This is a genomic window from Lysobacter claricitrinus, assembly GCF_045866565.1.
Taxonomy (GTDB): Bacteria; Pseudomonadota; Gammaproteobacteria; order Xanthomonadales; family Xanthomonadaceae; genus Cognatilysobacter; species Cognatilysobacter claricitrinus.
Genome location: NZ_BAAFZV010000005.1, coordinates 1 through 53,792, shown reverse-complemented (window position 1 = coordinate 53,792; position 53,792 = coordinate 1). Strand labels below are relative to the sequence as shown.

The following is a 53,792-nucleotide window of genomic DNA, read 5'->3' as shown; positions in this document are numbered from 1 at the left end:
CGCATCACCGACCACCGCGTCGACGGCCTCACGCTGTACGACCTGCCGAACGTGATCGAAGGTGCGCTGGATCCGTTGCTCGACCGCCTGCAGCAGGAACACCAGGCCGACGAACTCGCGCGCCTGACCTCCGCGGGCTGATCACCGGCATTCCATCGCGCCGCCGGGTCACAATGCGCGCTACTCGAGCCATGGATCGCCGATGACCATCGACCTCAGCATCCGCCGCGCGACGACGGGCGACGACATCGACGCCGCCGCACGCCTGTTCGACGCCTATCGCCAGTTCTACGGCCAGCGCACGGACGTCGCCGCGGGTCGCGCCTTCCTCGCCGAACGCGTGGCGCAGCACGAGTCGGTGCTGCTCGTCGCATGGCAGGGCGAACGCGCGGTGGGCTTCACCCAGCTCTATCCGATGTTCTCGTCCGTGCGCATGGCGCCGGTGTTCGTGCTCAACGATCTGTATGTCGATGCACCGGCGCGCCGCAGCGGCGTTGCGCGTCGCCTGCTCGACGCCGCCGCGGCCGCGGCGCGCGCGGTGGGCGCCCATCGCATCGTGCTGGAAACGTCGATCGACAACCTGGCGGCGCGTGCGCTGTACCGCGACGCCGGATGGGACGAGGAATCGACGCAGTGGTACGGGCTCGACCTCGCCGCGCCGCATTGACCGCATGAGCGACGAACGCCAGCTCGCGCGCCAGCACGTCGAACGCGCGCCGCACGACGCGATGGCGTGGATCGTGCTGGCCGAAGCCGAAGTCGACGCGGGCGACGCGGTTGCCGGGGAACGTGCATCGCGTCGCGCGCTGCAGCTGCGACCCGGGCATCCGGAAGCACTCGCGCGGCTCGGCCGCGCACAGTCGATGCTCGGGCGAGCGGAGGACGCCGTCGAAAGCCTGCTGCAGGCCGCGCACGCAGCGCCGCAACATCCCGGGATCGCGGTGTGGCTCGGGCACGCGCTCGAGGATGTCCGCCGCGTCGAGGAAGCCGCGGAGGCCTTCGCGCACGCGCATCGGCTGATGCCGGACGAACCGATGGTGGCCTCGTACCTGCTGGCCGCGCGCCGACGCCTGTGCGACTGGCGCGACGTCGACGCACTGTCGGCACAGGTTCGCACCGCGGTGCGTCGACGGCAGGCGCCGGTCGAGCCATTCGCGTTCCTCAGCGAGGACGCGACGCCGGCGGAACAACTGCAGTGCGCGCAGCTGCGTGCGTCGGTGATCGCGCAGGCGGTGCGTCCGCTGCCGGCGGTGGACCGCGCCTCGCGCAGCGGCGAGCCGGTGCGGCTGGGGTTCCTGTCGAACGGCTTCGGCGCGCACCCGACCGGACTGCTTACGGTCGCGTTCTTGGAGGCGCTGGCGCACGTCGCCGGCATCGAGGCGCACACGTTCGCGCTGATGCCCGACGACGCGAGCCCGATCCGTGCGCGCATCGCCGCCGCGACGCAGCTGCACGATGTCGCGCACCGTGCGCATGGCGACGTTGCCCGTTGCATCCGCGATGCGCGCATCGACGTGCTGTTCGACCTGCGCGGCTGGGGGGGCGGCGGCGTGCCGGAAGTTCTGGCGATGCGCCCGGCGCCCGTGCAGGTGAACTGGCTCGCGTATCCCGGTACGTCGGGCGCGCCGTGGATGGACTACGTCATCGCCGATCGCACGGTCCTGCCGCGCGAACTCACGCCGCACTTCAGCGAGCACGTAGCGTGGCTGCCGCATGCGTTCCAGCCGTCAGACACCACCCGTGAGCCAGCACCCGCGCCAAGCCGTGCGGAATGCGACCTGCCCGAATCCGGCGTCGTCTACGCCTGCTTCAACAACAGCTACAAGCTCAATGCGACGAGCATGCGCCGCATGTTCGACGTGCTGCGCGCCGTCGATGGCAGCGTGCTGTGGGTGCTGCGCGGGCCGGGGCGCGCGGACGATCGCCTGCGCGATGCGGCGCGTGCCGCGGGCGTCGACCCCTCGCGCCTGGTGTTCATGTTCAAGCAGCCGCAACCGGCCTACCTCGCACGTTGCCGACTCGCCGACCTGTTCCTCGACACTTCGCCGTACAACGCGCACACCACCGCGTCGGACGCGCTGTGGGCGGGTTGCCCGGTGCTGACGCGCCCCGGTGACACGTTCGCATCACGCGTTGCCGCGAGCCTGCTGCACACGCTCGGGCTCGACGATCTCATCGCGCCTGACGACGGGCGTTTCGTCGAGCGTGCCGTCGACCTGGGCGGCGACGCGAACGCGCGCATCGCGCTCAGGCAACGTCTCGACGATGCGCGCCGCACGTCGCCGCTGTTCGACATGCAAGGCTTCGCCCGCGACTTCGCGGATCTCGCGCAGCGCATGGCGATGACCTGGCGCGATGGCGACGCGCCGCGACCGATGCTTGACTAACCCACGCCTTCGCGTTCGGTGATGCGCCGGTTGCGGCGAAAGATCAGCTGGCCGACGACGCCGGTCAGCAACAGCACCGCATTCGTGAACACGAACACGCCATTACCCAGCATCCAGCTGTAGATGACGAAGCCGACGCTCGCGCACATCTGCCCGATGAACAGCCAGCGCGACACGCCCTCCGTCGTGCGTTCGCGCCACTGCGTGTAGACCTGCCGCGACAGCGTGGCGATCAAGACGGCGGACGCGCCCCAGCCGATGGCGTCGGCGAGGTTCATGGATGGCGGGGATGGATCTGCATGTGGCGAGACTCGTCGCATGCGCGTCGGAACACGGTGAAACGCGTCAGCCGATGGAGAACGCCGTCGGCTTCGACGCCGCGTCCAGCGCTTCGCGATGCACCGCGTCGACCCGCGCATGCGATGGGCCATGCGCGAGCCATGCCGCGAGCTCGTCGATCGCCGCGGCGTCGCCGTGGGCGACCACTTCGACGCGGCCATCCGGCAGGTTGCGTGCATGGCCGACGATGCCGAGGCGCTCGGCTTCGTGGCGTGTGTAGGCGCGGAACGCCACGCCCTGCACGTGCCCTTCGACGATGAAACGCGCCGCGGTCATGCCTTGGGGGTGGGCTTCTGCGCGATCGTCGCGTCGATCGCGTCGATGGTGACGGGGCCGAACACCTTGTTCGCGACGTGTCCGTCCGGAGCGACGATCACCGTCATCGGCAGGCCCTGCGGCGCGTCGAAATCGCGTGGCGGGTTGAACGTGTCGAGGATGGCGATCGGGTACGAGGGCGCGTGCGTCTTGAGGAACGCCTGCATGTCGGCCTTGGCGATGTCCTCGTACGCGAGGCCGACCACGTCGACGTCGCCGCGCTGCGCGAGCTTCGACAGCTCCGGCATTTCCTTCAGGCACGGGCCGCACCAGGTCGCCCAGAAATTCACGACGACCCAGCGGCCGCGATGCTGCGCGAGGTCGTAGCGCCCGCCATCGACGAGGTCGACCTGCAGTTGCGGATGTTCGCGATCGGGTTTAGGTGCGACCGCCGCCTTCGCTGGCGCGGGCGTGGCGGGTGCACCAGGCGCAGGCGTCGACGCGCGCTCGCTGCAGGCCGCGAGGCCGAGCGCGACGAGCAACGGGAGGAATCGGCGGTTCATGGCGCGTCTCCGGACCAGACGGTACTGACGCGACGCTTGAGCAGGTCGCGGAGCGGGATGCGCAGATCGTCGATCGTGCGCACGACCTGCGCGCCGATCGCATCGTCGCGACACGGCAGGTGCGCTTCGGCGATGGGAATGCGCAGGTGGCAGGCTTCGTACAGCTCGGCGAGCGTGAGCTGGTCGAGATCGCGCGAGAGCAGCCATTCGCCGTCTTCCGCGCGTCGCACCACGTTGATCGCGTACAGCTGCGCGAGCATCTGCTGCACAAGCGCGTCGGTGAGCATCGGTTCCATGCGCAGGATGCCGTCCGCGTGCAGCCCGTGTCCGGTGGACCGCGCCTGGTCGAACCGCGCGAGCATGCGCAGCAGGCCGTAGATCTCGTAGCCCGGCGGCAGGCGCTGGCTGACCGGCTGATACCGGAAGGCCGACAACGACGCCGCGAACGACGCGCCGAGCAGGATCGCCACCCAGCCGACGTACACCCACAGCAGGAAGATCGGAATGATCGCGAGCTGCTGGTAGATGCGCGCGTAGCTGTTGAAGCTGCCGAGGTACCAGCCCATCGCCCACTTCGCCATCTCGAAGCCGAACGTGGCCAGCACGGCGCCGGGCAACGCATGCCGCCACTTGACCGTCCGATGCGGCACGACGCGATACATCGTCGCGAACGCCGCGGCTTCGAGCGCAAGCGGCGTGAGCTGCAGCATCACCGACTCGAGCACGTGGCCCGCGCGCGTGGCGAACAGCCCCAGCGCGAAGAAACGCGCGGACGCCGCCAGGCTCGCCGCGCCAAACACGGCGCCGAGCGTCAGTACCGTCCAGTACACGAGGAAGCGCCCGAACTTGGGCCGCGCCGCCTTGACCCGCCAGATGTTGTTGAAGGTCGTCTCGATGCTGGTCAGCGTGACCAGCACCGACACCACCAGCGCGACCACGCCGGTCGAGGTCAACTTGCCGGTGTTCGCCGCGGCGGTCTGCAGCAGGTAGTCCTGCGCGGCACGGGCCACGCCCGGCACGTAGTTCGCGAACACGTAGTCGGCGAGCTGGCGCGACAACGGGCGCAACGAATCGAACGCCGACAGCACGCCGAACAGCACCATCGACAGCGGCACCAGCGCGAACAGCGTGGTGAACGACAGCGCGCCCGCGGCCTGGAACAACTCGTCGTCGAGGAAACGCCTGCCGAGGAAGCGGAAGAACGCGATCGCCCGTGCGCGGTCACGCAGGCGCGGGCTCACGAGGCTCAAGAGATAGGGCAGCTCCATCGCGGCGCAGCGTACCCGAACGGCTGGCGATGCGGCGTCAGGCCGCTGCCGCGCTATCCTCCGCGTCCACCATCGACATGCCTTCCGATGCCCGACGTCCTGATCGTGTACTACAGCCGCAACGGCTCGGTGGCGCGCCTTGCGCGGCACGTCGCGCGCGGGGTCGAGGAGATCGACGGCGTGCAGGCGCGATTGCGCACGGTGCCGCCGGTCGCCGCGGTGACGACCACGGCCGCGCCGCCGGTTCCCGATGACGGCGCGCCCTACGTCGATGCGCGCGACCTGCAGGAGTGCGCGGGCCTGCTGATCGGCAGCCCGACGCGTTTCGGCAACATGGCCGCGCCGCTCAAGCACTGGATCGACGGATTGGGTGGCGACTGGGCGAGCGGCACGCTGGTCGGCAAGCCCGCGGGCGCGTTCACCGCGTCGTCGACGATGCACGGCGGCCAGGAGTCGACGCTGCTGTCGATGATGCTGCCGCTGCTGCACCACGGCTGCGTCATCGCGGGCATCCCGTACACCGAGCCGCGCCTTAGCACGACGCGCACGGGCGGCACGCCGTACGGCGCGAGCCATGTGACCGGCGTGCGCGACGATCAGCCCATCGACGATGATGAAGCGCATCTCGCACGTGCGCTCGGGCGTCGCATCGCGATGCTCGCGGCGAAGCTGGCATGACCATGCGTGCGGTGTTGATGATCGCGCTCGCGGCGTTGGCGCTGCTGTTCGCGGCGTGGTTCGGCGTGCGCAGCGAGTGGGTCGCAGTCGGCGTATTCGCGCTGCCGCCGCTGGCGTGCCTGGCCGCGCTGCTGGCGCGTCGTCGCACTGCAGGCTTCTGGTCCGGCGTGCTGGCGCTGCTGTGGTTCAGCCATGGCGTCATGGTGGCCTGGACGCGCCCGGCCGAGCGCAGCTATGCGTGCGGCGAAGTCGTGCTGTCGCTGGTGATCGTGGCCGCCGCCAGCCTGCCCGGCCTGCGCGCGCGCTTCGGTCGACGGGGCTGACGCGGGCGGCGTCCTATAATCCGCGTCCCCGACGTCTGGACCGCGCCATGGATTCGCTCTGCATCGTCACCACCGGCGGGACGATCGACAAGATCTACTTCGACGACAAGTCGGATTTCCAGGTCGGCGAGCCGCAGATCGGGCGCATCCTCGAGGAACTCGGCGTCGCCTTCCGTTTCAGCGTCATACCGATCCTGCGCAAGGATTCGCTGCACATCACCGAGGCCGATCGCGAGCTGCTGCGCGCGACGATCGCGGCGCAGCCGTCGCGCCACGTGCTGGTGACGCACGGCACCGACAGCATGGTGCAGACCGCGCGCGTGCTGGCGTCGCTGACCGACAAGACCATCGTGCTGACCGGCGCGCTGAATCCCGCGCGTTTCCGTGGTTCGGACGCGGAGTTCAACATCGGTACCGCGGTCGGCGCGGTGCAGTGCCTGCCGCCGGGCGTCTACATCGCCATGAACGGCCGCATCTGGGATCCGATGAAGGTTCGCAAGAACGTCGACGCGAACCGGTTCGAATCGATCGACTGACCGGATATCGAAACGGCACCCGAAAACCCGGCCACGTGCCGGGTTTTTTGCTGGGCGTTCCTCGTACGCGGGCGTCGCACGCCCGCGCGCCGGAGCGCGAGTTACGTTTCGCGTGGCGAGGAAAGCGCCGCGCGGTTCGCTCGTCGCGCGTCAAAAAAAGACCCCGGCCGCGAAGCCGGGGTCTTGATGTGTAGCGACGGGGCCGGCCGAAGCCGGCGCCCGGTTACATCAGTTGATGGTGCCCTTCAGCGTGACGCCCGAGTAGGCCGCGTAAGCGCGGACATTCACGTAGTACGTGCCGGCGGCCGGCGCGTTGATCGTGCAGGTCTCGGCGTTGCCGCTGAGGTACGGACGGCAGGTGTACGACGAGGTCGTCGGCGCGGAACCGAGCTTCACGTACAGGTCGGCATCACCCGTACCGCCCGAGATCGTGAACACGACGCTGGTCTTGCCGGCCGGCACGCTCAGCGTGTAGTTCGACGAGACGCCACCGGTCGCAACGGACGGCAGGCTCACCGGCACGCCGCTCGTCAGCACCGTGCCGCCACCGCCACCACCACCGGTCGTGTAGCTGCCCTTGAGCGTGACGCCCGAGTAGGTCGCGTAACCGTGCAGGAGCACGTAGTACGTACCGGCAACCGGTGCCGCGATCGTGCAGGTCTCGGCGGTGGCGCTGCCTTCCGACTTGCAGGTATAGCTCGTGGTCGTCGGGGCCGAACCGGCCTTGACGTACAGGTCGACGTCGCCCGTGCCACCCGAGGTGGTGAACACCAGGTTGGTCGCACCGCTCGGAACGGCCAGCGAGTAGAACTTGTCGCTGCCGGCCGCGCCGGAGATGCCGGTGATCGGCGTGCCGTTGGTCATCGCGGTCGTGCCGCCACCGCCACCGCCGCCGGAGCAGCTGACGCCGACGACGTTGAACGCCGCGGTGACGTCCGCCTTGTTCAGGCCGAGGTCGGTCGCCGCCGTTTCAACACCGCAAGCACCGGAGTTGAACGTGCTGCTCGCGGTCCAGTACACGGCGTTCGCGCGGGCGAACACCTTGAACGCGGTCGGCACGCTCCAGCCCGCCGTCTTGGCCAGGGTGCAGAACGCCTTGTTGTAGACGCCGGACGAGTAGTGCACGTCGAGGCCGCTGTTGTAGTTCGCAGCGTTGTCGATCGAGCCGCCGTCCTGTGTCGGGTTGCACATGTAGCGCAGCGCGCCAGTCGACTTGAAGATTTCGGTGCCGACGTTGAAGTCGGACGAACCCTTCCAGTAGTACTCGGTCGCCTCGCCGCCCATGTCCGAGAACGCTTCGTTCATGCCGCCCGACTGGCCGGAGTACGTCAGGTTCGAGTGCTGCTCGGTGAAACCGTGCGAGACCTCGTGGCCGGCGACGTCGGCACTGACCAGCGGATAGAACGTGCTGGCGCCGTCACCGAACGACATCGTCGAGCCGTCCCAGAACGCGTTCTCGTACGCCGACGAGTAGTGCACGCGCATGACGAGCTGGAACGACAGCGCGTTGTAACCGGTGTACGCCGGATACATGTTGGTGATCACGCCGCCGAAGAAATGCGCGTCGTTGATCGGCGAGTACGCGCCGTTGATGGCCTTGTAGGTGTTGCGCGGGCAGGTGTACGAGTACGCCGTGGTGCCCGTCGTGCCGCCGTTGAGGTTCACCGACTTCACGTTGGTGTTGTTCATCGTGCAGGTCGAGCCCGACTGCGCGACGTCGAGGTAGCCGTAGCGGCCGCCCGAACCCCACTCGTACTGGCCGGTCTTGGCGTTGCCGCCAGGGCCCGTGCCGACGAGCGCGGTGGTCAGGCCTTCCCAGCGCTTCAGCACCGCGCCGCTCTGGGCGTCGACGATGATGAACGGACGGGTCGCGTCGCCACCGGTACCGGCGCGATCAGCGAAGTACGACACGACGTACGCGCGGTGCGCGTGGCCGGCGTCGTCGACGTAGATCATCAGCTCGGACTTCTCGTTGCGCGTCGCCATCTTGGCGATGCCCTGGCCGAGGCCGACGCGCTTGCCGACGTCGAGCGCCTGCTGGCTCGTGAACTTGACTGCGCCGGCCGGGATTTCGGCGGCGAGGCCATCGACCTTGCGGCCGAACATCGACTTCACGTTGCCGTTCTGCTCGGCGACCGCGATGTTCTCACCGAACACCGGAATGCCGCGGAACGTCTGCTGGTAGCGGTAGTGCGTGGTGCCGTCACGGTCCTGCAGCAGGCCGACCTGCTTCAGCGACGACAGCGAATCCATGCCGATCAGTTCGGCGTGGCGGTCCTTGGCAACGGCGGCAACGCCGAGCGTCGCGGTGGCGGCCTTGTACTGCTTGCCGGCCTTGTCGAGCGAAAGCTGGTGCAGGTCGATGCGGGTCGCCGCGCCGGCGCTGCCAGCGGCAAGCGCGAGGACGAGCGGGGACAGCGCCATGAGACACAAACGGGAAGTCGAGTGCGACATCGGGAAGAAATCCTTGACGTGGGAACGCCGGAAAGGTGGACGGCGAAGCCCCGGGTCTGAGTCGTACGAAGCGGACTGGGGCACGTGCGAACGCGATCCCTCTGCGTCCGCCCATCGAAGGTGGCCTCGTGCCGCGCCCTTCACGCAAAAATTTTTGAAATTTTTTGGCCGGTCCGATGAGCGGTTTACGTTACAGATCGTAAACGACTGATTTCACAGGACTATCGCGCGGTCGTTATGACTTTGTGAAGCCGCTTGCCGCCGCTTCTATGGCGCGTCGCAGCATGAAATTGCGACAGGACCGTGTCCGGCGTCCACAAATTTTGACGTTCCTATTCCACTTCAACCGACCGTGCGTCCGGCCACCTGGACGGGCTGACGAACGGTGGCGCCTCGTAGCGTCGGCCTTTCGAGTTGCCGGTTTGCGCGGGCGTGGAGCAGCAGCGCGGACAGGCGCCCCATCGAGCATGCACCTCTTCGCACGCGCCTACCTGCACCCCTACAGATCGGCGCACGCAGGCCGGCCGCCCAGCGCGCGAAGAGGCCGGGGCAGTCGAAGGTCAAGGGAGCGAGCGACAGGCACCCGAATAGGCGCGAATGCCTCAGAGCATCCCGGTTTCGAGACGCGCGGCTTCGGACATCATCGAGCGGTTCCACGGCGGGTCGAACACCAGTTCGACATCCGCGTCGACGACGGTCGGGATCAGCTCGAGCTTGTCGCGCACGTCGGCGACGAGGACGTCGCCCATGCCGCACCCCGGCGCGGTCAGCGTCATCTCGACGCGCACCTGGCGCTCGCCGGGCTTTTGCTCATCGCGCGCGATGTCGACGTTGTAGACGAGGCCGAGCTCGACCACGTTGATCGGGATCTCGGGGTCGAAACAGGTCCGCAGCTGCTGCCAGACGAGCTTCTCGACCGCCGCATCGTCCGCGCCTTCGGCCAGCTCCAGCGGGGACGGCGGTTCCTTGCCGATCGCGTCGGCGTCGCGGCCGGCGATGCGGAACAGGTTGCCCTCGACGAACACCGTGAAGCTGCCGCCGAGCGCCTGCGTGATGTAGCCGACGCTGCCGGCCGGAAGCGTCACGGCCTCGCCCTGCGGCACGAGCACGGCGGCGCAGTCGCGCTCGAAGCGGACGGGTTCGCTGGAACGGGAATACATCGGACGTGTCACCTTTTAACTCGGACCATTCTAGTCCAATTTCCCGGCCCTTCCCTGTCCGCCAGCTATCCTGTGCGGCCGCTTTCCGCTCCGACCCAATGCCCCCGACCCGTTCCGTCTGGCTCCCCTGGCTGCTGCTGCCCCTCGTCGTGTTCGGCTTCGCCGCTCTGTGGGTGCTTGCGTCGCTCTACTCCGGCCGCCAGTGCAGCTTCATGGCGGTGGTGGGCGCGATCGACGTGCTGTGGGTGCTCGGGCTCGCGCCGTCGCTTCGGCCGGGCCTGCGCGCGGTGGCGGCGACGCTCTCGACCGTCGCGCTGATCGCTATCGCCAACTGGGCAATCATCGCGATCAACGTCGGCGTTCCGCTCGGTAGCGGGACGATCGAGGCGCTGGGCAAGCTCGGCGTGCACCACGCGCAGACGCTCGCCGGCATCGCCAACGACTGGCGCGACGCCGTCTGGGTGGTGATCGCGCTGGCGATTGCGGGCGGCTGGCCCGCGATCAGTGCCCGGCGCCGTCCAGCGCCTTGAGTTCGCTGACCAGCGCCGCCGCCATCTCCGCGCCGTCACCGAACAGCATCCGCGTGTTGTCGGCATAGAAGAGCGCGTTCTCGATGCCGGCAAACCCGGTGCCGCGGCCGCGCTTGATCACGACGACGTTCTTCGCATCGACGACATCGAGAATCGGCATGCCGTAGATCGGGCTGGCCGGGTCGGTCTTCGCGACGGGGTTCACCACGTCGTTCGCACCGATGACGAGCGCGACGTCGGTGTTCTTGAACTCGGGGTTGATGTCGTCCATGTCGGCGATGAGGTCATACGGCACGCCGGCTTCGGCGAGCAGCACGTTCATGTGCCCGGGCATGCGCCCCGCGACCGGATGGATCGCGAACTTCACCTTGACGCCGCGATCCATGAGCTTCTGCGTCAGCTCCCAGATCTTGTGCTGCGCCTGTGCGACGGCCATGCCGTAGCCGGGCACGATCACGACGCGTTCTGCATATCCCATCAGCGCGGCGACGTCGCCGGCTTCGATCGGCTTCTGGCTACCGGTGATCTCCTGCGCTTCGCCACCACCGCCGAAGCTGCCGAAGATCACGCCGCGGATCGGGCGGTTCATCGCCTTCGCCATCAACCGCGTCAGCAGCATGCCCGCCGCGCCGACCATGGTGCCCGCGATGATCAACGCCTCGTTGTCGAGCACGTAGCCTTCGAACGCGACGGCCAGGCCGGTGAAGGCGTTGAACAGCGAGATCACGACCGGCATGTCCGCGCCGCCGATCGGCAACGTCATCAGCACGCCCACCAGCAACGCGCCGACGAAGAACGCGACGATCGGCACGAGGCCGTACGCCGACCCGTCGACGTTATGACCCAGCCACATCACCGCGAGCACGCCGGCCGCGAGCGTCGCGAGGAACACGAGCGCATTGAACGCCTGCTGGCCCGGGAACGTGTAGCGCTTGTCCATGCGCCCGTCGAGCTTCGCCCAGGCGATGACGGAACCCGATAGCGAGATCGCGCCGATCAGCGCGCCGATCACCGCGAGCACCACGGACGTCATCGACGTCGCCGGCTCGCCGGCATTGAGCCGCAACAGTTCGACCGCGCCAATCGCCGCCGCCGAGCCGCCGCCCATGCCGTTGTAGAGCGCCACCATCTGCGGCATGTCGGTGATCGCGACCTTCTTGCCGGACACCCACGCGGCCGCCGTGCCGATGGCGAGTGCGAGCAGGATCAGCGGCAGGTTGTGCAGCCCTGGCAGCAGGAAGCTTGCGGCGGTCGCGATCACCATGCCCGCGCCGGCCCAGCGGATGCCGCTGCGCGCGGTGACCGGCGACGCCATGCGCTGCAGGCCCAGCAGGAACAGCGTGGCGGCGACGAAATAACTGGCGTCGGCGATAAGCACGCGCGGATCCATCGCGCCCGTCATGCACGCGCTCCGGGCTTCTTCGACGGCTTGAACATGTCGAGCATGCGTTCGGTGACCACGTAGCCGCCGGCCGCGTTGCCCGCGCCGAGCAGCACGGCGACGAAGCCGATCGCCTTCTCCAGCAAGGTGTCCGCGTGGCCCAGCACCACGATCGCGCCGATCAGCACGATGCCGTGGATGAAGTTCGACCCCGACATCAGCGGGGTATGCAGGATCACCGGCACCCGCGAGATGATCACGTGCCCCGCGATCGCCGCGAGCATGAAGATGTACAGCGCCACGAACCCGTCGGCCATGCTCCCCTCCCGTAACCCCGTTCGTTCCATCATAACGACGGCTGAATTCTTCCGGGCGTTCGTCAACCCGGGTCGGGGCCGGGCGTTTCCGGATGTGCTGCGCAGCACATCACCGGGACGCCGGGCCACGACATGACCAAGGAGAGATCGCCATGAAGAAGATCGTTGCCTATGCCCTGCCCGCACTGATCGCCGTGCTGCCGGTCGCCCACGCCCAGTCCACCGAGGACCGCGGCGACCGCATCGAACAACGCCTGGACCAGAAGGGCGACCGCATCGAAGACCGCCTCGACGCCCGCGGTGATCGAATCGACGACCGCCTGGACGCCAAGGGCGACCGCATCGAGGACCGCTTCGACACCCGCGCCGACAAGGCCGAGGCTGCCGGCCACGAGCAGCGCGCCGCGCGCCTTGAGCGCGAAGGCGACCGCATCGACAACCGTCTCGACCGCAAGGGCGACCGCATCGACCACCGCCTGGACGCTCGCGGCAATCGCGTGGACGCGCGCCTGGACCACAAGGGCCAGCGCATCGACCGTCGCTGGGATCGTCGCCACGGATGACGCTCGCGATGGCGCAGGCCCTCGAGGCCGAACGCGGTGACGAGCCGCAGACGCTCGATGCATTCCTCGCATCGATCTCTGCCCGCGCGTTCCGCTTCGCCGAGATGGGCCTGCGTCATCGTGAGGACGCGCTGGATGCGGTGCAGGACGCGATGGTGAAGATGCTCGCCTACGCGGGCCGGCCGCCGGCGGAATGGACGCCGCTGTTCTGGAGCGTGCTGCGCAGCCGGATCATCGATCTGCAGCGCCGCCGCACGTTCCGCCTGAAGTGGCTCGCGCCACCGCCGGCGGACGACGAAGGACCGATCGACTGGGCGGATCCGGGACCGGATCCGTCCCGGACGAATGATTCACGCGAGGCGTATGTGCGCCTCGTGGGCGCCCTGCAGGGCCTGCCGACGCGCCAGCGCGAGGCATTCACCCTGCGGGTGCTGGAAGAACTGGACGTCGAGGCGACGGCGCGGGTGATGGGCTGCAGCGAAGGCTCGGTCAAGACGCACCTGTCCCGCGCGCGCGACGCCCTGCAGAAGCAACTGGAGGATTTCCGATGAGCATGCACGACAACGCCGGCGACGCTTTCGACGCGCGCGCTCGTAGCGTCCATGCCGCGTCGCTCGACCGACTCTCGGCACGCGTCAACGCGCAACTCGCGCAGCGCCGCCGCGCCGCGCTGGAAGGTGAGTCGCGGCGCGCATCGCATGGGGTGCTGCGCTGGGCGGGCGTCGCCACCGCAGGCCTTGCGCTCGCGCTGGTTGTGCAGCTGCGTCCACCCGGCTCCGGCCCGGTGGCGCCGCATGCCGGCGGCGTGGCGACGAGGTCGACCGCGGTCGTTCCCGCCGCGCAGCCGCGCATCGCTGCAGTGACGCCGTCGCCGGCATCGCGCCTGCCGACCGCGGCCGATGCGGATGTGGTTGCGCCCGATCTGTCCGAAGACCCCGAGTTCTACCTGTGGCTGGGCGACGAACGCCCGGCGCGAACGGAGTAAGCCATGACGCGTTTCGCCCTTTCCCTCGCGCCGGTCCTGTTGCTCGTCGCCGCGCTGCCCGCGCATGCGCAGGCGGCGAAGACCGCATTGCCCGACTGGGATCACCTCACGCCGGCGCAGCGCGAAATGCTGATCGCGCCGATGCGCGAGCGCTGGAATGCGAATCCCGAAACGCGCGAACGCATGTTCGGCCACGCGCAGCGCTGGAAGACGATGACGCCCGAGCAGCGTTCGCAGGCCCGTCGCGGCATCGCCAAGTTCCAGGACATGTCGCCCGCCGAGCGCGAGCAGGCGCGCGCTGCGTTCGAACAGTTCCGTTCGATGTCGCCGGAAGACAAGAAGGCGATGCGCCAGAAGCTGCGGGCGATGACGCCGGAGCAGCGCAAGGCGTGGTTGCAGGCGCAGTCGACCCAGCACTGACGCCGCGCGACGGATCGATCGCATCGATCCGTCGCTGACACGCGTCAGGCCGCGGCGATCGCGGCCTCGGCGGGACGTTCGGGCCACACGGTCTTCGCGAGCAGGTCGTCACTCCAGTCGAACGACATCGCGCCGGCATCGAGAAACAGGCTGACGAAGTTCAGCACGTTGCGCGCGTACATCTCGCTCGCATGCACCGCGCCCATGCTGGCGAGCCCGAGCGGCCCGTCGACGACCACGCCACCGACGTCCATCGTTTGTCCCGGCACCGTGGCCTCGCAGTTGCCGCCGCTCTCCGCCGGTAGATCGACGATCACGCTGCCCGGCTTCATGCCGGCCACCATCGCCGACGTGACGATCTTCGGCGCGGGCCGGCCCGGCACCGCGGCCGTGCACACCACGACGTCGACCGAACCCAGATGCGCGCCGAGGCGCTTCTGCTGCTCGGCGCGCTCCTCGTCGGTGAGCGCACGCGCATAGCCGCCCTCGCCCGCCGCACTGACGCCGAGGTCGAGGAACTTGCCGCCCAGCGATTCGATCTGCTCGCGCGTTTCGGGGCGCACGTCGAAACCTTCGACCTGCGCACCGAGGCGCTTCGCGGTCGCGATCGCCTGCAGGCCCGCAACGCCGGCACCGATCACCAGCACCTTCGCCGGCCGGATCGTGCCGGCGGCGGTGGTCAGCATCGGAAAAAAGCGCGGCGCGAGCGTGGCCGCGATCAGCACCGCCTTGTAGCCCGCCATGCCGGCCTGCGAACTCAACACGTCCATCGCCTGCGCGCGCGTGGTGCGCGGCAGGCGCTCGAGCGGGAACGCGAGCAGCCCACGATCGCGGATCGCCGCGCCGCGCGTTTCGGACGCCTGCGGTGCGAGCAGCCCGACGAGCGTCGCGTTCGGCTTCATCGCCGCGAGCACGTCGTCGGCTGGCGATTGCACGACCAGCAGGAGGTCGCTGTCGCGAATGATCGACGCGGCATCGGCGACGCTCGCGCCCGCCTGCACGTAGGCGTCGTCGACAAAGCCGGCGCTCGCGCCGGCAGTCGACTCGATGCGTACCTGCGCACCACGCGCGACGAGTTTGCGCACCGTTTCGGGCGTCGCGGCCACGCGCCGCTCACCGGGCGCGCGTTCGCGCAGGATGCCTACCTTCACTGCCGTCATGCGCCTGCTCCGTCGGTGCGTCGATGCATCCTAGCGGCGAATCGCGGCGGGCGGCAGTTGCGCGCTGGCAACAAGCGCGCAGCACGCGAGCGCGACGCCATCCGCGCGCGTCGCCCCGCCCGAAAACGAAAAGGGCGGCCGAAGCCGCCCTTCCCACCCCAGACGCCTAGGCTCAGCCGACTGCGCGCAGCTGCTGCTGCAACTGCTCCATCGCGGCTTCGAACGGCGACTGGCCGGTCGCGACCGTCAGGCGGCCTTCCGAACCGAGGAGCGCGAGCTCCTCGACGCTGGCGGCCAACACGCGCATGCCGCGGCGGTTGACCAGCAGCAGGCGCGAGGTCAGCGGGCTGACCCAGGCGACCTTCGCGGAGATCGGCTCGCCCTGCGCATCGGACATGCGCACCCACGAACCGACTTCGAGCTTGCGGATCTTGGCGACCCACTGCGGATCGGCGCGCATCGCGTCGGTACCGCCCGCGAGCCACAGACGGGTTTCCTGCTCGGGCTCGTCGCGCACCGGCGCCGGCATGGGACGCACGCGTCGCGAGGCATCGGGATCGGCCAGACCGCGCACGATGCCGGCAAGGCCGTGGCTCGCCGCGGTGGCGTCGAGACCGGACGACGCAAGGCATTCGGTCAACGGCTCTTCGAGTTCGAGCAGCTGGCGAACGAGTGCGTCGCCGTCGGCGCGCGACGCCAGGATGTCGCCGTGCGCGAGCGCATCGCCCATCGCGATCGCATCGCGGAAGCGCACGCTGTCCTCGCCGTCGCGCAGCAGCGTCTGCACCAGGTGGTGGCGCCACGGCGTGACCAGGAAATCGCCGACGGCCTGCGTCAGCGGCGTCTGCGCGAGGCGACGCTGCAGCACGGTGTCGGCCCGCATGCGGGCCTGCGCAAGGCGCTCACGGCCGTAGCTGGCCTTCGCCGCACGCTGCTCCTGCAGCTCCACGCGACGACGCTGCTGCGACAGCAGGTCCTCGAGCTCGGCATAGGCCATCTCGAACACCGAGAGGTCTTCGTTGAACTCGGCGACGACGCGCTGCGACACCGCGGACGCGCGCTCGAGCAACTCGCGCTCCTGCGGCGTCGAACCGGTGTTGTCCTCGCAGGCCTCGGTCAGCGCATCGAGCAGTCGGCGCGCCGGATGCTCGCGCTCGACGAACATCGAGTCGTCGTTGATCGCGACCTTCAGGTACGGCAGCACCAGGCGCGCATAGACGCGGCGCGCGCGGTCCTGCAATGCATGCGTGCGGAACAGCGATTCGAACAGGAGCGCGACCATGTCGACCGCATCCTCGTCCTCCGCCGACAGCGCGGTGTATTCGGGGTGCAGGCCCATGCGGCGCGCGCCTTCAGCGAGGTAGCCGCGGATCGCATCCGACAGCTTGCCGGTGACGCCGAGCGCACGCGCGAACACGTCCGGCGGCTCGGCCTGCAGCACCGAGGCGATGCTGCTGATCTCGCGCGGCTGGAATTCGCGAAGTGCGGGCGCGGCGCCGTAACCGCCAGCGCCCATACCCGCACCGGCGCCTGCGGGCGCGAAGCCCGGCACGCCGTACTGCAGGCCGACCGGCGCCTGCGCCAGCGTGCGCACGCCGCCATGCTGGCGCTCCATGCGCCAGATGCGCAGCTGCTCGCGCAGCGGCTCGAGTTCGGTGGAATGGCGGTGGCCGCCAAGGCCGTCGCCCAGCGCACGCTGCTGCGGCACCTGCGGATAGGCCGGCGCCTGCGCATGCATCGGCGCCTGCGGCATCTGCGGCGCGTACTGCGGCACCTGCGGCGCGCCGTAGTACGACGGCTGCGCCGGCTGAGTCTGCTGCGCCGGCGCCTGCACCTCGGGCTCCGGCAGTGGCAGCGGCGCGGACGGCGCTTCGATCTCTTCGCGATCGAACTTCGCGAGCGCCGCCGGCGACCACGCCGACACGCCGTAACCCGCGCGCGACAACACCGCGCCGAGGTTCGGATACAGCGCGTCGAGCAACGGCACCAGCTGCTGCTGGAACTGGCGGAACAGAACGCGGCCCAGCGGCTCGGAAATGCCCGCATTGCCGACCGATGCGATCAGCGTCGAGCACAGCTTGCTCGGCGAGATCGGGTTCGCACCCGCCGGCACACGCATCGCGAGCGCAAGCTCTTCCATCTGCGTGCGCAACGACTGCAGAGGCTGCTGGTAACGCTTGTCGAGAATTTCGGTGAGCGCCTGCGCCTGGAGGTGCAGGTCGATCACTTCTTCCTCTATCAGGCCGAGCGTGATGCCCGAGCGGATGAAGGGATTGCGGAACTCGTCGAACGCCTGGGCGATCTGCTGGCGGAAATTCATCGTGTCCGACGCGCTGCGCGTGCGCAGCACGTTGAGCCCGGCGAGCTCGTGGTACGCGTCGGGGCCGGCCTCGGCGAGTTCCTTCTCAGCGGTCACGTAGAGCGCGGTCGGGAAGGTCCCGAGGCGTTCGACGGATAGCCGCTTCAATGCTTCGAGCACGCGCGCCGGGTCGTGGCGCGGGTCGATTCCTTGATCAAAAAACGGGCTGGTCACGGGGATTACTCCAGCGGTTGTCGCTGCTGTCGCGGGTTCGACTCGAACTGCAGGATAGTGGCAATCTGCGTCACATCCTGACTCCCTTTACCGATCTGTGCGCCATGTCCCAAGCGACTGAAACCATGCCGACAGGCGGTGATTTCCAAGCGTTGAGCGTGCTCGACGCGCGGCGATCCGTGCCCGCGATGCAGTTATGTGACCCCGGTCCCGATCACGCTCAGGTGATGCGCATGCTGCGCTCCGCGGTTCGTGTTCCCGATCACGGAAAACGGGTGCCCTGGCGGTTCGTGCGGATCGAGGGCGAGGCGCGCGCGGCGCTCGGCGAGCGCCTGGCGACACGCAGTCGCGAGCGCGACCCGGGCGCGAGCGACGCCGTGATCGACAAGGACCGCCAGCGGTTCCTGCACGCGCCGGTGGTGCTGACGGTGGTCGCCAACCAGGGCGAGGACGCCAAGATTCCCGCCAGTGAGCGCCTGCTCAGCGCGGGCTGCGTATGCTTCGCGCTGCTGCAGGCCGCGCAGGCGTTGGGTTTCGGCGCGGTCTGGCTCACCGGTTGGGCGGCGTACGACGCGGAGATCCATCGCGTGCTGGGCCTGGCCGGGCACGAAGTCGTCGCCGGCTTCATCCACATCGGATCGGTTCGGCAGGACGCGCCCGAGCGCGACCGCCCCGATCCCGCGCTCCTGCTCACCGACTGGACACCCTGATGGCCCCCGCGTCGACGCCCCGCACCCTGCATCTCGTCGACGCCAGCGTCTACGTGTTCCGCGCCTGGCATTCGATGCCCAACGAGTTCACCGACGCGGACGGCTGGCCGACCAACGCGGTGCACGGTTTCGCCCGCTTCCTGCTCGAACTGTTCGAACGCACGCGGCCGGAGCACGTCGTGGTCGCATTCGACGAAGCGCTCGACAGCTGTTTCCGCAATCGCCTTTATCCGGCTTACAAGGCCAATCGCGATCCCGCGCCGGACGAGCTCAAGCGCCAGTTCGCGGCGTGCAAGTCGCTCTGCATCGCGATGGGCCTGACCATCCTCGCGCACACCGACTACGAAGCCGACGACCTCATCGGCAGCGCGCTGCACGTGGCGCGCGCGCACGGCTTCCGCGGCGTGATCGTGTCGGCGGACAAGGACCTGTCGCAATTGCTCGACGGTGACGACGAGCAGTGGGACTTCGCGCGCGGCCAGCGCTGGAGCGCGGCCGGCGTGCCCGCTCGCCACGGCGTGCGCGCCGACCAGATCGCCGACTACCTCGCGCTCACCGGCGACGCCGTCGACAACATTCCCGGTGTCCCCGGCATCGGCGCGAAGTCGGCGGCGCTGCTGCTCGCGCATTTCGGCACGCTCGACGAGCTGCTGCGTCGCATCGACGAAGTGCCATACCTCTCGTCGCTGCGGGGCGCCGCGCGTTGCGCGCAGCAGCTGCGCATGCATCGCGACCAGGCGTTGCTCTGCCGCGCCCTCACCACGATCGCGCTCGATGCGCCGTGCGAAGGCGCCGACGCGCATTTCCGTCGCGGCGAGCCGCAACGCGATGCATTGCTCGAACTCTGCGATCGGCTCCGCTTCGGCCCGCTCACCCGCCGCCGGATCCACGCCGCCTGCGGCATCGATTTCATACCGGTGGCGTCCGAGACCGTCTAGCATCGGTCGCAGGAACCGACGCCTGCCGACCATGACCGACGACCGCAACGCACCACTGGAAACGCTGCACGAAGGTCGCTGGCTGCGACTGGTCAAGCGTGGACGCTGGGAGTACGCCGAACGCGTGCACGGCCACGGCATGGCGGTGATCATCATCGCCGCGACGCCCGACGATGACGTGCTGTTCGTCGAGCAGTTCCGCATGCCGCTGGGCAAGTCGACGATCGAAATGCCCGCCGGCCTCGTCGGCGATACGCAGGACGACGACACCCTGATCGACGCTGCGCGTCGCGAGCTGATCGAGGAGACCGGCTGGGACGCGGCGAATCTCGAAGTCCTTCTGATCGGCCCGACCACCGCCGGCATGAGCAGCGAACGCATCGCCTTCGTGCGCGCCACCGGGCTTACGCGCGTGGGCGAAGGCGGCGGCATCGACGACGAAGGCATCGTCGTCCACCACGTTCCGCGCACCGCGGCGCCGGCATGGCTGATGCGCAAGCACGCCGAGGGTTACGAGATCGACCTCAAGCTCTGGGGCGGGCTGTGGATGCTCGAACGCAATCCGGACGGCTCGCCGCTCGCGTCGCCTTCGCGATCCGCTGACGACACCGTCGCCTAGACTCCGCACGCCTCACACGGAAGCGACCATGCACATCCTCGTCTGCGGCGGCGCCGGTTACGTCGGCTCGCACGCCTGCCTTGCGCTCGCGCGCGCCGGACACGACGTCACCGTCCTCGACAACATGCTCACCGGGCATCGCGAAGCGGTGCGCTGGGGACGCCTCGTCGACGCCGACATCCTCAAGCCCGAAACGCTGGACGCCGCGTTCGACCGCAAGGTCGACGCGGTCATGCATTTCTGCGCGCGTTCGCTGGTCGGCGAGTCGGTGACCGATCCGTACGCGTACTACCAGAACAACGTCACCGGCACGGTCAACATGCTGGAGGCGATGCGTCGCCACGGCGTCGACCGCGTGGTGTTCTCGTCGACCGCCGCGGTGTTCGGCAATCCCGTCACCGACGTCATCGACGAGGCGCATCCGACCAACCCGATCAACCCGTACGGCGCGTCGAAGCTGATGGTCGAACGCATCCTCGCCGACGCGGCGAACGCCTACGGCCTGCGTTCGGTCGCGCTGCGCTACTTCAATGCGGCGGGCGCTGCGGCGGACGAAGGCATCGGCGAGTCGCACGAGCCGGAAACGCACCTGATACCGAATGCGCTGAAAGCGGCGAACGGCGATGGCGCGCGGCTGAAGGTGTTCGGCAATGACTACCCCACGCCCGATGGCACCTGCGTGCGTGACTACGTGCACGTACTCGACCTCGCCGACGCGCATCTTCGCGCGCTCGACTGGATGGATCGCGAGCCCGGCGCGCACCGCTTCAACCTCGGCAACGGGAACGGCTTCTCGGTGCTCGAAGTGATCGAAGCCGCGCGCAAGGTGAGCGGGCGCGACATTCCGTACGACATCGCGCCGCGTCGCCCCGGCGATCCGCCGGTACTGGTGGCGTCCAGCGCGCAGGCGCGCGAAAAACTCGGGTGGACGCCGAAGTTCGATCGGATCGAACCGATCATCGAAACGGCATGGGCGTGGCATCGCGCGCCGGCATATTGATCGACACGAAAAAGGCGAGCCGTGGCTCGCCTCTTTCTTTGCGGCACATCGCACGTATCAGCCTGCGAAGCGATCCGTCGCCGCGACCAGTGCGTCGATGTTCTCCAGCTCGAACGCCGAATGGCCCGACGCCGGCGTAATCACCAGCTGCGCCTGCGGCCAGACCTGGTGGAGGTCCCATGCGTTCTGCACCGGGCAGACCACGTCGTAACGGCCGTGCACGATCACACCGGGGATGTGCGCGATGCGCGGTGCGTCGCGCAGCAGCTGGTCGTCGGCGTCGAAGAAGCCGCTGTGCACGAAGTAGTGGTTCTCGATGCGCGCGAACGCCAGCGCGAACTCGGGTTCGTCGTGCGCCGCGGTGAAGTCGGGGTCGTAGTGCAGGAACGAGGTCGCGCCTTCCCATACGCTCCACGCGCGTGCCGCGGCGAGCCGCGTGGCGGCATCGTCACTGGTGAGGCGTCGATGGAATGCGCTGATCAAGTCGTGCCGTTCCACCGGCGGAATCGCGGCGATGTACTGCTGCCATGCTTCCGGGAACAGCCGCGACGCACCTTCCTGGTAGAACCATTCGAGTTCCCACCGGCGCAGCATGAAGATGCCGCGCAACACGAGTTCTGTGACGCGGTTCGGATGCGTCTGTGCGTACGCGAGCGCCAGCGTCGAACCCCACGAACCGCCGAACACCTGCCAGCGGTCGATGCCGAGCTTGTCGCGCAGGGTTTCGATGTCCGCGACGAGATGCCACGTGGTGTTGTCGACGAGGTCCGCATGCGGCGTCGAACGGCCGGAGCCGCGCTGGTCGAACAGCACGATGCGGTACTTGGCCGGATCGTGGAACTGCCGCATCTTCGGGCTGCATCCGCCGCCGGGGCCACCGTGCAGGATCACCACCGGCTTGCCGTTCGGGTTGCCGCACTGCTCGTAGTAGAGCGTGTGGCGGTCGTCGACCTGGAGCATTCCGCTGTCGAACGGTTCGATCTCGGGATACAGGCTGCGCATGGCGATCGGTCTCGGGGGAAGCCGGCAGTCTAGGGGCGCGCATCGCGCGGCGGCATGTGCCGTCCGGGCTACGGTGCGCGACCGGTCGTTACGCGATCGCGATGCTCCAGATCCGTCGCGGTGGTGACGTCGACCAGTCCTGCGTCGACGAATACGGCGCGCACCGCGATGCCCTGGTCGTAGCCGTGTTCGACGAGCAACCAGCCCCCCGCCACGAGGTGCGCGCGTGCGCCGCCGGCGATCACGCGGATGTCGTCGAGGCCGTCGATGCCGGAGGCGAGCGCGGATGGCGGCTCGTGGCGCAGGTCGCCCTCGTCCAGATGCGGATCACCCGCCGCGATGTACGGCGGGTTGCTGACGATGACGTCGAAGCGTTCGCCGGCGACGGGCGCGTACCAGCTGCCGTGGCGGAAATCGACGCGGTCGAGCTGCAGGCGTGCGGCGTTGCGACGTGCGACATCCAGCGCGTCCAGGCTCGCATCGGTCGCGACCACGCGCGCGTTCGGGCGTTCCCTGGCGAGCGCGAGTGCGATGGCACCGCTCCCGGTGCCGAGGTCGACGATCCGCGCCGTCGGCGCAGCATGTTCAAGCGCGAGTTCGACCAGGCGTTCGGTTTCGGGCCGCGGGATCAGGGTGGCCGGCGTGACGTCGAGATCGAACGTCCAGAAACCGCGTCGACCCGTCAGGTACGCAACCGGCTCGCCGGCGACGCGTCGCTCGACGAGTTGCATGAAGGCATCGCGCGCGATGTCGTCGATGGCGTCGTCGCCGTGCGCGAACAGCCACGAGGCGGGGCGGTCGAGCACGTGGGTCAGCAGTCGCTCGGCTTCACCGGCTTCGAGCCGCGTGCGTGCGTCGCGCAACAGGGCGTCGATGCGCATGCGGCGGCTCCGGGAAAAAGCGGGCGCCTATCGTACGTCGAGCGCAACGCCGTTCGCGGCATCCGCAACGGCGACCGTCTGTGCGGCCGACATCGCGACGACGCGATTGCGCCCTTCGTCCTTCGCCCGATACAGCGCGGCATCGGCGCGACGCATCGCGGCTTCCCAGTCCTCGCGGCCACGCATCAGTTCGGACACGCCGAAGCTCGCCGTGACAGCGCGACCGATCGCGGGAATGGGCGTGTCGCAGATCGCGGCGCGCAGGCGTTCGGCGACCGCCACCGCATCCTGCAGCGATGTCGACGGCAGCAGCAGGAGGAACTCCTCGCCGCCGAGGCGGAACGCAGTGTCGACGTCGCGCAGGCCACAGGCGACGCGAACGGCGGTCTCGCAGATCACGTCGTCGCCGGCGGCGTGGCCGTAGGTGTCGTTGACCGACTTGAATGCATCGATGTCCACCATCACCAGGGCGAGCGGCGTGCCGTAACGCTCGCTGCGCGCCTGTTCGCGCTGCGCGTAGTCGAACAGCGAGCGCCGGTTGAACAGGCCCGTGAGTGGATCGCAATGCACGAGGCGTCGCAGCTCAAGTTCCTTCGAGCGGAACATCAGCAGCGCGAGGCCCATCGTCAGCACCGCGATGAATACCAGGCCGAGCACGAACACCAGGGTCTGGAACGGATCGCGGTCGAAGCTGCCGGTGGGCGCTCCGAACACCAGCGCGTGAACGATGCGGACCACCAGGACGCCGCTGTTGAACAGGAACGACGCAGCGGCAAGGTTCTGGAAGCGTTCGCCGCGCGACGTGCCAGCCCGCCACAGCATCACGCCCGCGGTGAGGTCGAGCACGAGATAGATCGGCGCCAGCACCAGCACGCGCGTGGCGAGCACGCCCCATGCCTGCGGCGCGACGTAGCCGGCGGCGGCGGTCGCGAGCGCGATCAGGGACAGCGGTAGCCAGCGCGGCGGCTTGCCGAGGAAAACGCGGACACCCGCCAGCAGCGATACGTGCACGAAGGTAACGAGCGCATTGGCGACGGCGAGCGATTCGCGTCGCGGCAGGTGCAGCTGGAAGCCGAGGGTGAGGTGCGCGAGCAGGTGGGCGATGCCCGCGGCCAGGCCGGCGACGCCCCAGAACACGAGCGCGTCGTTGCGCATGCCGGCCAGCCGGATGCCCGCCATGGTGCCGGCCAGCAACAAGCCGGCCAGCCCGGTAACGAAGGCCAGCGTGGCGCTGTCGAGTTGGCCGATCAGGTCCATTGAGGCTCCCGCATTCCCATGCGGTAGCGAATGCAATATCCGTGCCCCAAGGCCGCTTGGTTCGCCCTCGCGTCGACCGGCGCGACGCCGGGGCCCGCCAAGGGCATCAGGCGCCCGGCGTCAAAACGACGACGGGCGACCCGAAGGCCGCCCGTCGCAGGGACCGCTACCCGGCGATCAGCGCGAAGCGACGTCCAGCGGCATGCCGGCGCGCGCCTTCTGCTGGGCGGCACACAGGCGGATGCCTTCGACCGTCTGCTCGAGCTCGCGCGGGCCGCCTTCGACCTTCTCCATGCGCGGCGCGAACTTGGCCTGCAGCGCGTCGGCGTCGGCGTCGCTGCACATGCCCGCCGAATAGAGGCCGACCAGGGCGGCGCCGGCCGGGGCGAGGCGCGCCTCGATCTCGGCGAAGTGCGCATCGGTCCAGTCACGCACAGCGCTGCGCGCCGCCGGGTTCTGGATCTGCCCCATCACGGTCGGGAAGATCTCGTTGCGACGCAGCAGGCCCTTCTCGAACACCAGCGCGCGGGCGCGTTCGTCGAGCGCCGGATTCCTCGTCGAACCCATCGCGGTCAGCAGCTCGCTGCGCAGCACCGCGTCCTGGCTGGCGCGGAACGCCTTTTCCGCGGCATCGAACGCGGGAACACCGCCCTCCTGCAGGGCGACGACGAGCGCGGTGTCCCGCAGGTCGCGGGCGACCGCATCACCGTGCAGCTGCCCATCGCCATCGAGGCCCAGCACCTGCCGCCCGACCCGGTTCATTTCCTTGCGCACGGCCGGATCCTTGAGGTCGGTCGCGAAGAAGTCGACCAGCGAACTGCGAAGCAGCGCGTCGTCGTCCGGCTCGCCGGCCTTTGCCGTCAGGCCGAGGCGCTCCAGGCGCGGGCGGTAGATCGCCGCGACCTTCGAATGGAACGCGTCACGCGCCTTGTCGTCGGCGAGCAGGTGCTCGCTCATCCATCCGGTGGCCGACATGCCGGCGGTCGCGGTCTGGCGCACGTTCGCATTGGCGAAGCGCGGCAGCGCCGCCAGCAGCTGCGATGGCGTCAACGTACCGGCGCCATACGCGGCGACCACCGAGTCCGCCACCATGCGCTGCTCACGCTCGTCCAGCGACGCGAACGCGTCGTTGAGCGACGTCTGCAGCTTCGGCGACAGCGCGAAGCGGTAGTAGCCCGCCCCGTACCCATTCGGCATCACCCACTTCGGGCAGCTCGTGGCCTGCGCGAGTTCGACGCGCGACTGCGCGCCGGTCACCAGCGACTTCTGTTCGCGCACCGTCGTCCCGTCGGCATAGCGGATGGTCATCGGAATGCCCCATTCGCCGGTCGCGCTCGCCGTCGAACCGATCGGCAGATAGCGCTGTTGCGTGATCGACAACGCGGGCTTCGCGCCCGAGCAGTCGAGATCCACCTTCACGTACGGCACGCCGGGCTGGTCGATGAAGCCGAAGAACGCCTTCGACACCGCGGCCGGATCATCGCTCTGCGCCGCCAGCGAATTGATGAGGTCCGCGCTCGTCGCGTTGCCGCGCGCATGCGACTTCAAATAGTTGCGAATGCCGTCGCGGAACTTGTCCTCGCCGATGTAGCGTTCGAACATCGCGAGCGTGGCGCCGCCCTTCTGGTAGGTGATGCCGTCGAACGCGGATTCGATGTCGCGGTAGTCGCGGATCGGTTCGTGCACGCGACGCGTCGACGCCAGGCTGTCGGCGCCCATCGCGCCGATCGCGCCCTCGAGCAGGCCGCGATCGGTATGCGCCTGCGGCTGCAGCTGGCCGTGGATCTTGTTGCCCATCCACGTGGCGAAGCCTTCGTTGAGCCAGATGTCGTCCCACCAGCGCGTGGTGACGAGATCGCCGAACCACTGGTGCGCAAGCTCGTGCGAGCTGGTGCCCCAGAAGCTCTGGCGACGGCCGACCGACGAGGTCTCGTCCGGGAACATCAGCGAATCGCGATAGACGATCAGCCCCGCGTTCTCCATCGCGCCCGCCCAGAAGTCGGGTGCGGCGAGGTTGTCGAGCTTGTCGAACGGATACGGGATGCCGAAGTAGTTCTCGAGCGCGGTGACGATCTCCGGCGTGTGCGCGAGCGAATACTTCATCTTGCCGCCCTGCCCGTTCGCGGCGACGCCGCGCAGGTGGACGGGCGACGTGCGATCTCCATTGGCCGCGATGTCGGGGCCGGGCACCACGTCCCACGGGCCCACGGCGAACGCGACGAGATAGCTCGGCAGCGCCTGCGTGCGCTTGAACGTCACCTTCTTCCAGCCGCCGGGCAGCGCCTCGGTCTTCGTTTCCGGCCCGTTGGCGACCGCGACGTCGTCCTGCGGAACGATCAGCGTCATGTCCCAGGGCTGCTTGAAGCTCGGCTCGTCGAACGACGGGAACGCGGTGCGCGCACCCAGCGGCTCCATCTGCGTCATCACGTAGTCGCGGCCGTCCGGCTTGACCTTGTACGCGCCCTGCAGCTGCCCGAACGGTGCCTCGAACGCGATGTCGAAGGTCGCCTTGCCGGCGGGAAGCGGCGTCTTCGACACCAGCTTCAGCACGCCGGACGGATCGACCTCGCTCACCGTCAGCTGATACGCCTTCTTGCCGACATGCGCCTGCGCGCTGGCGATGGTCAGGCCGCGGCCGTGCATCCACACGGTGTCGGTAGCGTCCGCGATGTCCGCATCGATATGCGTTGTGCCGCTGAAATTGGCCTGCTTCGGGTCGATCTTCAGCTCGAGCTGCACCAGCGTCGGCACTACGGTGCGCGGCAGGGGGCCGGTCGGCACGGTCGGGTCGGCGGCCTGCGCGGCGCCGCAGCTGGCGAGTGCGACGGCGAGGGCTAGGGCGTGGCGGCGCGGTCGGTGCATCGGTGGCTCCCGGAGATGAACGGCCGAGCGTACGTGGCTGCGGTGCGCGACGGCCTAGGTCGAAAGTCCCGGTGCCGGGACGGGCGTCGCGCTTTGCCCGCTCGCCATCAATTGACCCTGCCTATCGCCCAAATCCGATCCATCGATTTGATCAACCAGCCGCCGGCCGATACGATGGCCGCCGGTTCGTTCCCTCCCCGCACAGGAAATCGCATGTCGCTGATCAACAAGAAGGTCCCCGAGTTCAAGGCCCAGGCGTTCCACAACGGCAAGTTCATCGAAGTCTCCGACAAGAGCCTGCAGGGCCACTGGTCGGTGATCGTGTTCATGCCGGCCGCCTTCACCTTCAATTGCCCGACCGAAGTCGAGGACGCCGCCGAGAACTACGCGGAGTTCCAGCAGAACGGCGCCGAGATCTACATCGTCACCACCGACACCCATTTCTCGCACAAGGTCTGGCACTCGGTTTCGCCGGCCGTGGGCAAGGCGAAGTTCCCGCTGGTCGGTGATCCGACCCATGCGCTGACCAAGGCGTTCGACGTGCACATCGACGAGGAAGGCCTCGCGCTGCGCGGCACGTTCATCGTCAACCCGGAAGGCGTGATCAAGGCGTTCGAAGTGCACGACAACGCGATCGCGCGCGACATGAAGGAAGCGCTGCGCAAGCTCAAGGCCGCCAAGTACGTCGCCGAGCATCCGGGCGAGGTGTGCCCGGCCAAGTGGCAGCAGGGCGCCGAGACGATCAAGCCGTCGCTCGACCTCGTCGGCAAGATCTGATGCATCGAGGACGCCGCGCACGTCGCGCGGCGTCCATCGAGGGCTGACGGCAGCGGCGTCGCACGACGACGTTGCCACCAGCGTTCGAATCCCGCACATGCACGTCGACGCCGCCTTGCGCGGCGCTGTGGCGATGTGCGCCTTCCGCATTCCCCCGTTCGCCATGGAGCACCCCCCATGCTCGACGACAGCCTCAAGTCGCAGCTTTCCGCCTATCTCGAGCGCCTGCAGCAGCCGATCCGGTTGCACGCGTCGCTCGACGAGTCCGATGCATCGCGCGAACTCGAAGCGCTGCTGCGCGACATCGCGTCGCTGTCGGACAAGGTCGAGTACGCGCGCACCGATGACGACGCACGTCGTCCGTCGTTCGCGATCGTGCGCGCCGGCACCGATATCGACGTCCGCTTTGCCGGCATTCCGCTCGGCCACGAATTCACGTCGCTGGTGCTCGCACTGCTGTGGGTGGGCGGCCATCCGCCGAAGATCGAGGACGACGTCGCGCGGCAGGTGCGCGAGCTCGAAGGCGAGTTCCGTTTCGAGACCTACATGTCGCTTTCGTGCCAGAGCTGCCCCGACACGGTGCAGGCACTAAGCCTGATGAGCGTGCTCAACCCGAACATCCACCACGTCGCGATCGACGGCGCGCTGTTCCAGGACGAAGTCGAAGCGCGCGGCATCCTGTCGGTGCCGACGATCCTGCTCAACGGCCAGCCGTTCGACCAGGGCCGCGTCACCGTCGAACAGGTGCTGGCAAAGCTCGACACCGGCGCCGCATCGCGAGCGGCCGAATCGATCGCGAACAAGGACGCGTTCGACGTGCTCGTCGTGGGCGGCGGCCCGGCCGGCGCGGCGGCGGCGATCTACGCCGCGCGCAAGGGCATCCGCACCGGCGTTGCAGCCGAACGCTTTGGCGGCCAGGTGCTGGACACCATGGCGATCGAGAACTTCATCTCGGTGTCGTACACCGAAGGCCCGAAGCTCGCGACCGCGCTGGAGACGCACGTGCGCGACTACGAGGTGGACGTGATGAACCTGCAGCGCGCGACGAAGTTGCATCCGGCAGGCAGCGACGGGCTGATCGGCGTCGAACTCGAAAACGGGGCAAGGCTGAAGTCGAAGAGCGTGATCGTCACCACCGGCGCGCGCTGGCGGCAGATGGGCGTGCCCGGCGAGGAGCAGTACCGCAACAAGGGCGTGGCCTACTGCCCCCACTGCGACGGCCCGCTGTTCAAGGGCAAGCGTGTGGCAGTCATCGGTGGCGGCAACTCGGGCGTGGAAGCAGCGATCGACCTCGCCGGCCTTGTCGCACACGTCACGCTGATCGAATTCGATTCGCAGCTGCGCGCCGACGACGTGCTCCAACGCAAGCTGCGCAGCCTGAAGAACGTCGACGTGATCGTCAGCGGTCAGACCACCGAAGTGCTGGGCGATGGCGCCAAGGTCAACGGCCTGATCGTGAAGGATCGCGCCTCCGGCGAATCGCGCACGATCGAGCTCGAAGGCGTCTTCGTGCAGATCGGCCTGCTACCGAACACCGAATGGCTCAAGGGCAGCGTCGAAATGACATCGCGCGGCGAAATCGTCATCGATGATCGCGGCGCGACGAACGTGCCGGGTGTGTTTGCCGCTGGCGACGCCACGACCGTGCCGTACAAGCAGATCGTGATCGCGATGGGCGCCGGTGCGACCGCGGCGCTCAGTGCATTCGATCATCTGATTCGCACATCCGCTCCGGCAGAACAAGCGCAGGCGGCATAAGCGGCCTCGTCGCCGCGTCGTGCCGAATGCGCGGCGCACGGCGTTCGGTTCGTAAGCGCTAACGGGTCGTCCCGCCGCCCGATGCTGCGGCTGCATTGGCGCCCAGTATCTCGATTGCGGTTGCGGGTTCGGTTGCTATCCTGTTGCCGTGTTTTGATTCGCGCCAGCTAGCAGCAATCGTAGAGACCCGAAGGGCGGCGCGCAGGACGCGCGCCGTCGCCACCCGAGGCAGGATGCCGAGTGTGGCGATCGCGATGACGTCGCCCGGTCGCGAGCTGTAGATCCGTCGAGGAAGGTGCTTTCTTTTGGTTACTTTTCTTTGCACCAGCAAAGAAAAGTAACCCGGTCGCGCCAGCGAACGGAACGCCTCTGCTTTTGCGACCGTCGCCACGACCTGCGCGGCCCCGTGGCGACAGGCGCCGCCACCTTCGTCGACGCTTGCGACCACAGTCGGCAATGAAGCCGCCCATCGACGCAATGAATCAAAACCCCAATTCCGATGGAAAAGCGCCCACAGCGCCCCTACCATCGCCCCATGAACCTGCGTGACCTGAAATACCTCGTCGCCCTCGCCGACCACCGCCATTTCGGCCGCGCCGCGCAGGCGAGCTTCGTCAGCCAGCCCACGCTCTCCACGCAGATCCGCAAGCTCGAAGACGAACTGGGTGTGTCGCTCGTCGAACGCGCGCCACGCCGCGTCATGCTGACGCCGGTCGGCCGCGACGTGGCCGAACGCGCGCGCGGCGTGATCGCCGAAGTCGACCAGATGATCGAGCTCGCGCGTCGCAGCCGCGATCCGGAGGCCGGCAGCGTCCGCCTCGGCCTTTTTCCCACGCTCGGCCCGTACCTGTTGCCGCATGTGCTTCCGGGCGTGCGCGAACGCTTTCCGCGCCTGGAGCTGTTGTTGGTCGAAGAGAAGACCGACCAGATCCTGCAGCGCCTGCGCGATGGTCGGCTCGACGCCGGCATCCTCGCGTTGCCGCTGCACGACGACCAGCTGCGCGTCGAACCGCTGTTCGACGAACCCTTCGTGCTTGCCGCGCCGCGCACGCATCCGATCGCATCGCGCGGTGCACTGCATGGCGACGACCTGCGCGACGCAGACCTCCTGCTGCTCGAGGAAGGCCACTGCCTGCGAGACCAGGCGCTCGACGTGTGTCGCCTTGCGGGCGCAGGCGAACGCGATGGCTTCCGCGCCACGTCGCTCGAAACGCTGCGGCAGATGGTCGCTGCGGGCGTCGGCATGACGTTGCTGCCGATGCTCGCAGTGCAGCCGCCGGTTCCACCGTCACCCGACCTCGCACTCGTGCCGTTCGCGGGCGATGTCCCGCATCGGCGCATCGCGATGGTGTGGCGGCGCAGTTCAGCGATGGGCGATTTCCTCGAACAACTCGCCGCGGAATTCCGACGGCTGCCGGACGGCCTGCTCACGCCGCCCAAGGCCGCGGCAGCGCGACGTCGAAAAGGCTGAGGCGCGTGCGTCGGGGCGTTGCCATCGCGCTTGTAATCACTGCGATCGGCTGGTGGTTTTCGCCCGTCGGCCCCAGTCACCGGCGCGCGCGTGCCGCCGAAGCGGTCGGCGCGGTGAATTGCCCGATGCCGCCCGCCGTCAGCGCGTTCGGCGAACCCCTGCAGAGCGGGCTGCCATCCGGCGTCGGTCCGTTCCGCTTGCGCGCGGCCACGCTGCGTCCGCTTGCTGGGTTCAGCGTCGACGCGCGCGTGCTGTCGCGCGAGGACTATTCGATGGGGCGCGAATCCGACCTGTCGCCGACCGATCTCGCGCTGGGCTGGGGGCGCATGCGCGACGACGCGGTGCTGAAGCGCCTGGATATCTCGCAGTCGGGGCGCTGGTACATGTATCGCTGGTCGGGCGATGCGCCGATTCCGCCGGACGAGATCGTGCGCTCGAGCGCGAACATGCACATGATTCCGGCGAACGTCGCTGCGGCATCCGCACTGGCGGACGTGCATGCCGGGGATCGGGTGCGCGTCGATGGCTGGCTGGTGGAAGCCGATGCGCCGGATGGGTGGACGTGGCGCAGTTCGCTGTCGCGAGAGGACAGCGGGGATGGGGCGTGTGAGGTGATTTACGTTTGTTCGTTGCGGGCGGTGTCGAAGTAGCGTTCGGTTCTCGGCGACTGCAACTGCAACTGCAACTGCGTTTCGTGCGGTGGCAGGCCCGAGTAACTTTTCTTTGCTGGTGCAAGGAAAAGATAACCAAAAGAAAGCACCTTCCCGATGAGGTCTACAGCCCGCGATCGGCTGAGTTGGCCGCGACCCGCACACTCGCCATCCTGCCTCGGGCGCGAACGGAACACATCCATGTGCGCCGCCCTTCGGGTCTCGCGGGCTTCGTCGGCTGTTTCAGTTTCGATGTCTCGCGACTCCCGCCGGGCGAGCGATCGATTTGAGGAAACAGCAAAGGCATACGTCGCCGCTGCGTCCCGCTGGTTCGTACGAGCGTCAAGCCGCGTCGACACCCGCACCGATCGGACAACTCACACCGGTGCCACCCAACCCGCAATACCCGTTCGGAATCTTCGACAGGTATTGCTGGTGGTCGTCCTCCGCGTAGTAGAACGGCGGCGCGGGATAGCGGATTTCGGTGGTGATGTCGCCCAGTCCCGCATCGCGCAGTTTCGTGGCGTATGCATCGCGGCTGGCGATCGCGGCGTCGTATTGCGCCTGTGTCGTGCAGTAGATTGCAGAGCGGTATTGCGTGCCCGTGTCGTTGCCCTGGCGCATGCCCTGCGTGGGGTCGTGGCCTTCCCAGAACGCCTTGAGCAGCGCGTCGAACGTGACCTGCCCGGGGTCGTAGACGACAAGCACGGCTTCGGTGTGGCCCGTCTGGCCGCTGCAGACTTCGCGATAGGTCGGGTTCGGCGTTTCGCCGCCGGCGTAACCGACGGCCGTGGTGTGCACGCCGGGAATCGTCCAGAACAGCCGCTCGGCGCCCCAGAAGCAGCCGAGGCCGAACTGCACCTGCTCGAAGCCGGCGAAGTCACCCTGGATCGCGCGGCCGTGGACGTGGTGGGCGTTATCGACCGGCATCGGGCTCTCGCGACCCGGCAAGGCTTCGCCGGCGCGCGGCATGCGTTGTTTGTGCGCGCCGATTCCGAGCAGTTTCTCCAGCATGTGAACTCCTTCGACCGGCCGGGCCGGTGTGGCGGACAGCGCAGCATCCGCGATGCGAATGCGGCGTCGATGGATACGTCGCGCGGACGGCGACGGATGCGTCAGATCGGCGCGAGACCGGCATCCCAACCGGGTTCGGCGTCGACATCCGGCGGCGAGCCGAAATCCAGCGCCCGCACCACCGCGTCGGCCTGCGGCCACGCCATTTCCGGCACGCAGACCTGCACCACGCCGTAAAGCGGCAGCTCACCCATTCCGCCGGTGAGCGCCTCGCCGCGGATGAACACCGGGATGCCGGCGTCCTCGAGCGCATGGCGAACGAGATGGGCGTCGATGAGGTTCGCGGCGTCGTAGACGGGCTTCATGCGGGTCTCCCGCCGGGCCGGAGCGGCCTGCTCCGTTAAACTGCGGGCTTCCCCACGTGGTTGCAAGCCCGCATGTCCGCATCGCCCGAGAACGCCGCGCCTGAAACCGGCGTCAAGAACGACTTCATCCGCCAGATCGTCCGGGAGGACCTCGCGGCCGGGAAGCACCAGGCGATCCGCACGCGCTTCCCGCCGGAACCGAACGGCTACCTGCACATCGGGCATGCCAAGGCGATCTGCCTCGACTTCGGCGTCGCCGCCGAATTCGGCGGCAACTGCAACCTGCGCCTGGACGACACCAACCCGGCGAAGGAAGACCCCGAGTACGTGCGCGCCATCCAGGACGACGTGCGCTGGCTCGGCTTCGACTGGCATGCGCTGCGCCATGCGTCCGACTACTTCGAGGTGTTCTACCTCGCCGGCGAGAAGCTGATCGAACAGGGCGACGCCTACGTCGACGATCTCAGCGCCGAGGAAGTGCGTGCTTATCGCGGCTCGCTTACCGAGCCCGGCCGCCCGTCGCCGTTCCGCGATCGCAGTGTCGAGGAAAATCTCGATCTGTTCCGCCGCATGCGCGCGGGCGAGTTCGCCGATGGCGCGCGCACGCTGCGCGCGAAGATCGACATGGCCAGCGGCAACATCAACCTGCGCGATCCCGCGCTGTACCGCATCAAGCACGTCGAGCACCAGAACACCGGTAACGCGTGGTGCATCTATCCGATGTACGACTACGCGCATTCGCTGTCTGACGCGATCGAAGGCATCACGCATTCGCTCTGCACGCTGGAGTTCGAGGACCACCGCCCGCTGTACGACTGGTGTGTCGACAGGGTCGACCTGGTCAACCATCCGGAACTGCTGAAACCGCTGCTCGACAAGGGCTTGCCGCGCGAAGCCGCCAAGCCGCGCCAGATCGAGTTCTCGCGCCTGAACTTCAATTACCTGGTGATGAGCAAGCGCAAGCTGCTCGCGATGGTGAACGATGGCCTGGTCGACGGCTGGGACGATCCGCGCATGCCGACGCTGCAGGGCATCCGCCGCCGCGGCTACACGCCGGGCGCGCTGAAGCTGATGGTCGATCGCGTCGGCATCTCCAAGCAGAACTCGCTGCTCGACATCTCCATCCTCGAAGGCGCGCTGCGTGACGATCTCGACGCCGCGGCGCAGCGCCGCATGGGCGTGGTCGATCCGCTGAAGCTGGTCATCACCAATCTCGCTGACGGCCACGAGGAGTCGCTGACGTTCTCGAACCACCCGAAGGACGAGTCGGCCGGTGAGCGCAGCGTGCCGTTCTCGAACGTGCTGTGGATCGAGCGCGAGGATTTCGAGGAAGTGCCGCCCAAGGGCTTCAAGCGCTTGACCGTCGGGGGCGACGTGCGCCTGCGCGGTGCGGGCATCGTGCGTTGCGATGAAGTGGTCAAGGACGCGGATGGTCGCGTGGTCGAAGTGCGGTGCACGCTGGATCCCGAATCGCGCCCCGGCATGGAAGGCGCGAACCGCAAGGTGAAGGGCACGATCCACTGGGTCAGCGCGAAGCACGCGGTCGAGGCCGAGATCCGCCTGTACGACCGCCTGTTCACCGTGCCGGATCCGGATGTCGACGAGGGCGGCAAGACCTATCGCGACTATCTGAATCCGGAGTCGCGACGCGTCGTCACCGGCTACGTTGAACCCTCTGCGGCGCAGGCCGCACCGGAGACCAGCTTCCAGTTCGAGCGCATCGGCTATTTCGTCGCCGACCGCTACGACCATCGCGCCGACCGCCCGGTGTTCAACCGCAGCGTCACGCTGCGTGACACGTGGTCGGGCAAGGCTTGAACCTCCCCATCCGGAGAGCCGCCATGCGCCTGTCCATCCTGGTTCCGATCCTCTGCGCGCTCGCGCTGGCCGCGGGGTGCGCGCGCCCGCAGGCGGTGGCCGATGCGCCTGAGACGATGACGTCGAACGATGCGTCGTCCGCGAAGGACGCGACGCCACCGGCGCATGCCGTTCCCGTGAGTGCTGCACAGGACGTCGTGCCCGCCGGCGGTCGCCATACGCCGACGAAGAGCACGGGACTGCCGCCGCAGCGTGTCGAGCGAGGCGCACCGAAGCTGCTGACGAGTTGCGCGACGGATTCCGATTGCGCGGTCAAGAATGTCGGCAGCTGCTGCGGCGCGATGCCGGCATGCGTCAACAGGAATTCGCCGGTCGACCCGGCGGCGGTGCAGGCCGAATGCGCACGACAGGGCATGTCGTCGACCTGCGGTTTCAAGGACATCCAGAGCTGCAGCTGCGTCGCCGGCACCTGCCGCGATTCGGGCAGCAGCTCCACACCGGTGGCTCAATGACGATGATGCTGTACGCACAGGTGCACCTCACGCTTCCGGCGTGGGTGCACGAAGCCGTGGATACCACGCGCGCCTACGAAGGTGATGACGCGAAGGTCGCGCTGGCGATCGAACTCTCGCGTCGCAATGTCGACGCGCGCAGCGGCGGCCCGTTCGGCGCCGCGGTGTTCGGTCCCGATGATCGCGTGATCGCAGTGGGCGTGAACCGCGTGCTGCCGCATACGTGTTCCGTCGCGCATGCGGAAACGATGGCGTACATGCTTGCGCAACAGCGCACGCAACGTGCGCGCCTCAACGAATCGGCACCCGGCGAGCGCGTCGGGCCGATCACGCTCGCGACCTCCGCGCAGCCCTGCTGCCAGTGCTACGGCGCGACCGTGTGGGCGGGCGTCGACCGCCTGCTGATCGGCGCGCGCAGCGAGGATGTCGAAGCGCTGACGGAGTTCGACGAAGGCCCGCTGCCCGCCGACTGGGTTGGCGAACTCGAGCGACGCGCCATCGCGGTGGTGCGCGACGTGCAGCGCGAGGCCGCCTGCGACGTGCTGCGCCACTACTCGTCGTCCGGCGGCGCGCGTTACTGACGCCACCATGGCCGCATCCGATACGAGCGCGATCGCGCAGGCGTCCCTGCTCGGCTATTGCCGCGCAGGCTTCGAGCCGGAGCTCGCGGCCGAGTTCACCGAGCGCGCCGGCCTGCTCGGCTTCGCGGGCTATGCCCGCACCGAGCGCGGCAGCGGCTTCGTTCGTTTCGTCTGCGACGACGCGGCTGCGTTGTCGCATGCCCTGCCATTCCGCGACCTGATCTTCGCGCGGCAGAAACTTGTCGCGTTCGCGGAACTGCCCTCGCTCGGCGCACGCCCGGGCGTGAAGCCCGACCGCGTCGGCGCGATCGTCGCCGCGATGGCCGCCGCGCTCGGCACGCCGGAGCTTCACTTCGGCGAAGTGCACGTCGAACATCCCGACAGCGACGAGGGCAAGCCGCTCGCGGCACTCGCGCGTGCGCTCGGCAATGCCTTGCGCCCCGCGTTGCGCGAAGCCGGCTGGCTGACCTTCATCGACTCGCCCGATCGCCCGCACCTGCACGTGCTGCTGGAATCGGGCGATCACGCGCACCTCGCGATATCCGAGCCGAAGGACCGCAGCGACTGGCCGATGGGGATTCCGCGGCTGCGCATGAATCCGCAGGCACCGAGTCGCTCCGCGCTGAAGCTCGAAGAGGCGCTGCTGACGCTGCTCGACGCCGAAGAGCGCGACGCCTGGTTGCGCGAGAACCTGCACGCCGCCGACCTCGGCGCGGCGCCCGGGGGATGGAGCTGGGTGCTGATGCGCAGCGGCGTGCGCGTTGTCAGCGTGGACAATGGCCCGCTCGCGCAGCATCTACTCGACAGTGGTCGCGTCGAACACCTGCGTGCCGACGGCTTCGTCTGGCATCCTAAGCGCACGCTCGACTGGATGGTCTGCGACATGGTCGAGCAACCGCGTCGGGTGGCCGAACGCATGGCCACATGGCTGCGCGAAGGCTGGTGCCGTCGAACCATCTTCAACCTCAAGCTGCCGATGAAGAAGCGCTGGGACGAGACGCGGCAATGCCTCGAACTGTTCGAGCAGCAGGTCGGACGCCCGGTCGAATGGCGCGCGCGGCAGCTGTATCACGATCGCGAAGAGATCACCGTCTTCGCACGTCTACACGGCTGACACATCCCTGTCCGCCGCCTGACGAAGCGACCGGCGCGCCGCACCGATTAAACACTCAGTTGATGGGCATGCGCCTAGCGTCCTCGTGATTCCCAAAACGTAGGGCATGACCATGAGCATTCTCCGTACCAGTACGCTCGCCATCTCGCTCGGCCTGGCGCTCGGCGTCGCCGCGCCTGCATTCGCACAGAGCACCGACGCGCGCGCCAAGGTCGAGGCGAAGGCATCGAAGAACGCGGCCGCGGACGCGGCCAAGACCGCGCGCTCCGAAGCGAACGCGGCGAAGGCGGCAGCGCACCAGGCCGCGACCTCCGGCGATGCAGTCGCCGCGAACCAGGCGCACCAGGCGGCCGTGGCCGCCGAAGACGCGAAGAACGACGCCGTCGACAGCACCGCCGCCGCCATGGGCGCTGCTGCAGGCGCGCATGACGGCATGAACAAGGCGACGGCGGCCGGCGAAGCCGCGGAGTCTGCCGGCGAAGCCGTTGGCGCAGCCGCCATCGCAGCCGACGCGAACGCCGCCGCGCAGGCCGCGGCGAATCCGCCGCCGGTCGCGCCGGCCGCGGTCGTCGTTCCCGCCACGCCCGTCGCCGTCGTCGCTCCGGGTGCGGCCACGCGCTACAGCATCGACACCGCCGTCCTCGACGCCAACCACGACGGCTACCTGAGCCGCGAGGAAGCAGCGGCCAACCTCACGCTCAACACCGACTTCGCGACCATCGATGCGAACGCCGACGGCCGGATCGGCACGGATGAGTTGCGCACCTGGATCAGTGCGGGCGGCCTGGCGAAGAATTCGCTGCCGGTGCACGACGCACTGACGGGCGTCGGTTCGGCGTCCGCGTTCCAGATGCTCGACATCAACGGCGACGGCATGCTGAGCGCAAAGGAAGCCGGCGTGCAGGCGAACGTCAAGGCGCGTTTCCGCACCCTCGACACGAACCACGATGGCATCCTGTCGCAGTCGGAATACGACGCGATGCCGCGCGCGACCACCCGCAAGCCGTAATCGCGACGGCGACCGATGCACAACGCCCCGCTTCGGCGGGGCGTTTTCGTTACAACCCCGCCGCCTCGCGCCAGAGCGCGTGCTGCACGGGGGGCAGCCGCCCGGCGACGCCCAGCAGCGACCCGCGCAACATCGTCATCACCGGCGCATCGTTCGAGAACACGCGATTGATCGTCTCGAATGCGTAGGCCGCGCGCGCGCTCGCACTGCGCCGCTCGCGCTCCCATCGCTGCAGGCGGGACGTCGAGGGATCCGCGTCGCGACCGGGCCGCGGCAACGCAGCGCGCAATGCGGCGACATCGCGCAGGCCCAGGTTCACACCCTGCCCGGCAAGTGGATGCACCACGTGCGCGGCGTCGCCGACAAGCAACAGTCGCCCCTCGCGATACCGTTCGGCCAGCTGGCGCCGCAGCGGAAAAACCGCGCGCGCCGACACGGGGCGGATGCGGCCAAGCCGCGCGCCCGATGCATCGGTCAGCGCGACGGCAAGCGCGTCGTCGTCGAGATCGTGCAGGCGCTTGGCGTCTTCGATCGGCGCGGACCACACGATCGACGCGCGATGCGCAGCGACCGGCAGGAATGCGAGCGGTCCCGTCGGCAGGAAGCGCTGGTAGCAGGTCGCGTCGAGCGGACGTTCGGTTTCGACGTAGCCGACGAGGCCGCCCTGCGCGTAGTCGTGCAGCGGCGCGTCGATGGTCGCAAGCGATCGCAGCGACGACGCGGCGCCGTCAGCGGCTACGACGAGCTTCGCCTGCAGGCGTCGGCCGTCGTCCAGCCGCAGCGTGGCGCGCGCATCGTCCTGTTCGAAGCCGGCGACCGACGCGGGCACCTGCAGTGCGACGTCTTCCCGTTCCAGCGCCTGCCACAGGCGATCGACCAGCAACGCGTGCTCGACGATCCAGCCGAGTTCGCGACGCGCGAAACGATCGGCATCGAACTGCAGCGTGCCGCCGCCGGCAGCGTCCCAGACCTCCATGCCACGATACGGATACGCGCGGGCGGCACGGATCGACGCGCCGACGTCGAGCGTGTCGAACAGCGCCATGCCGTCGGGTGCGAGCGCGTAGACACGCAGGTCCGGCGCATCGCCGCGCCATGCCGGCGGCTCGCGTGCCTCGAGCAGGGCGACGCTCCACCCGTCACGCGCGAACGCGAGCGCGGCGGCGGCGCCCACGACGCCACCACCGACGACCGCGATGTCGACCACGTCGCGCCGGCTCATGCGCTACGACGCCCGTCGTCGCCGCGGCAGAGCGCGGGCACGTCGCCGCGATAGCCCATCGCGCCGCCGACCAGCCAGGCCTGCAGCCACGAAGGATGATCGAGCGACAACAGGGCGAGTGATCGCAGCGGACGGATGAGCGAACCGCGCGCCGTGCCGACGCGCAGCAGTCGATCGGAGAACGCGAGCGTGCGGCGTCGATCCTCGACGCGGCGTTCGGCGTAGCGATGCAACATCGCGTCACCACCGATCGCGTCGCGACCCTCGCGCAACGACGCGCCGACTTCCTCGGCGAGCGTGAGCGCATCGCGCAGGCCGAGGTTGAAACCCTGCGCACCGAGGGGATGGATGGTCTGCGCGGCGTTGCCGACAAGCACCGCGCGCGGCGCCGTCGTCGCATTCGCAACCACGCGCCGCGCCGCGTAACGACTGCGGGTGCCGCAGCCAAGCAGCCGGCCGTGACGCCAGCCCAGTCGCGATTGCATGCGTGCAAGAAACGCCGCGTCGTCGAGCGCTTCGACCGCATCGGCTTCGTCGTCGGCCACGCCGTGCACCAGCCCGTAATGGCGGTCCGCGCGCGGCAGCAGTGCGGTCGGGCCGGCATCGGTGAGGCGTTCGTAGGCGCTGCCGTCGGGCGCGCGCTCCGTGCGCAAGCGCGCGACGAACAGCGCGTGGCCGTAGTCGGTTTCGGCGGTGCCAATGCCGAGCGCGGCGCGCAAGGCGCTGGCCGTGCCGTCCGCACCGACCACCAGGGGCGCGGCGAGCTCGACCATGCCATCCGGGCCCTGCACAGTGACGCGACGCAGCGCGCCGTCGAGCGTCGTGGCGACCAGTCGCGCCGGCCGATAACGCGTCAGCCCGCGCACCGTGTCGAGGCGAGCTTCCAACGCGTGGCCGAAATCGCGCGCGACGACGACCTGTCCAAACGCCGTGCGTCCATACCGCTCGGCGTCGAGTCGCGCCTGTCCGAAATCGCCCTCGCGGCTCACCACGATGCGGCGGATCGGTCCGCCGGCCGCGCGCAGCTTCGGCATCACGCCGAGCGCATCCAGCGCATTGACCGTAGCTTCTGCGAAGGACAGCGAGCGTTCGTCGAACACCACGGGCATTTCGCCTGCGGGCGTCGCGTCGACCAGTGCGACATCAAGGCCCAGCGGCTCGAGCGCGAGGGCGAGGCTCGCGCCGACCAGGCCGCCTCCGACGATGACGAGGTCGTGCGTGCGCAAGGCGGCGTCGTTCATGCCGCCATGATACGGCCTGCCTGCGCGGGGTCCGCTAGAATGCGGGCCTCGCCGGCCCTGCGCCGGCCCCGTTTTCCGGAGCGACCGATGACTGCCCCCGCACAGCGCACCCTGATCTTCACGCTGCTCGCCGCGCTGATGGCCGCGACGCGCATCAACCACTTCGCGCCCATCCCGGATGCCTCGTGGGCGGTGTTCTTCATCGGCGGCTTCTACCTGTCGAAGCAGACGCGCTGGGCGTTCCCGTTGCTGATGGGGCTCGCCGTGCTGATCGACTACGCGGTGATCACCCGCAGCGGCCAGAGCTTCTTCCAGGCGTACTGCGTATCGCCGGCGTACTGGTGCCTGGTGCCGGCGTACTTCGCAATGTGGGCCGGCGGCATGTGGCTGCGCCGTCGCAACGTCGCCAACGACCTGCGCTCGCTGGGCCTGCTCGCCGTAGGCGTTGTCGTTTCGGCCTGCGTCTGCCAGCTGATCGCGCAGGGCAGCTTCTACTGGGTGTCCGCCTCGGTGACCTCGCCGTCGCTGGCCGGCTGGTGGCAGAACTACGTGCAGTACCTGTTCCCGTACATGCAGACGGCGGCGATGTACGTCGGCGGCGCGGCCGTGGTGCACGTCGTCGCGACCTCGCTGTCGCGTAACCGCGCGCTCGCCGCGGGCTGATGGGCAACCGCCTCTCGAAGATCTACACGCGAACCGGCGACGACGGCACTACCGGCCTCGGCGACGGTTCGCGCATCGGCAAGGATTCGCCGCGCGTCGATGCCTACGGCACCGTCGACGAAGCGAATTCCTGCATCGGGCTGGTGCTTGCGACACAACTTCCCGACGACGTCGCGACACTGCTGACGTCGATCCAGCACCAGATGTTCGACCTCGGCGGCGAGCTGTGCATTCCCGGCCACGCCGCGATCTTCGACGCCGACATCGACCGGCTCGAACGCGAACTCGATCGTTTCAACGACCCGCTGCCGCCGCTCAAGGATTTCATCCTGCCCGGTGGTGGCGAGGCTGCGGCGCGTTGCCACGTCGCGCGCACCGTGGTGCGACGCGCCGAGCGCGAGTGCGTGGCGCTGGCGCGCGTCGAAACCGTGCGACCGGAAGCGGTCCGCTATCTCAATCGCCTGTCCGACCTGCTTTTCGTGCTGGCCCGCGTGCTGGCGCGTGCGAGCGGGCACGGCGAAGTGCTGTGGAACCACGAGCGTCGCCACGGCTGAGCGGCGTCGCTCGCAACGCAATCCGTTCGGGAGTGCTGCCATGCCAGGACCTGCACGCGCCGGTGTCTTCGTGTACGCCAAGGATCTCGAGCGCGTCGCGCGCTTCTACGAAAATGTGCTCGGCATGAGCCGGCTGCATGCGCGCGACGGGATCGTCGTGCTGGAGTCGCCCGACCAGCAGTTGCTCGTGCATGCGATTCCCGAGCGGTACGCGGCGGACATCGTGATCGAGACGCCGGCCGTGCGTCGCGAGGACACCGCCATCAAGTTCTTCTTCACCGTCGACAGCCTCGACACGGCGGCCCTGGTCGCGGCCGAGGGCGGCGGCGCGATCTTCGACGAACGCTGGAACGGCCCGGGCTTCGTCGCCTGCAACGCGATGGACCCGGAAGGGAACGTTTTCCAGCTGCGCGAAGCCATCGGCTGAGGTGAGCGTCCGTCGCGGCTGATCCGCACTCGAACGGGCGCACCGCACTGCGGGCACACGGTCGCCCCGATCAGGCGAGAATCGCCGCATGGCCGACCCGATCCCGCTGCTGCTGCTCACCCACCCCGCCTGCGCCGCGCACACGCCGCCGCGCGGACATGCCGAACGCCCCGAGCGGTTGGCGGCAGTCGTCGATGCGATCCGCGACACCTACCCCGAACTGCCCTGGGCGGACGCGCCGCTCGCGACGCGCGAGCAGCTGGCGCGCGTGCACGACGACACCTTGATCGCGCAGGTGCTCGACACGCCGGTGACCGGTGAGCACGTGCAACTCGATCCGGACACGTTTCTCTCACCGGGCGCAGCCGAGGCGGCATTGCGTGCCGCCGGTGCGGGCGTCGCGGCGGTCGACGCGGTGATGACGGGCCAGGCGCGTCGCGTGTTCTGCGCAGTGCGCCCGCCCGGCCATCACGCCACGCGTGACACCGCGATGGGCTTCTGCTTCTTCGACTCGATCGCCGTGGCAGCCGCACAAGCGCTCGACGCCTATGGGCTGGAACGCGTCGCGATCGTCGACTTCGACGTGCACCACGGCAACGGCACGCAGGCGATCTTCGAGAACGATCCGCGCGTGCTGTTCTGCAGCTCGCACGAGATGCCGCTGTATCCCGACACCGGCCACGCGCACGAACGTGGCATCGGCAACGTGTTCAATGCGCCGCTGCCGCCCGGCACGAGCAGCGAAGGTTTCCGCCGCGCATGGAGCGAGACACTGCTGCCGGCGATCGATGCGTTCGCGCCGCAGCTTCTGCTGATCTCCGCCGGGTTCGATGCGCACCAGCGCGATCCGCTCGCGCACCTCGAACTCGACGCCGTCGACTACCTGTGGATCACCGGCCAGCTGCGCGAGCTGTCGCGACGACACTGCGACGGCCGCATCGTCTCGATGCTCGAAGGCGGTTACGACCTGCAGGCGCTCGGCGAATCCGCCGCAGCGCACGCTGGTGCGCTGGTGGCCGATGGCGCGAGCTGGTGAAACGTCAGCCGAGTGGCTTGACGTATTTCAACCACTCCGGCGCGTAGCCGACGCGTTCGTACAGCCGACGCGCCGGCGCATTTTCAGGCAGTACGTAAAGCTGGATGAGCGCGAAGCCCTGCGCATTCGCCCACGCTTCGGCCGCCGCCATCAGTGCGTTCCCGATGCCACGACCTTCCGCTTCAGGCGCCACCACGATGTCCGACACGTGTGCGATGTCGGCCTGCGTGTAGTAGTCATGCACGCGACGCACGTGCACGAAGCCGCCGATCGCGTCGTCGATGTCCGCAATGAAGAACGCGCATCGCCCATCGTTCGCATGCAGCGCTTCACCGACCGCCGCCATGTCCGCGGCCCGCACCTGCCCGGCATCGCGGCCGCTGGGGGTGCCGGTTGCGGCGAGTCGCGGCACCAGCGCGAGGATCGCCGAGTGATCGTCAACCGTCGCGGCGCGCACGTGGACGCTCATGCGGTCACGCCGCGGTGCGTGCGTCGGCCATGAACGCTTCGATCGCCTCGGCCGAGCGCGCAAGCGCATCGGTCAGCACGCGCGGCTCGGATTTCGTCACCAGCACGTCGTCCTCGATGCGGATGCCGATGCCGCGCCACTTCGCGTCGACGCTCGTGTCGTTCGCATCCACGTACAGGCCGGGCTCGATGGTGAACACCATGCCGGGCTCGAGCACGCGCGACTGGCCGTCGACGCGGTAGTCGCCGACGTCGTGCACGTCGAGGCCGAGCCAATGACCGGTCTTGTGGCGATAGAAACGCTTGTAGCTGCCATCCGCGATGACCTTGTCGAGCTTGCCTTTCAGCAGTCCGAGTCGAAGCAGGCCGTCGGCGAGCGTGGCGACCGCGGCGTCGTGGATCGCATCCCAGACCACGCCGGGGCGCGCCTGCGCGAGCGCCGCGGACTGCGCATCACGCACGAGGTCGTGCAGCGCGCGCTGTGCCGGCGTGAATCTGCCGTTGACTGGGAACGTGCGGGTGATGTCGGCGGCATAGCCGTCGACTTCGGCACCGGCGTCGACGAGCACGAGTTCGCCGTCGCGCGCGGTGCCGCTGTTCGCGTTGTAGTGCAACACGCACGCATTGGTGCCGGCGCCGACGATGCTGTTGTACGCGGGCACGGCGGCATTGCGCCGGAACACGTATTCGAGCTCGGCCTGCAACTGGTATTCGGTCACGCCCGGACGCGCGGCGCGCATCGCGGCCTGGTGCGCGGCGACGCTGACATCGGCGGCCTTCTGCATCAGCTTCAACTCGCCGGCATCCTTGAACAGGCGCAGCTCGTCGAGCAGATGGCCGAGCTCGAGGAATTCGTGCGGCGGTTGCGCACCGCTGCGCACCTGCGCGCGCACGCGGTTGAGCCAACCGATCAGCTTGAGATCGAACTCGGCGTCGCGGCCGAAGTGGTAGTAGACGCGCGACCGTCCTTCAAGGAGCCCCGGCAGGATGTCGTCGAGATCCGTGACCGGATACGCGTCGTCCAGGCCAAATGCATGCACCGCGCCCTCGGGACCGAAGCGTGGGCCGTCCCAGCCTTCGCGCTCGGGATCGCGTTCGCGACAGAACAGGATCGCCTCGCCGTGCGGCCGGCCCGGGATCAGCGCGAGCACGGCGTCCGGTTCCGGAAAGCCGGTGAGGTAGAGCAGGTCGGAGTCCTGCCGGTACGGAAAATGCGTGTCGCGACTGCGCACGCGCTCGGCGGCGGCGGGCACGATCACGATCGCGTCGTCGCCGGCCATGCGCATGAGCTGTCGACGGCGGCGCGCGAACGGCGACGCCGGTGCGCGTGCGGGAGCTTTCGGAGCGGAGATGCGAGCCATCGCGCCGATGGTAGGTCGAGCGCGGCGCCGCTGGCTACGCGGCGATCAGTTCAGCCGCTGGCGGTGCTCGCGGGCGAGCACGCAGTCGCCGTGCAGCAGCAGCGCGGCCACGCGCACGAACTCCTCGATCTCGACGAGCGCTTCCTCGTCCTCTTCGTCGCCCTCGTCCTGCGGCTGCGCGGCGGCGAGCTTGGCGAGGTCTGCGAGCGCCTCGCGGCTTTCGTCCGACAGCGGCGCTTCGGCGCCGGACGCCAGCCCGAACCCGCTGACAAAGCCGCGACACCAGTCGAATACCGCGCCGCTGCGCTCGACCAGCGGTGCGTCGGATTCGGGCAGCAGCAGCTCGAACTCGAAGCTGCGGTCGGACAGCTGGGCGGACGTCGCTTCGCGCAGGCGATCGAACGTGGAGCCCGGCGCCGGGGTCGGCAGCTGCGGGTCGGCGAACACCGACGCCAGCCAGCCGCGGTCGTCACGGCCGCCGCCGGCGAGCCAGCCGCACAGCGCCCCATGCAACTCGAATGGCGACGTCGCCAGGCCCTGGCGGACGGCTTCGGCATCGATATCGGCAACGGACGGCAGTTCGGATTCGGTCACGGGCGAACAAAAAGCGCGACGGGGTTCGCGAGTGTAGCAACCCCGCCTGCCGCGCCGGTTGAGGCTGCGAGCAAGCGGTGCCTACACTGGGCGATCTTTCCGGTCGCGAGAGCCGTGCGCGCCGCTGTCACCGATCGACTCCGGGCCGTCCTCGCTCCGCTGCTGCTTGCCGCGCTGCTGGGCGTGCCACCGCTTCCGGCCGCGGCCGCCACGCGCGACTTCTACTTCGAACAGATCGGCACCGAGCGTGGGCTGACCCAGAGTTCGGTCGGCGCGATCGTGCAGGACCGGCTCGGTTTCGTCTGGGTCGGTACGCAGGGCGGCCTGCACCGTTACGACGGCGAGCGCTATCGCGTCTACCGCCACGACCCGCGCGACCCCGCCAGCCTGCCCGACAGCTTCGTCACCGCGCTCGCGCTGGATGAGTCGCCCGCGCTCTGGGTCGGCACGTTCTCGCAGTACGTCGCACGGCTCGACCTGCGCACCGGCGCGATCCGTCGCTATCTCGACGCCGTGCCCGACCGTCGCGCCGATCGCCAGGTGCTGGCGCTGCATGCCGACGCCGATGCGCTGTGGATCGGCACGGTCAGCGGCCTGGACCGGCTCGATCCGAAGACGGGCATGCGTCGCCGCGTTCTCGACCTGCCCACGCGCCCGACGACCGGCGTCCCGAACGAGCAGTTGTTGCGCGACCGCGCCGGCCGCCTCTGGTTCGCGACCGGCGCCGGGCTGTTCCGCATCGACGGCGTGACCGCGACCCGCGTCGGCGCGGATGAACCCGCGTACACGCTGCAGGAAGGCCGTGACGGACGGCTGTGGGTCGGCGGCGAACACGGGCTGGACCGCGTGACGGTGGACGGCCGCGTCCACGTCTGGCCGCGTGACGACGAACCGTCCCAGATCCGCGCGCTGGTGCAGACGCCGGACGGCCATCTCTGGCTGTCGGTCTATCCGCACGGCCTGCGGCGTTTCGATCCCGATACCGGCGCGGTACTCGCGCTGTACGAGGACCGCGCCGTCGCCGGCACGCTGCCCGAGAACAGCGTCAACACCATGCTGGTCGACCGCAGCGGGCTGCTGTGGCTCGGCGGCCAGTTCCGCGGCGCGGCGGTGGGCGATCCGCGCGGTGCCGAGTTCACCTTCATCAGCGACACCACGCCGCACGCCGGCCAGAACGCCGCGGCCGATGACAGCGTGCGCTCGGTGATCGGCACGCCCGGCGCGCTCTGGTACAGCACGGATGGCGACCGCCTGGTGCGTTACGACCTCGCGACGCGGCGCTTCGAGGACATGACCGACCGATTGCCGGCCGATGCGGGCCGCGTTGCCGCGTTCCTGCTGCAACCGGACGGCCATCTGCTGCTCGCGACCGCCGCCGGCCCGATGGACCTGGACCCGGCCACGCGCGGCATCCGCCGCATCGAACTCCCGGATGGCGTACGCCCGATCGCGCGCTCCATCGGACGTGCTTCCGATGGCGCCATCTGGATCGGCACCTCGGGTGATGGCGCCTACCGCTACGACCGCGCACACGCGACGCTTGCCCACCTGCTTCCCGGCAGCGGCCCCGGCATCCACATTTCCCATCCCAACGTGCACGCGTTGCTGGTCGACCACGTCGGTCGCACATGGTTCGGCACTGGCGACGGCCTCGACCTGCGCATGCCCGACGGCGCCATGCGCCACTTCCGCAGCGCACCGGACCGCGCCGACACCTTGCCGAGCAATGTCGTCCGCGCGCTTTACGAAGACGCGTCCGGACGCATCTGGGTCGGCACGCATGCCGGCCTGACCGAAGCCGTCCCCGACGCGTCCGGCGGGTTGACGTTTCGCCGCCCCCTCGACCGCGCATTGCCCGACCGCCGGACGCTGACGATCTTCTCGCTCCGCGAAGCACCGCGCGGCACGTTGTGGGCAGGCACCGACGCGGGCCTGCTGCGTTTTCGACCCGACACGGGCGAGGCGCGCCTGTTCGGCCTCGGCGAAGGCCTGCAGGACCTCGAATTCAACGGCGGTGCGGCGGGCGTGCTGGCCGACGGCCGCCTCGCGTTCGGCGGCGTGCGCGGAATCAACCTGGTCGACCCGCGGCGCGGCGACGCGCCCGGCTACGCCGCACCGCTGCGGCTGTTGTCGGTGCGCATCGGCAACCGCGAGAGCGCCGACGGCTCGCTGTGGCCGCCGACGTCGCTGCGCATCGCCGCCGGCGAGGACATCGTTCGCCTGCGTGTCGGCGAACTTGACTTCTCGCCGTCGACGCGCCCGCGCTACCGCTATCGCATGGACGGTTTCGACACCGACTGGATCGACAACGGCACGCAGCGCGAAATCACGTACACGCATCTCCCGCCGGGCCGCTACACGTTCCGCGCGCAGGCCACTGATCGCAACGGGCGCTGGTCGAACGCACAACTCACGTTGCCGGTGAACGTCGCCCGCCCACTGTGGCGGCATCCGCTGGTCATTGCGTCGATCGCGTTCCTGCTGCTCGCACCGCTGGTGTTCGCGGCGTGGCAGTGGGTGCAGCGACGCCGGCGCGAGAGCGTGCATCTCGTCGACCTGCGCGAGCGCGAGGAGCGCCTGAAACTCGCGTTGTGGGCGTCGGGCGAACAGTTCTGGGATTACGACCTCGGCCGCGGTCTGATGCACCGCACGCAGGCGCGCGCATTCGACATCGGCGAGTCGGACATCGCGGTCGATACGGTCGAGGAGCAGACGCATCGCATCCATCCGGACGACCTGGAGCGCGTTGTCGCGCAACTGCGGCGCCACGTGCGCGGCGAGATCCCGGTGTTCGAATCACAGCATCGCGTCATCGGCGACGACGGCGCATGGGTGTGGATCCGTGCACGCGGCCGCGTCGTCGAACGCGACGATGCCGGCCAGGCGCTGCGCATCGCGGGTACCGCGCGCGACATCACCGCAACGCGACGCGCCGAGCGCGATCGCCGCGTCGCCAGCGAAGTGCTGCGCAGCATGGCCGAGGCAGTCGCGGTGTTCGACGACGACTTCGCCTTCATCTCGGTCAACCCCGCGTTCACCCGCATGACCGGTTACACCGAAGCGGAGGTCGCGGGCCAGCAGACCAGCCTCATCGACAGCCGCCAGCACGACGAAGTCGTGTACCGGCAGATGCGCGACGAGTTGCAGCGCGATGGCCGCTGGTCCGGCGAGTTGTGGCAGCGCCGCAAGGACGGCAGCGAGTTCCTGTGCTGGCTGCAGGCGAGCGTGGTGCTCGACAACACCGGCCAGCGCGGCCACTGGGTCGCGGTGCTGTCGGACATCACCGACCAGAAACGCGCCGAACAGGAACTTCGCTACCTCGCGAATTACGACACGCTGACGGGCCTGCCCAATCGCGCGCTGCTGCTCGAGCGCCTGTCGCGCGCGATCTCCCGCGCGAAACGGCAGGAAACGCGCATTGCCGTGCTGTTCCTGGACCTCGACCGCTTCAAGGACATCAACGATTCGCTCGGCCATGCTGCAGGCGACGCCATCCTGCGCGCCACCGCGGGACGCCTGCGGCATGCGCTGGGCGGACGTCATGTCGTCGCGCGCCTCGGTGGCGACGAGTTCACCGTGGTGATGGAGCACGTCGAGCACGCCGACGAAGCCGAAGCGGTCGCGCGACAGCTGTTGACCGCGTTCGAAGCACCGCTCGACGCCGGCGACCTGCGCGACGTGATCATCTCGCCGTCGATCGGCGTGTCGCTGTATCCGGATGATTCGGACACCCCGTCCGACCTGCTCAAGCACGCCGACACCGCGATGTACCAGGCGAAGGCGCTCGGGCGCCGCACCTACATGCGCTACAGCGGCGCGATGGACATCGATATCCGCCGCCGCGCCACGCTGTCGGCGGCGCTGCGCAAGGTCATCGACCGCGACGAACTGCATCTCGTCTACCAGCCGCGGCTGTCGTTGTCGCAGCAGCGCATCGTCGGCGTCGAGGCGTTGCTGCGCTGGAATTCGTCCGAGTTCGGCGCGGTGTCGCCGGCGCAATTCATTCCGCTGGCCGAGGAATCGGGCCTGATCCTCGAGATCGGCGAATGGGCGCTGCGCAGCGCCTGCGAGCAACTGCGGACGTGGCGCGAATCCGGCCTCGACATCGCGATGGCGGTGAACGTGTCGGCGCTGCAACTGCGCCGCGGCCACCTGGCCGGCGTAATCGAACGCCTGCTCGCCGACACCGGCCTGCCGCCGCATCGCCTCGAGCTCGAATTGACCGAGAGCGTGATCATGGCCGAGGAAACCTGGTCCGCGCTGCAGGCCATCCGCGATCTCGGCGTGCACATGTCGATCGATGATTTCGGCACGGGCTATTCCTCGTTCGCCTACCTCAAGCGCCTGCCGATCAACGCGCTCAAGATCGACCGCGAATTCATCGGCGATCTCACCCGCGATCCGGACGACGAAGCGATCACCAGCGCCGTCATTGCGATGGGCCATTCGCTCGGGCTGCATGTCGTCGCGGAGGGCGTGGAGACGGAGGGCCAGCTGAATTTCCTGCGCCGCAACGGCTGCGACGAGATCCAGGGCTACTGGCTCGCGCGTCCCCTCCTGCCCGACGACTGCGAGCGGTTCATGCGCGACTGGCGCTGGGACGACAGCGTGCCGCCCGCGCCTTGATTCGGACGGTCGCGCTGCTATCGTGGCGACATGGACGACAGGCCCCAGACGCTCGAACTGATCCACCGGCTGGCCCGGCGCATCGACGAACTCGCTGATCGCCTGCGCCGCCTGCAGGACGAGAACCGCAGCCTTCGACAGCAACAGGGCGAACTCGTCGCAGAGCGTTCCGCATTGCTGGCGAAGAACGAGCAGGCCCGCGTGCGTGTCGAGGCGATGATCGCCCGCCTGCGTTCGCTCGAGCAGCACACCTGAGCGCCGGCATGAGCACGAACGCCTCCGAACCCGTCAACGTCCGCGTCCTCGATCGCGAATACACCGTGGGCTGCACGCCCGACCAGCGCGACGGGCTGATCGCCGCGGCAAAGCTTCTCGATACCCGCATGCGCGACGTACGCGGCAGCAACAAGATGGCGGCGGTCGACCGCATCGCGGTGCTCGCGGCGTTGAACCTCGCGCACGAGCTTCTGCAGGTGAAGCAGGACACGCACAGCGAACGCGACATCGCGCATTCGCTCGGCATGCTGAACCGTCGCCTCGACGACCTGCTCGATCTCCCGGCCGGTTGAGCGACCGTCGCGCCGTTCATCCGTGCGCGCCGATTCACGACGCGACTGAATTACACCCGAGTCGGTACGACGAATGACCCGTTCAACACGACATCGGGCGCTATACTTCGTGCACGTCCTCTGCTGTGTGCGACGGCGTGTGCAAACATTCGCCTTGTCCCTTAAAAACGACACCGGGAATGTGACCGTCACCCGGAGTGCATGCCCGCCCACGAGCGGGAAGCCCAACGGTGGCCAAGCGTTCCCACTTGGACCCCGGGTTCAAGGTCGTTTCGCACGCATCGGCACGGTGGAGGACACTTTCTTCCGCTCGTCGCGTCGCGCCCTCGCGGGCGCCGCGCGATGACTGTCGCCACGGCCGACCTGCGCCAGCTCCGTCGCGACATCCGCTCGCGCCGCGCCGCGCTCTCGCCATCGCATCGAATAGCCGCCGCGCAGCAGGTCGCCGCGCGCCTGCGCGCGCTGCCGGGACATCCTCAGTCGGGCTACGTCGCCGGTTACTGGGCGGTTGACGGCGAGATGCCGCTTCACGTCTGGCAACTCGCCCTCCCGAACGCATGCGTCTACTGCCTTCCGGTACTGGGCGACGACATGCGCCTGCGCTTCGCGCCGTGGCGTAGCGGGGATGCGCTCGTCGCGAACCGCTTCGGCATACCGGAGCCGGACATCGCGGCCTCGTCGCTGCTCGAACCGCAGGACCTCGCGCTGATCGCGATGCCGTTGGTCGCGTTCGATGCTGCGTGCAACCGCGTCGGGATGGGCGGCGGCTGGTACGACCGCAGCCTCGCCGGCATTCGCGACCAAACGACGCGGCCGCTCCTGGTCGGCGTCGCCTACGAGCTGCAGCGCGTGGACACGCTGACGCCCGCCGAATGGGACGTCCCGCTCGACGCCGTCTGCACCGAATCCGACACCTACCTCGCCGCCCTATGACCACCCGCCGCCGTTACTGGCTGATGAAGTCCGAGCCCGATGCCTTTTCGATCGACGACCTTGCGCGCGTCGGCACCGAGCCGTGGACGGGCGTTCGCAACTACCAGGCGCGCAACTTCATGCGCAACGGCATGCACGTTGACGATGGCGTGCTGTTCTACCACTCCAACTGCACGCCGCCCGGCATCGTCGGCACCGCGACCGTCGCGACGAACGCGTATCCGGACCCGACGCAGTTCGAGCGCAAATCCCATTACTTCGACCCGAAGGCGACGCGCGAAGAACCGCGCTGGTTCAACGTCGACGTGAGTTTCGAACGCAAGTTCTCGCGCATCATCCCGCTCGACGAAATCCGCTCGCACGCCGACGAACTCGGCGAGGAATTCGAACTGATTCGCCGCGGCAGCCGGCTGTCCGTTCTGCCGGTGTCCGCCGCGCAGTGGAAACTTCTTCTCTCCCTCGAGTAATACCGTGACCGAAGCGAAACGCCTGGCCGCCGAAAAGGCGATGGATTACGTCGAAGACGGCATGATCGTCGGCGTCGGCACCGGCTCAACCGTCGCCTATTTCATCGACGCGCTCGGCCGCGAGCCCGACCGCATCCGCGGTGCGGTGTCGAGTTCCGACCAGAGCACCGAGCGGCTGCGCTCGCACGGCATCGAAGTGCTCGACCTCAACGCGACGGGCCCACTCGCGCTCTACGTCGACGGCGCCGATGAATGCGACCCAGCCAAGCGCCTGATCAAGGGCGGCGGCGCCGCACTGACGCGCGAGAAGATCATCGCGCAGGCCAGCGAGCGCTTCGTCTGCATCGTCGACCCGAGCAAGCAGGTCGACGTGCTGGGTCGTTTTCCGCTGCCGGTCGAGGTGATCCCGATGGCGCGGAGCTTCGTCGCGCGCTCGATCGTCGCCACGACAGGGGGGCAACCGGTGTGGCGGGAGGGCGTGACCACGGACAACGGCAACTGGATCCTCGACGTGCACGGCCTGCGCATTACCGACCCGGTGGCGATGGAGACCGCACTGAACCAGATGCCCGGCGTGGTAAGTGTTGGCCTGTTCGCACGACGCCCGGCCGACGTGGTGATCGTCGGCGGCGAGACGCCGCGGGTTTTGTAGTCGCTGGTGCCCTCGGGTCGGTCGCGCGCTGGCCACCGACCTGCGGGCCGCTATGCTCGCCGGCAGTCCAGTCGCAAGGAGCAGCACCCGATGAAGCCCCGTCATGTTCTGCTGATTGCGCTGCTCGCCAGCTCGTTCGCACACGCCCAGACAGCGGCGCGCGTGGTGCCGGCACCCACCGCGTCTCCGGCCAAGGCGATCGCCGCGACGATCGACTACCAGTCGCTGTACCAGCGCGAAGTGGCCAAGAACAAGGAGCTGAAGGGCCAGGTGGCGACCCTGACCGACCGGATCGCGGAGATGACGCATCCGGGTGGGAGTCTGGTGCACGCCTATTGCGAGACTCCGACGCTCAGCCGCAACACCGCGGGCGCCACGAGCAACTGTGCGAACAACGGTTTCGGCTGCGAGCCTGTAAGCGGTCTATGTCGGACTTCGGCGCGATCGAGCGACGAATGCGCAGCCGGCTATATCTACTGCGCCACCACCGGAGGCTGCGTGCACGACGCGAACGCATGCCCACCGGGCTGACGCGCGTCGCGCCCGTTCCGTCCCTTAGGTCGATCACGAGCGGTAGTGCACCACTTGCCAGCTAGACGGGCGTTTTCGTCGTGCATTTCTGTGTACGCGTCGACGGAAAGATCGAGGATCCAAGGGCGACGGCGCGCACAAGATAATGTGCGGCCAAGCGGTCATCGCGATGCGTTACTGGCGCTTCTAGCCAGCGCTCAAGAACCGCTCGCTGACGCTGGCGGCGAATCGGGCGCAGCCCGATTATCTCGCCGGCGC

General features: G+C 68.7%; 58 protein-coding genes and 1 other RNA gene (1 of these 59 running past the window's edge). 36 read left to right on the top strand and 23 right to left on the bottom strand.

Features of this window, described 5'->3' with window-relative positions; genetic code table 11:
• From prfA to ACKTTN_RS14230, 3 genes are all read left to right on the top strand, one after another.
• A protein-coding gene (gene prfA, locus ACKTTN_RS14240) for a peptide chain release factor 1 (protein WP_407910569.1) crosses the window boundary here: on the top strand, positions 1-141 show its 3' end. It extends 945 nt beyond the left edge of the window; 141 of the gene's 1,086 nt are visible here — the last part of the coding sequence; its start codon lies beyond the left edge, outside the window; its stop codon occupies positions 139-141.
• 61 nt (positions 142-202) lie between these two features.
• Entirely contained in the window at positions 203-667 is a 465-nt protein-coding gene (locus ACKTTN_RS14235) for a GNAT family N-acetyltransferase (RefSeq protein ID WP_407910568.1), read from the top strand.
• Between the two features lie 4 nt (positions 668-671).
• Positions 672-2,387 (top strand): O-linked N-acetylglucosamine transferase, SPINDLY family protein, encoded by a 1,716-nt coding sequence (locus ACKTTN_RS14230; RefSeq protein WP_407910567.1) that lies wholly within the window; start codon positions 672-674, stop codon positions 2,385-2,387.
• On the opposite strand, the gene ACKTTN_RS14225 is transcribed toward ACKTTN_RS14230, so the two are convergent.
• From ACKTTN_RS14225 to ACKTTN_RS14210, 4 genes are all read right to left on the bottom strand, one after another.
• Positions 2,384-2,665 carry a hypothetical protein gene (locus ACKTTN_RS14225; protein ID WP_407910566.1) on the bottom strand — a complete coding sequence of 94 codons (282 nt, stop codon included), beginning with the start codon at positions 2,663-2,665 and terminating at the stop codon, positions 2,384-2,386. The two genes, ACKTTN_RS14230 and ACKTTN_RS14225, sit on opposite strands and share 4 nt — an antisense overlap.
• A 67-nt stretch (positions 2,666-2,732) precedes the next feature.
• Complete coding sequence (gene yccX / locus ACKTTN_RS14220; protein WP_407910565.1) at positions 2,733-3,002, bottom strand: acylphosphatase; 270 nt, start codon at positions 3,000-3,002, stop codon at positions 2,733-2,735.
• A complete protein-coding gene (locus ACKTTN_RS14215; RefSeq protein WP_407910564.1) occupies positions 2,999-3,544 on the bottom strand; it encodes a TlpA family protein disulfide reductase in 546 nt (181 codons plus the stop codon). The genes yccX and ACKTTN_RS14215 overlap by 4 nt, the downstream gene beginning before the upstream one ends.
• Positions 3,541-4,812: a YihY family inner membrane protein gene (locus ACKTTN_RS14210; RefSeq protein ID WP_407910563.1), complete on the bottom strand. Its 1,272-nt coding sequence runs from the start codon at positions 4,810-4,812 to the stop codon at positions 3,541-3,543. Before ACKTTN_RS14210 ends, ACKTTN_RS14215 begins: the two co-directional genes overlap by 4 nt.
• Positions 4,813-4,899: 87 nt before the next feature.
• On the opposite strand from ACKTTN_RS14210, the gene wrbA reads away from it, so the two are divergent.
• The 3 genes from wrbA to ACKTTN_RS14195 are packed head-to-tail and all read left to right on the top strand — an operon-like array spanning position 4,900 to position 6,349.
• Positions 4,900-5,490, top strand: coding sequence for an NAD(P)H:quinone oxidoreductase (gene wrbA / locus ACKTTN_RS14205; RefSeq protein WP_407910562.1), 591 nt, complete (start codon positions 4,900-4,902; stop codon positions 5,488-5,490).
• Complete coding sequence (locus tag ACKTTN_RS14200; RefSeq protein ID WP_407910561.1) at positions 5,487-5,813, top strand: DUF2069 domain-containing protein; 327 nt, start codon at positions 5,487-5,489, stop codon at positions 5,811-5,813. The genes wrbA and ACKTTN_RS14200 overlap by 4 nt, the downstream gene beginning before the upstream one ends.
• Positions 5,814-5,860: 47 nt before the next feature.
• A complete protein-coding gene (locus tag ACKTTN_RS14195; RefSeq protein WP_027082388.1) occupies positions 5,861-6,349 on the top strand; it encodes an asparaginase domain-containing protein in 489 nt (162 codons plus the stop codon).
• 228 nt (positions 6,350-6,577) lie between these two features.
• Here ACKTTN_RS14195 and ACKTTN_RS14190 read toward each other — a convergent pair whose 3' ends face one another.
• Positions 6,578-8,773 (bottom strand): M4 family metallopeptidase, encoded by a 2,196-nt coding sequence (locus tag ACKTTN_RS14190; RefSeq protein WP_407910560.1) that lies wholly within the window; start codon positions 8,771-8,773, stop codon positions 6,578-6,580.
• Between the two features lie 632 nt (positions 8,774-9,405).
• Positions 9,406-9,963 carry a putative Fe-S cluster assembly protein SufT gene (sufT, locus tag ACKTTN_RS14185; RefSeq protein WP_407910559.1) on the bottom strand — a complete coding sequence of 186 codons (558 nt, stop codon included), beginning with the start codon at positions 9,961-9,963 and terminating at the stop codon, positions 9,406-9,408.
• Between the two features lie 98 nt (positions 9,964-10,061).
• Here sufT and ACKTTN_RS14180 point away from each other — a divergent pair, with 98 nt between their 5' ends.
• A complete protein-coding gene (locus tag ACKTTN_RS14180) occupies positions 10,062-10,493 on the top strand; it encodes a hypothetical protein (RefSeq protein WP_407910558.1) in 432 nt (143 codons plus the stop codon).
• Here ACKTTN_RS14180 and ACKTTN_RS14175 read toward each other — a convergent pair.
• Positions 10,465-11,895, bottom strand: coding sequence for an NAD(P)(+) transhydrogenase (Re/Si-specific) subunit beta (locus tag ACKTTN_RS14175; RefSeq protein ID WP_407910557.1), 1,431 nt, complete (start codon positions 11,893-11,895; stop codon positions 10,465-10,467). The genes ACKTTN_RS14180 and ACKTTN_RS14175 overlap by 29 nt on opposite strands.
• Positions 11,892-12,191, bottom strand: a complete 300-nt coding sequence (locus ACKTTN_RS14170; protein WP_407910556.1) for an NAD(P) transhydrogenase subunit alpha — start codon at positions 12,189-12,191, stop codon at positions 11,892-11,894. The genes ACKTTN_RS14175 and ACKTTN_RS14170 overlap by 4 nt, the downstream gene beginning before the upstream one ends.
• 152 nt (positions 12,192-12,343) lie before the next feature.
• On the opposite strand from ACKTTN_RS14170, the gene ACKTTN_RS14165 reads away from it, so the two are divergent.
• Genes ACKTTN_RS14165 through ACKTTN_RS14150 form a run of 4 tightly spaced genes read left to right on the top strand, consistent with a single transcriptional unit; the run spans position 12,344 to position 14,159 of the window.
• Positions 12,344-12,754, top strand: a complete 411-nt coding sequence (locus ACKTTN_RS14165; protein ID WP_407910555.1) for a hypothetical protein — start codon at positions 12,344-12,346, stop codon at positions 12,752-12,754.
• Positions 12,751-13,305 (top strand): RNA polymerase sigma factor, encoded by a 555-nt coding sequence (locus tag ACKTTN_RS14160; protein ID WP_407910554.1) that lies wholly within the window; start codon positions 12,751-12,753, stop codon positions 13,303-13,305. Before ACKTTN_RS14165 ends, ACKTTN_RS14160 begins: the two co-directional genes overlap by 4 nt.
• On the top strand, positions 13,302-13,739 hold the full coding sequence (locus ACKTTN_RS14155; protein ID WP_407910553.1) for a hypothetical protein: 438 nt from the start codon (positions 13,302-13,304) through the stop codon (positions 13,737-13,739). The genes ACKTTN_RS14160 and ACKTTN_RS14155 overlap by 4 nt, the downstream gene beginning before the upstream one ends.
• A 3-nt stretch (positions 13,740-13,742) precedes the next feature.
• Entirely contained in the window at positions 13,743-14,159 is a 417-nt protein-coding gene (locus tag ACKTTN_RS14150) for a DUF3106 domain-containing protein (RefSeq protein WP_407910552.1), read from the top strand.
• 44 nt (positions 14,160-14,203) lie between these two features.
• Here ACKTTN_RS14150 and ACKTTN_RS14145 read toward each other — a convergent pair whose 3' ends face one another.
• Positions 14,204-15,319, bottom strand: a complete 1,116-nt coding sequence (locus tag ACKTTN_RS14145; protein WP_407910551.1) for an NAD(P) transhydrogenase subunit alpha — start codon at positions 15,317-15,319, stop codon at positions 14,204-14,206.
• 172 nt (positions 15,320-15,491) lie between these two features.
• Positions 15,492-17,852: a DUF1631 family protein gene (locus ACKTTN_RS14140; protein ID WP_407910550.1), complete on the bottom strand. Its 2,361-nt coding sequence runs from the start codon at positions 17,850-17,852 to the stop codon at positions 15,492-15,494.
• A 125-nt stretch (positions 17,853-17,977) separates the two neighbouring features.
• Here ACKTTN_RS14140 and ACKTTN_RS14135 point away from each other — a divergent pair, with 125 nt between their 5' ends.
• Genes ACKTTN_RS14135 through galE form a run of 4 tightly spaced genes read left to right on the top strand, consistent with a single transcriptional unit; the run spans position 17,978 to position 21,119 of the window.
• Positions 17,978-18,562 (top strand): nitroreductase family protein, encoded by a 585-nt coding sequence (locus tag ACKTTN_RS14135; protein WP_407910580.1) that lies wholly within the window; start codon positions 17,978-17,980, stop codon positions 18,560-18,562.
• A complete protein-coding gene (locus tag ACKTTN_RS14130) occupies positions 18,562-19,500 on the top strand; it encodes a 5'-3' exonuclease (RefSeq protein ID WP_407910549.1) in 939 nt (312 codons plus the stop codon). Before ACKTTN_RS14135 ends, ACKTTN_RS14130 begins: the two co-directional genes overlap by 1 nt.
• Positions 19,501-19,531: 31 nt before the next feature.
• Entirely contained in the window at positions 19,532-20,119 is a 588-nt protein-coding gene (locus ACKTTN_RS14125; protein ID WP_407910548.1) for an NUDIX hydrolase, read from the top strand.
• A gap of 28 nt (positions 20,120-20,147) precedes the next feature.
• Positions 20,148-21,119, top strand: a complete 972-nt coding sequence (galE, locus tag ACKTTN_RS14120; RefSeq protein ID WP_407910547.1) for a UDP-glucose 4-epimerase GalE — start codon at positions 20,148-20,150, stop codon at positions 21,117-21,119.
• Positions 21,120-21,176: 57 nt separating this feature from the next.
• Here galE and pip read toward each other — a convergent pair whose 3' ends face one another.
• From pip to ACKTTN_RS14100, 4 genes are all read right to left on the bottom strand, one after another.
• On the bottom strand, positions 21,177-22,121 hold the full coding sequence (pip, locus tag ACKTTN_RS14115) for a prolyl aminopeptidase (protein ID WP_407910546.1): 945 nt from the start codon (positions 22,119-22,121) through the stop codon (positions 21,177-21,179).
• A 68-nt stretch (positions 22,122-22,189) separates the two neighbouring features.
• Positions 22,190-23,002, bottom strand: coding sequence for a peptide chain release factor N(5)-glutamine methyltransferase (gene prmC, locus ACKTTN_RS14110; protein ID WP_407910545.1), 813 nt, complete (start codon positions 23,000-23,002; stop codon positions 22,190-22,192).
• A gap of 27 nt (positions 23,003-23,029) precedes the next feature.
• Entirely contained in the window at positions 23,030-24,259 is a 1,230-nt protein-coding gene (locus ACKTTN_RS14105) for a GGDEF domain-containing protein (protein ID WP_407910544.1), read from the bottom strand.
• A 177-nt stretch (positions 24,260-24,436) separates the two neighbouring features.
• Positions 24,437-27,121 (bottom strand): M1 family metallopeptidase, encoded by a 2,685-nt coding sequence (locus tag ACKTTN_RS14100; RefSeq protein ID WP_407910543.1) that lies wholly within the window; start codon positions 27,119-27,121, stop codon positions 24,437-24,439.
• Between the two features lie 213 nt (positions 27,122-27,334).
• Between ACKTTN_RS14100 and ahpC the strand changes: the two genes are divergently transcribed.
• Both ahpC and ahpF read left to right on the top strand, forming a co-directional pair.
• Positions 27,335-27,898, top strand: a complete 564-nt coding sequence (gene ahpC, locus ACKTTN_RS14095) for an alkyl hydroperoxide reductase subunit C (RefSeq protein ID WP_407910542.1) — start codon at positions 27,335-27,337, stop codon at positions 27,896-27,898.
• A gap of 177 nt (positions 27,899-28,075) precedes the next feature.
• Positions 28,076-29,656, top strand: coding sequence for an alkyl hydroperoxide reductase subunit F (gene ahpF / locus ACKTTN_RS14090; RefSeq protein ID WP_407910541.1), 1,581 nt, complete (start codon positions 28,076-28,078; stop codon positions 29,654-29,656).
• A gap of 58 nt (positions 29,657-29,714) precedes the next feature.
• Here the strand turns inward: ahpF and ACKTTN_RS14085 are convergent, their stop codons facing one another.
• On the bottom strand, positions 29,715-30,242 hold the full coding sequence (locus ACKTTN_RS14085; protein WP_407910540.1) for a hypothetical protein: 528 nt from the start codon (positions 30,240-30,242) through the stop codon (positions 29,715-29,717).
• Here ACKTTN_RS14085 and ACKTTN_RS14080 point away from each other — a divergent pair.
• On the top strand, positions 30,192-31,127 hold the full coding sequence (locus tag ACKTTN_RS14080) for a LysR substrate-binding domain-containing protein (RefSeq protein WP_407910539.1): 936 nt from the start codon (positions 30,192-30,194) through the stop codon (positions 31,125-31,127). The two genes, ACKTTN_RS14085 and ACKTTN_RS14080, sit on opposite strands and share 51 nt — an antisense overlap.
• A 125-nt stretch (positions 31,128-31,252) precedes the next feature.
• Positions 31,253-31,777 carry a hypothetical protein gene (locus ACKTTN_RS14075; protein WP_407910538.1) on the top strand — a complete coding sequence of 175 codons (525 nt, stop codon included), beginning with the start codon at positions 31,253-31,255 and terminating at the stop codon, positions 31,775-31,777.
• A 342-nt stretch (positions 31,778-32,119) separates the two neighbouring features.
• Here ACKTTN_RS14075 and msrA read toward each other — a convergent pair whose 3' ends face one another.
• Positions 32,120-32,779 carry a peptide-methionine (S)-S-oxide reductase MsrA gene (msrA, locus tag ACKTTN_RS14070; protein WP_407910579.1) on the bottom strand — a complete coding sequence of 220 codons (660 nt, stop codon included), beginning with the start codon at positions 32,777-32,779 and terminating at the stop codon, positions 32,120-32,122.
• Between the two features lie 113 nt (positions 32,780-32,892).
• Positions 32,893-33,156: a putative signal transducing protein gene (locus ACKTTN_RS14065; RefSeq protein ID WP_407910537.1), complete on the bottom strand. Its 264-nt coding sequence runs from the start codon at positions 33,154-33,156 to the stop codon at positions 32,893-32,895.
• A gap of 72 nt (positions 33,157-33,228) precedes the next feature.
• Here ACKTTN_RS14065 and ACKTTN_RS14060 point away from each other — a divergent pair, with 72 nt between their 5' ends.
• From ACKTTN_RS14060 to ACKTTN_RS14040, 5 genes are all read left to right on the top strand, one after another.
• Positions 33,229-34,974: a glutamine--tRNA ligase/YqeY domain fusion protein gene (locus ACKTTN_RS14060; protein ID WP_407910536.1), complete on the top strand. Its 1,746-nt coding sequence runs from the start codon at positions 33,229-33,231 to the stop codon at positions 34,972-34,974.
• A 23-nt stretch (positions 34,975-34,997) separates the two neighbouring features.
• On the top strand, positions 34,998-35,486 hold the full coding sequence (locus ACKTTN_RS14055) for a hypothetical protein (RefSeq protein ID WP_407910535.1): 489 nt from the start codon (positions 34,998-35,000) through the stop codon (positions 35,484-35,486).
• 5 nt (positions 35,487-35,491) lie between these two features.
• A complete protein-coding gene (locus tag ACKTTN_RS14050) occupies positions 35,492-36,067 on the top strand; it encodes a nucleoside deaminase (RefSeq protein ID WP_407910578.1) in 576 nt (191 codons plus the stop codon).
• 7 nt (positions 36,068-36,074) lie between these two features.
• Positions 36,075-37,181, top strand: coding sequence for a 23S rRNA (cytidine(2498)-2'-O)-methyltransferase RlmM (gene rlmM, locus ACKTTN_RS14045; RefSeq protein ID WP_407910534.1), 1,107 nt, complete (start codon positions 36,075-36,077; stop codon positions 37,179-37,181).
• A 112-nt stretch (positions 37,182-37,293) separates the two neighbouring features.
• Positions 37,294-38,190: an EF-hand domain-containing protein gene (locus ACKTTN_RS14040; protein ID WP_407910533.1), complete on the top strand. Its 897-nt coding sequence runs from the start codon at positions 37,294-37,296 to the stop codon at positions 38,188-38,190.
• A 49-nt stretch (positions 38,191-38,239) separates the two neighbouring features.
• Here the strand turns inward: ACKTTN_RS14040 and ACKTTN_RS14035 are convergent, their stop codons facing one another.
• Both ACKTTN_RS14035 and ubiH read right to left on the bottom strand, forming a co-directional pair.
• Positions 38,240-39,412, bottom strand: coding sequence for an FAD-dependent oxidoreductase (locus tag ACKTTN_RS14035; protein ID WP_407910532.1), 1,173 nt, complete (start codon positions 39,410-39,412; stop codon positions 38,240-38,242).
• On the bottom strand, positions 39,409-40,653 hold the full coding sequence (ubiH, locus tag ACKTTN_RS14030; RefSeq protein WP_407910531.1) for a 2-octaprenyl-6-methoxyphenyl hydroxylase: 1,245 nt from the start codon (positions 40,651-40,653) through the stop codon (positions 39,409-39,411). Before ubiH ends, ACKTTN_RS14035 begins: the two co-directional genes overlap by 4 nt.
• 87 nt (positions 40,654-40,740) lie before the next feature.
• On the opposite strand from ubiH, the gene ACKTTN_RS14025 reads away from it, so the two are divergent.
• From ACKTTN_RS14025 to ACKTTN_RS14010, 4 genes are all read left to right on the top strand, one after another.
• Positions 40,741-41,316, top strand: a complete 576-nt coding sequence (locus tag ACKTTN_RS14025) for a hypothetical protein (protein WP_407910530.1) — start codon at positions 40,741-40,743, stop codon at positions 41,314-41,316.
• Positions 41,316-41,870, top strand: coding sequence for a cob(I)yrinic acid a,c-diamide adenosyltransferase (locus tag ACKTTN_RS14020; protein ID WP_407910529.1), 555 nt, complete (start codon positions 41,316-41,318; stop codon positions 41,868-41,870). Before ACKTTN_RS14025 ends, ACKTTN_RS14020 begins: the two co-directional genes overlap by 1 nt.
• A gap of 40 nt (positions 41,871-41,910) precedes the next feature.
• A complete protein-coding gene (locus tag ACKTTN_RS14015) occupies positions 41,911-42,297 on the top strand; it encodes a VOC family protein (RefSeq protein ID WP_407910528.1) in 387 nt (128 codons plus the stop codon).
• A gap of 106 nt (positions 42,298-42,403) precedes the next feature.
• The gene (locus ACKTTN_RS14010; RefSeq protein ID WP_407910577.1) at positions 42,404-43,333 is read left to right on the top strand and encodes a histone deacetylase family protein; all 930 of its coding nucleotides are present in this window, start codon (positions 42,404-42,406) and stop codon (positions 43,331-43,333) included.
• A gap of 4 nt (positions 43,334-43,337) precedes the next feature.
• Here the strand turns inward: ACKTTN_RS14010 and ACKTTN_RS14005 are convergent, their stop codons facing one another.
• From ACKTTN_RS14005 to ACKTTN_RS13995, 3 genes are read right to left on the bottom strand one after another with little or no spacing between them, the layout of a single operon-like run.
• Entirely contained in the window at positions 43,338-43,802 is a 465-nt protein-coding gene (locus tag ACKTTN_RS14005; RefSeq protein WP_407910527.1) for a GNAT family N-acetyltransferase, read from the bottom strand.
• Positions 43,803-43,806: 4 nt separating this feature from the next.
• Positions 43,807-45,162 carry an aminopeptidase P N-terminal domain-containing protein gene (locus tag ACKTTN_RS14000; RefSeq protein ID WP_407910526.1) on the bottom strand — a complete coding sequence of 452 codons (1,356 nt, stop codon included), beginning with the start codon at positions 45,160-45,162 and terminating at the stop codon, positions 43,807-43,809.
• 45 nt (positions 45,163-45,207) lie between these two features.
• Positions 45,208-45,756 carry a UPF0149 family protein gene (locus tag ACKTTN_RS13995; protein ID WP_407910525.1) on the bottom strand — a complete coding sequence of 183 codons (549 nt, stop codon included), beginning with the start codon at positions 45,754-45,756 and terminating at the stop codon, positions 45,208-45,210.
• Between the two features lie 114 nt (positions 45,757-45,870).
• Here ACKTTN_RS13995 and ACKTTN_RS13990 point away from each other — a divergent pair, with 114 nt between their 5' ends.
• The 8 genes from ACKTTN_RS13990 (at position 45,871) to ACKTTN_RS13955 (ending at position 53,534) form a co-directional block, all read left to right on the top strand.
• Complete coding sequence (locus ACKTTN_RS13990; protein WP_407910524.1) at positions 45,871-50,382, top strand: EAL domain-containing protein; 4,512 nt, start codon at positions 45,871-45,873, stop codon at positions 50,380-50,382.
• 30 nt (positions 50,383-50,412) lie between these two features.
• Positions 50,413-50,637 (top strand): TIGR02449 family protein, encoded by a 225-nt coding sequence (locus ACKTTN_RS13985; RefSeq protein WP_407910523.1) that lies wholly within the window; start codon positions 50,413-50,415, stop codon positions 50,635-50,637.
• 8 nt (positions 50,638-50,645) lie between these two features.
• On the top strand, positions 50,646-50,951 hold the full coding sequence (locus tag ACKTTN_RS13980; RefSeq protein ID WP_407910522.1) for a cell division protein ZapA: 306 nt from the start codon (positions 50,646-50,648) through the stop codon (positions 50,949-50,951).
• Positions 50,952-51,065: 114 nt separating this feature from the next.
• Positions 51,066-51,251: non-coding RNA, 6S RNA (gene ssrS, locus ACKTTN_RS13975), on the top strand.
• A 42-nt stretch (positions 51,252-51,293) separates the two neighbouring features.
• Positions 51,294-51,884: a 5-formyltetrahydrofolate cyclo-ligase gene (locus ACKTTN_RS13970; RefSeq protein WP_407910521.1), complete on the top strand. Its 591-nt coding sequence runs from the start codon at positions 51,294-51,296 to the stop codon at positions 51,882-51,884.
• Entirely contained in the window at positions 51,881-52,351 is a 471-nt protein-coding gene (locus ACKTTN_RS13965; protein WP_407910520.1) for an EVE domain-containing protein, read from the top strand. The genes ACKTTN_RS13970 and ACKTTN_RS13965 overlap by 4 nt, the downstream gene beginning before the upstream one ends.
• Positions 52,352-52,355: 4 nt before the next feature.
• Positions 52,356-53,003: a ribose-5-phosphate isomerase RpiA gene (gene rpiA / locus ACKTTN_RS13960; protein ID WP_407910519.1), complete on the top strand. Its 648-nt coding sequence runs from the start codon at positions 52,356-52,358 to the stop codon at positions 53,001-53,003.
• A gap of 90 nt (positions 53,004-53,093) precedes the next feature.
• A complete protein-coding gene (locus ACKTTN_RS13955) occupies positions 53,094-53,534 on the top strand; it encodes a hypothetical protein (RefSeq protein WP_407910518.1) in 441 nt (146 codons plus the stop codon).
• Positions 53,535-53,595: 61 nt separating this feature from the next.
• On the opposite strand, the gene ACKTTN_RS13950 is transcribed toward ACKTTN_RS13955, so the two are convergent.
• A partial coding sequence (locus tag ACKTTN_RS13950) for a hypothetical protein (protein ID WP_407910517.1) occupies positions 53,596-53,792 on the bottom strand: 197 nt, incomplete at its 5' end.

What these genes read in the sequence shown, in the direction of transcription:
- ACKTTN_RS14235 (WP_407910568.1), top strand. Translation starts at nt 203, where the DNA reads ATGACCATCGACCTCAGCATCCGCCGCGCGACGACGGGCGACGACATC.
- ACKTTN_RS14230 (WP_407910567.1), top strand. Translation starts at nt 672, where the DNA reads ATGAGCGACGAACGCCAGCTCGCGCGCCAGCACGTCGAACGCGCGCCG.
- ACKTTN_RS14225 (WP_407910566.1), bottom strand. Translation starts at nt 2,665, where the DNA reads ATGAACCTCGCCGACGCCATCGGCTGGGGCGCGTCCGCCGTCTTGATC.
- yccX (WP_407910565.1), bottom strand. Translation starts at nt 3,002, where the DNA reads ATGACCGCGGCGCGTTTCATCGTCGAAGGGCACGTGCAGGGCGTGGCG.
- ACKTTN_RS14215 (WP_407910564.1), bottom strand. Translation starts at nt 3,544, where the DNA reads ATGAACCGCCGATTCCTCCCGTTGCTCGTCGCGCTCGGCCTCGCGGCC.
- ACKTTN_RS14210 (WP_407910563.1), bottom strand. Translation starts at nt 4,812, where the DNA reads ATGGAGCTGCCCTATCTCTTGAGCCTCGTGAGCCCGCGCCTGCGTGAC.
- wrbA (WP_407910562.1), top strand. Translation starts at nt 4,900, where the DNA reads ATGCCCGACGTCCTGATCGTGTACTACAGCCGCAACGGCTCGGTGGCG.
- ACKTTN_RS14200 (WP_407910561.1), top strand. Translation starts at nt 5,487, where the DNA reads ATGACCATGCGTGCGGTGTTGATGATCGCGCTCGCGGCGTTGGCGCTG.
- ACKTTN_RS14195 (WP_027082388.1), top strand. Translation starts at nt 5,861, where the DNA reads ATGGATTCGCTCTGCATCGTCACCACCGGCGGGACGATCGACAAGATC.
- ACKTTN_RS14190 (WP_407910560.1), bottom strand. Translation starts at nt 8,773, where the DNA reads ATGGCGCTGTCCCCGCTCGTCCTCGCGCTTGCCGCTGGCAGCGCCGGC.
- sufT (WP_407910559.1), bottom strand. Translation starts at nt 9,963, where the DNA reads ATGTATTCCCGTTCCAGCGAACCCGTCCGCTTCGAGCGCGACTGCGCC.
- ACKTTN_RS14180 (WP_407910558.1), top strand. Translation starts at nt 10,062, where the DNA reads ATGCCCCCGACCCGTTCCGTCTGGCTCCCCTGGCTGCTGCTGCCCCTC.
- ACKTTN_RS14175 (WP_407910557.1), bottom strand. Translation starts at nt 11,895, where the DNA reads ATGACGGGCGCGATGGATCCGCGCGTGCTTATCGCCGACGCCAGTTAT.
- ACKTTN_RS14170 (WP_407910556.1), bottom strand. Translation starts at nt 12,191, where the DNA reads ATGGCCGACGGGTTCGTGGCGCTGTACATCTTCATGCTCGCGGCGATC.
- ACKTTN_RS14165 (WP_407910555.1), top strand. Translation starts at nt 12,344, where the DNA reads ATGAAGAAGATCGTTGCCTATGCCCTGCCCGCACTGATCGCCGTGCTG.
- ACKTTN_RS14160 (WP_407910554.1), top strand. Translation starts at nt 12,751, where the DNA reads ATGACGCTCGCGATGGCGCAGGCCCTCGAGGCCGAACGCGGTGACGAG.
- ACKTTN_RS14155 (WP_407910553.1), top strand. Translation starts at nt 13,302, where the DNA reads ATGAGCATGCACGACAACGCCGGCGACGCTTTCGACGCGCGCGCTCGT.
- ACKTTN_RS14150 (WP_407910552.1), top strand. Translation starts at nt 13,743, where the DNA reads ATGACGCGTTTCGCCCTTTCCCTCGCGCCGGTCCTGTTGCTCGTCGCC.
- ACKTTN_RS14145 (WP_407910551.1), bottom strand. Translation starts at nt 15,319, where the DNA reads ATGACGGCAGTGAAGGTAGGCATCCTGCGCGAACGCGCGCCCGGTGAG.
- ACKTTN_RS14135 (WP_407910580.1), top strand. Translation starts at nt 17,978, where the DNA reads ATGCCGACAGGCGGTGATTTCCAAGCGTTGAGCGTGCTCGACGCGCGG.
- ACKTTN_RS14130 (WP_407910549.1), top strand. Translation starts at nt 18,562, where the DNA reads ATGGCCCCCGCGTCGACGCCCCGCACCCTGCATCTCGTCGACGCCAGC.
- ACKTTN_RS14125 (WP_407910548.1), top strand. Translation starts at nt 19,532, where the DNA reads ATGACCGACGACCGCAACGCACCACTGGAAACGCTGCACGAAGGTCGC.
- galE (WP_407910547.1), top strand. Translation starts at nt 20,148, where the DNA reads ATGCACATCCTCGTCTGCGGCGGCGCCGGTTACGTCGGCTCGCACGCC.
- pip (WP_407910546.1), bottom strand. Translation starts at nt 22,121, where the DNA reads ATGCGCAGCCTGTATCCCGAGATCGAACCGTTCGACAGCGGAATGCTC.
- prmC (WP_407910545.1), bottom strand. Translation starts at nt 23,002, where the DNA reads ATGCGCATCGACGCCCTGTTGCGCGACGCACGCACGCGGCTCGAAGCC.
- ACKTTN_RS14105 (WP_407910544.1), bottom strand. Translation starts at nt 24,259, where the DNA reads ATGGACCTGATCGGCCAACTCGACAGCGCCACGCTGGCCTTCGTTACC.
- ACKTTN_RS14100 (WP_407910543.1), bottom strand. Translation starts at nt 27,121, where the DNA reads ATGCACCGACCGCGCCGCCACGCCCTAGCCCTCGCCGTCGCACTCGCC.
- ahpC (WP_407910542.1), top strand. Translation starts at nt 27,335, where the DNA reads ATGTCGCTGATCAACAAGAAGGTCCCCGAGTTCAAGGCCCAGGCGTTC.
- ahpF (WP_407910541.1), top strand. Translation starts at nt 28,076, where the DNA reads ATGCTCGACGACAGCCTCAAGTCGCAGCTTTCCGCCTATCTCGAGCGC.
- ACKTTN_RS14080 (WP_407910539.1), top strand. Translation starts at nt 30,192, where the DNA reads ATGAACCTGCGTGACCTGAAATACCTCGTCGCCCTCGCCGACCACCGC.
- ACKTTN_RS14085 (WP_407910540.1), bottom strand. Translation starts at nt 30,242, where the DNA reads ATGGCGGTGGTCGGCGAGGGCGACGAGGTATTTCAGGTCACGCAGGTT.
- ACKTTN_RS14075 (WP_407910538.1), top strand. Translation starts at nt 31,253, where the DNA reads ATGCCGCCCGCCGTCAGCGCGTTCGGCGAACCCCTGCAGAGCGGGCTG.
- ACKTTN_RS14065 (WP_407910537.1), bottom strand. Translation starts at nt 33,156, where the DNA reads ATGAAGCCCGTCTACGACGCCGCGAACCTCATCGACGCCCATCTCGTT.
- ACKTTN_RS14060 (WP_407910536.1), top strand. Translation starts at nt 33,229, where the DNA reads ATGTCCGCATCGCCCGAGAACGCCGCGCCTGAAACCGGCGTCAAGAAC.
- ACKTTN_RS14055 (WP_407910535.1), top strand. Translation starts at nt 34,998, where the DNA reads ATGCGCCTGTCCATCCTGGTTCCGATCCTCTGCGCGCTCGCGCTGGCC.
- ACKTTN_RS14050 (WP_407910578.1), top strand. Translation starts at nt 35,492, where the DNA reads ATGCTGTACGCACAGGTGCACCTCACGCTTCCGGCGTGGGTGCACGAA.
- rlmM (WP_407910534.1), top strand. Translation starts at nt 36,075, where the DNA reads ATGGCCGCATCCGATACGAGCGCGATCGCGCAGGCGTCCCTGCTCGGC.
- ACKTTN_RS14040 (WP_407910533.1), top strand. Translation starts at nt 37,294, where the DNA reads ATGAGCATTCTCCGTACCAGTACGCTCGCCATCTCGCTCGGCCTGGCG.
- ACKTTN_RS14035 (WP_407910532.1), bottom strand. Translation starts at nt 39,412, where the DNA reads ATGAGCCGGCGCGACGTGGTCGACATCGCGGTCGTCGGTGGTGGCGTC.
- ubiH (WP_407910531.1), bottom strand. Translation starts at nt 40,653, where the DNA reads ATGAACGACGCCGCCTTGCGCACGCACGACCTCGTCATCGTCGGAGGC.
- ACKTTN_RS14025 (WP_407910530.1), top strand. Translation starts at nt 40,741, where the DNA reads ATGACTGCCCCCGCACAGCGCACCCTGATCTTCACGCTGCTCGCCGCG.
- ACKTTN_RS14020 (WP_407910529.1), top strand. Translation starts at nt 41,316, where the DNA reads ATGGGCAACCGCCTCTCGAAGATCTACACGCGAACCGGCGACGACGGC.
- ACKTTN_RS14015 (WP_407910528.1), top strand. Translation starts at nt 41,911, where the DNA reads ATGCCAGGACCTGCACGCGCCGGTGTCTTCGTGTACGCCAAGGATCTC.
- ACKTTN_RS14005 (WP_407910527.1), bottom strand. Translation starts at nt 43,802, where the DNA reads ATGAGCGTCCACGTGCGCGCCGCGACGGTTGACGATCACTCGGCGATC.
- ACKTTN_RS14000 (WP_407910526.1), bottom strand. Translation starts at nt 45,162, where the DNA reads ATGGCTCGCATCTCCGCTCCGAAAGCTCCCGCACGCGCACCGGCGTCG.
- ACKTTN_RS13985 (WP_407910523.1), top strand. Translation starts at nt 50,413, where the DNA reads ATGGACGACAGGCCCCAGACGCTCGAACTGATCCACCGGCTGGCCCGG.
- ACKTTN_RS13980 (WP_407910522.1), top strand. Translation starts at nt 50,646, where the DNA reads ATGAGCACGAACGCCTCCGAACCCGTCAACGTCCGCGTCCTCGATCGC.
- ACKTTN_RS13970 (WP_407910521.1), top strand. Translation starts at nt 51,294, where the DNA reads ATGACTGTCGCCACGGCCGACCTGCGCCAGCTCCGTCGCGACATCCGC.
- ACKTTN_RS13965 (WP_407910520.1), top strand. Translation starts at nt 51,881, where the DNA reads ATGACCACCCGCCGCCGTTACTGGCTGATGAAGTCCGAGCCCGATGCC.
- ACKTTN_RS13955 (WP_407910518.1), top strand. Translation starts at nt 53,094, where the DNA reads ATGAAGCCCCGTCATGTTCTGCTGATTGCGCTGCTCGCCAGCTCGTTC.